General features: G+C 67.7%; 42 protein-coding genes, 3 pseudogenes and 1 riboswitch (2 of these 46 cut by a window edge). Of the genes and pseudogenes, 18 read left to right on the forward strand and 27 right to left on the reverse strand.

What is annotated here, in order from left to right:
• The 8 genes from ybaL to C0541_RS15300 all read left to right on the forward strand — a co-directional run.
• Positions 1-1,493, forward strand: the 3' portion of a protein-coding gene (ybaL, locus tag C0541_RS15265) for a YbaL family putative K(+) efflux transporter (protein ID WP_115049575.1). The gene continues 205 nt to the left of window position 1, outside the view; 1,493 of the gene's 1,698 nt are visible here — the last part of the coding sequence; its start codon lies off the left edge, out of view; it ends in the stop codon at positions 1,491-1,493.
• 214 nt (positions 1,494-1,707) lie between these two features.
• A complete protein-coding gene (locus C0541_RS15270) occupies positions 1,708-2,469 on the forward strand; it encodes an HpcH/HpaI aldolase family protein (protein WP_115049577.1) in 762 nt (253 codons plus the stop codon).
• Entirely contained in the window at positions 2,470-4,602 is a 2,133-nt protein-coding gene (locus tag C0541_RS15275) for a TonB-dependent receptor family protein (RefSeq protein ID WP_115049579.1), read from the forward strand.
• A gap of 232 nt (positions 4,603-4,834) precedes the next feature.
• Positions 4,835-6,061 carry a siderophore biosynthesis protein PvsA gene (locus C0541_RS15280; RefSeq protein WP_115049581.1) on the forward strand — a complete coding sequence of 409 codons (1,227 nt, stop codon included), beginning with the start codon at positions 4,835-4,837 and terminating at the stop codon, positions 6,059-6,061.
• Positions 6,058-7,860, forward strand: a complete 1,803-nt coding sequence (locus C0541_RS15285; protein ID WP_115049583.1) for an IucA/IucC family protein — start codon at positions 6,058-6,060, stop codon at positions 7,858-7,860. The genes C0541_RS15280 and C0541_RS15285 overlap by 4 nt, the downstream gene beginning before the upstream one ends.
• The gene (locus C0541_RS15290; protein WP_115049585.1) at positions 7,857-9,065 is read left to right on the forward strand and encodes an MFS transporter; all 1,209 of its coding nucleotides are present in this window, start codon (positions 7,857-7,859) and stop codon (positions 9,063-9,065) included. Before C0541_RS15285 ends, C0541_RS15290 begins: the two co-directional genes overlap by 4 nt.
• Positions 9,043-10,812 (forward strand): IucA/IucC family protein, encoded by a 1,770-nt coding sequence (locus C0541_RS15295; RefSeq protein ID WP_115049588.1) that lies wholly within the window; start codon positions 9,043-9,045, stop codon positions 10,810-10,812. The genes C0541_RS15290 and C0541_RS15295 overlap by 23 nt, the downstream gene beginning before the upstream one ends.
• Entirely contained in the window at positions 10,809-12,098 is a 1,290-nt protein-coding gene (locus C0541_RS15300; protein WP_115049590.1) for a type III PLP-dependent enzyme, read from the forward strand. The genes C0541_RS15295 and C0541_RS15300 overlap by 4 nt, the downstream gene beginning before the upstream one ends.
• 29 nt (positions 12,099-12,127) lie before the next feature.
• Here the strand turns inward: C0541_RS15300 and C0541_RS15305 are convergent, their stop codons facing one another.
• The 14 genes and pseudogenes from C0541_RS15305 to C0541_RS15375 all read right to left on the reverse strand — a co-directional run bounded on the left by C0541_RS15305 (position 12,128) and on the right by C0541_RS15375 (position 29,600).
• Positions 12,128-12,502 (reverse strand): GyrI-like domain-containing protein, encoded by a 375-nt coding sequence (locus tag C0541_RS15305; protein WP_238601334.1) that lies wholly within the window; start codon positions 12,500-12,502, stop codon positions 12,128-12,130.
• Positions 12,425-12,649: pseudogene (locus tag C0541_RS21405) on the reverse strand (histidine phosphatase family protein); the annotation flags it as partial. The pseudogene C0541_RS21405 and the gene C0541_RS15305, both read right to left, overlap by 78 nt.
• A gap of 8 nt (positions 12,650-12,657) precedes the next feature.
• Positions 12,658-13,704: a nicotinate-nucleotide--dimethylbenzimidazole phosphoribosyltransferase gene (cobT, locus tag C0541_RS15310; RefSeq protein WP_115049592.1), complete on the reverse strand. Its 1,047-nt coding sequence runs from the start codon at positions 13,702-13,704 to the stop codon at positions 12,658-12,660.
• Positions 13,701-13,922 (reverse strand): annotated as a pseudogene (locus tag C0541_RS15315) (bifunctional adenosylcobinamide kinase/adenosylcobinamide-phosphate guanylyltransferase); the annotation flags it as partial. The gene cobT and the pseudogene C0541_RS15315, both read right to left, overlap by 4 nt.
• Positions 13,923-14,010: 88 nt before the next feature.
• On the reverse strand, positions 14,011-15,888 hold the full coding sequence (gene btuB / locus C0541_RS15320) for a TonB-dependent vitamin B12 receptor (RefSeq protein ID WP_115049596.1): 1,878 nt from the start codon (positions 15,886-15,888) through the stop codon (positions 14,011-14,013).
• Between the two features lie 116 nt (positions 15,889-16,004).
• Positions 16,005-16,227, reverse strand: a riboswitch (cobalamin riboswitch).
• Positions 16,228-16,785: 558 nt separating this feature from the next.
• A complete protein-coding gene (locus C0541_RS15335; RefSeq protein WP_115049598.1) occupies positions 16,786-18,072 on the reverse strand; it encodes an O-acetylhomoserine aminocarboxypropyltransferase/cysteine synthase family protein in 1,287 nt (428 codons plus the stop codon).
• A gap of 156 nt (positions 18,073-18,228) precedes the next feature.
• Complete coding sequence (locus C0541_RS15340; RefSeq protein WP_153064994.1) at positions 18,229-19,140, reverse strand: DUF6624 domain-containing protein; 912 nt, start codon at positions 19,138-19,140, stop codon at positions 18,229-18,231.
• 187 nt (positions 19,141-19,327) lie between these two features.
• The gene (gene clpB / locus C0541_RS15345) at positions 19,328-21,913 is read right to left on the reverse strand and encodes an ATP-dependent chaperone ClpB (protein WP_115049602.1); all 2,586 of its coding nucleotides are present in this window, start codon (positions 21,911-21,913) and stop codon (positions 19,328-19,330) included.
• A 216-nt stretch (positions 21,914-22,129) separates the two neighbouring features.
• The gene (locus tag C0541_RS15350) at positions 22,130-22,981 is read right to left on the reverse strand and encodes an ATP-binding cassette domain-containing protein (protein WP_238601335.1); all 852 of its coding nucleotides are present in this window, start codon (positions 22,979-22,981) and stop codon (positions 22,130-22,132) included.
• Positions 22,978-23,772: an aliphatic sulfonate ABC transporter permease SsuC gene (gene ssuC / locus C0541_RS15355; protein ID WP_115049604.1), complete on the reverse strand. Its 795-nt coding sequence runs from the start codon at positions 23,770-23,772 to the stop codon at positions 22,978-22,980. The genes C0541_RS15350 and ssuC overlap by 4 nt, the downstream gene beginning before the upstream one ends.
• A gap of 127 nt (positions 23,773-23,899) precedes the next feature.
• Positions 23,900-24,883, reverse strand: coding sequence for an aliphatic sulfonate ABC transporter substrate-binding protein (locus C0541_RS15360; protein WP_115049606.1), 984 nt, complete (start codon positions 24,881-24,883; stop codon positions 23,900-23,902).
• An 11-nt stretch (positions 24,884-24,894) separates the two neighbouring features.
• Complete coding sequence (gene mgrA / locus C0541_RS15365) at positions 24,895-25,935, reverse strand: L-glyceraldehyde 3-phosphate reductase (protein ID WP_115049608.1); 1,041 nt, start codon at positions 25,933-25,935, stop codon at positions 24,895-24,897.
• A gap of 16 nt (positions 25,936-25,951) precedes the next feature.
• On the reverse strand, positions 25,952-27,280 hold the full coding sequence (locus C0541_RS15370) for an LLM class flavin-dependent oxidoreductase (RefSeq protein WP_115049610.1): 1,329 nt from the start codon (positions 27,278-27,280) through the stop codon (positions 25,952-25,954).
• Positions 27,281-27,344: 64 nt separating this feature from the next.
• Positions 27,345-29,600, reverse strand: a complete 2,256-nt coding sequence (locus C0541_RS15375) for a TonB-dependent receptor (protein WP_238601336.1) — start codon at positions 29,598-29,600, stop codon at positions 27,345-27,347.
• Positions 29,601-29,867: 267 nt separating this feature from the next.
• On the opposite strand from C0541_RS15375, the gene C0541_RS15380 reads away from it, so the two are divergent.
• Entirely contained in the window at positions 29,868-30,176 is a 309-nt protein-coding gene (locus tag C0541_RS15380; protein WP_115049613.1) for a GIY-YIG nuclease family protein, read from the forward strand.
• Between the two features lie 45 nt (positions 30,177-30,221).
• A complete protein-coding gene (locus C0541_RS15385) occupies positions 30,222-30,929 on the forward strand; it encodes a glutathione S-transferase family protein (protein ID WP_115049615.1) in 708 nt (235 codons plus the stop codon).
• A 138-nt stretch (positions 30,930-31,067) separates the two neighbouring features.
• Here the strand turns inward: C0541_RS15385 and C0541_RS15390 are convergent, their stop codons facing one another.
• From C0541_RS15390 to C0541_RS15415, 4 genes are all read right to left on the reverse strand, one after another.
• Entirely contained in the window at positions 31,068-31,883 is an 816-nt protein-coding gene (locus C0541_RS15390) for a DUF3014 domain-containing protein (RefSeq protein WP_115050396.1), read from the reverse strand.
• A gap of 1,059 nt (positions 31,884-32,942) precedes the next feature.
• Positions 32,943-34,112 carry a lysozyme inhibitor LprI family protein gene (locus C0541_RS15405; RefSeq protein ID WP_115049619.1) on the reverse strand — a complete coding sequence of 390 codons (1,170 nt, stop codon included), beginning with the start codon at positions 34,110-34,112 and terminating at the stop codon, positions 32,943-32,945.
• The gene (locus C0541_RS15410; RefSeq protein ID WP_115049621.1) at positions 34,109-35,710 is read right to left on the reverse strand and encodes a hypothetical protein; all 1,602 of its coding nucleotides are present in this window, start codon (positions 35,708-35,710) and stop codon (positions 34,109-34,111) included. Before C0541_RS15410 ends, C0541_RS15405 begins: the two co-directional genes overlap by 4 nt.
• Before the next feature lie 159 nt (positions 35,711-35,869).
• Positions 35,870-36,343, reverse strand: coding sequence for a DUF3574 domain-containing protein (locus C0541_RS15415; RefSeq protein ID WP_161960129.1), 474 nt, complete (start codon positions 36,341-36,343; stop codon positions 35,870-35,872).
• A gap of 227 nt (positions 36,344-36,570) precedes the next feature.
• Between C0541_RS15415 and C0541_RS15420 the strand changes: the two genes are divergently transcribed.
• From C0541_RS15420 to C0541_RS15445, 6 genes are all read left to right on the forward strand, one after another.
• Positions 36,571-39,006, forward strand: coding sequence for a TonB-dependent receptor plug domain-containing protein (locus C0541_RS15420; protein WP_115050398.1), 2,436 nt, complete (start codon positions 36,571-36,573; stop codon positions 39,004-39,006).
• Positions 39,007-39,274: 268 nt separating this feature from the next.
• Positions 39,275-40,033 carry a trehalose-phosphatase gene (otsB, locus tag C0541_RS15425; protein WP_115049623.1) on the forward strand — a complete coding sequence of 253 codons (759 nt, stop codon included), beginning with the start codon at positions 39,275-39,277 and terminating at the stop codon, positions 40,031-40,033.
• A 50-nt stretch (positions 40,034-40,083) separates the two neighbouring features.
• Entirely contained in the window at positions 40,084-41,862 is a 1,779-nt protein-coding gene (locus C0541_RS15430; protein ID WP_115049661.1) for a glycoside hydrolase family 15 protein, read from the forward strand.
• Entirely contained in the window at positions 41,859-43,226 is a 1,368-nt protein-coding gene (otsA, locus tag C0541_RS15435; RefSeq protein ID WP_115049663.1) for an alpha,alpha-trehalose-phosphate synthase (UDP-forming), read from the forward strand. The genes C0541_RS15430 and otsA overlap by 4 nt, the downstream gene beginning before the upstream one ends.
• Positions 43,227-43,865: 639 nt before the next feature.
• Positions 43,866-46,304: a glucose/quinate/shikimate family membrane-bound PQQ-dependent dehydrogenase gene (locus C0541_RS15440; RefSeq protein ID WP_193725948.1), complete on the forward strand. Its 2,439-nt coding sequence runs from the start codon at positions 43,866-43,868 to the stop codon at positions 46,302-46,304.
• Positions 46,305-46,928: 624 nt separating this feature from the next.
• A complete protein-coding gene (locus C0541_RS15445; protein WP_115049667.1) occupies positions 46,929-48,797 on the forward strand; it encodes a methyl-accepting chemotaxis protein in 1,869 nt (622 codons plus the stop codon).
• A gap of 118 nt (positions 48,798-48,915) precedes the next feature.
• Here the strand turns inward: C0541_RS15445 and C0541_RS15450 are convergent, their stop codons facing one another.
• The 4 genes from C0541_RS15450 to rluD all read right to left on the reverse strand — a co-directional run bounded on the left by C0541_RS15450 (position 48,916) and on the right by rluD (position 51,767).
• Positions 48,916-49,341 carry a thiol-disulfide oxidoreductase DCC family protein gene (locus C0541_RS15450; protein WP_238601337.1) on the reverse strand — a complete coding sequence of 142 codons (426 nt, stop codon included), beginning with the start codon at positions 49,339-49,341 and terminating at the stop codon, positions 48,916-48,918.
• Between the two features lie 70 nt (positions 49,342-49,411).
• Entirely contained in the window at positions 49,412-49,936 is a 525-nt protein-coding gene (locus C0541_RS15455; RefSeq protein ID WP_161960094.1) for a DUF4166 domain-containing protein, read from the reverse strand.
• Positions 49,937-49,938: 2 nt separating this feature from the next.
• On the reverse strand, positions 49,939-50,754 hold the full coding sequence (gene pgeF, locus C0541_RS15460; protein WP_115049671.1) for a peptidoglycan editing factor PgeF: 816 nt from the start codon (positions 50,752-50,754) through the stop codon (positions 49,939-49,941).
• 17 nt (positions 50,755-50,771) lie between these two features.
• A complete protein-coding gene (gene rluD, locus C0541_RS15465) occupies positions 50,772-51,767 on the reverse strand; it encodes a 23S rRNA pseudouridine(1911/1915/1917) synthase RluD (RefSeq protein WP_039519395.1) in 996 nt (331 codons plus the stop codon).
• A gap of 120 nt (positions 51,768-51,887) precedes the next feature.
• Between rluD and C0541_RS15470 the strand changes: the two genes are divergently transcribed.
• Positions 51,888-52,769, forward strand: a complete 882-nt coding sequence (locus C0541_RS15470; RefSeq protein ID WP_115049673.1) for an outer membrane protein assembly factor BamD — start codon at positions 51,888-51,890, stop codon at positions 52,767-52,769.
• Positions 52,770-53,109: 340 nt separating this feature from the next.
• A complete protein-coding gene (locus C0541_RS15475) occupies positions 53,110-54,093 on the forward strand; it encodes a hypothetical protein (protein WP_161960130.1) in 984 nt (327 codons plus the stop codon).
• Positions 54,094-54,102: 9 nt separating this feature from the next.
• Here the strand turns inward: C0541_RS15475 and C0541_RS15480 are convergent, their stop codons facing one another.
• From C0541_RS15480 to sucC, 5 genes and pseudogenes are all read right to left on the reverse strand, one after another.
• Positions 54,103-55,743, reverse strand: coding sequence for an NAD+ synthase (locus C0541_RS15480; protein WP_115049677.1), 1,641 nt, complete (start codon positions 55,741-55,743; stop codon positions 54,103-54,105).
• Between the two features lies 1 nt (position 55,744).
• Positions 55,745-56,137 (reverse strand): endonuclease domain-containing protein, encoded by a 393-nt coding sequence (locus C0541_RS15485; protein WP_115049679.1) that lies wholly within the window; start codon positions 56,135-56,137, stop codon positions 55,745-55,747.
• 259 nt (positions 56,138-56,396) lie between these two features.
• Complete coding sequence (locus C0541_RS15490) at positions 56,397-56,591, reverse strand: hypothetical protein (RefSeq protein ID WP_153064995.1); 195 nt, start codon at positions 56,589-56,591, stop codon at positions 56,397-56,399.
• Positions 56,592-56,667: 76 nt separating this feature from the next.
• Positions 56,668-57,557, reverse strand: a pseudogene (gene sucD, locus C0541_RS15495) (succinate--CoA ligase subunit alpha).
• 24 nt (positions 57,558-57,581) lie between these two features.
• Positions 57,582-57,671: the 3' end of an ADP-forming succinate--CoA ligase subunit beta gene (sucC, locus tag C0541_RS15500; protein ID WP_064511059.1), read on the reverse strand. It continues 1,080 nt past the right edge of the window; the window shows 90 of its 1,170 coding nt (coding positions 1,081-1,170); its start codon lies off the right edge, out of view; it ends in the stop codon at positions 57,582-57,584.

The raw sequence follows: 57,671 nt of genomic DNA on the forward strand, positions 1-57,671 counted from the left end.
TGTTCGGTGTGGGCCTGCACTTCTCGCTCGACGACCTGATGGAAGTGAAATGGATCGCGATTCCGGGCGCGTTGGCGCAGATCGTGGTCGCCACGCTGCTCGGCTGGGCACTGGCCTGGAGCATGGGCTGGCCGTTGATGCATGGCCTGGTGTTCGGCCTGGCACTGTCGGTGGCCAGTACCGTGGTGCTGCTGCGCGCACTGGAAGAGCGTCGCCTGCTGGAAACCCAGCGCGGCCGCATCGCGGTGGGCTGGCTGATCGTCGAAGACCTGGTCATGGTGATCGCGCTGGTGATGTTGCCGGCCCTGGCCGAGGTGCTGGGCGCCGGCGCGCCGGCAGCGGCGCATGACGGCGAATCCACCTCGCTGCTGGCTGCGCTCGGCCTGACGCTGTTCAAGATGGTGGCGTTCGTTGCGGTGATGCTGGTGGTCGGGCGGCGGGTGATTCCGTGGTCGCTGGAAAAGGTCGCCGCCACCGGCTCGCGCGAGCTGTTCACCCTGGCCGTGCTCGGTATCGCGCTGGGCGTGGCGTTCCTGTCGGCGACGCTGTTCGGGGTGTCGTTCGCACTGGGCGCGTTCTTCGCCGGCATGTTGCTGAAGGAATCCGAGCTCAGCCACAAGGCCGCCAGCGATTCGCTGCCGTTGCGCGATGCATTCGCGGTGTTGTTCTTCGTCTCGGTGGGCATGCTGTTCGACCCGATGATCCTGGTCGAGCATCCGTGGCAGGTGCTGGCCACGTTCCTGACCGTGACCCTGGGCAAGTCGCTGGCCGCGTTCGTGATCGTGCGTGCGTTCGGCCACCCCACCGGCACCGCGCTGACCATTTCCACCAGCCTGGCGCAGATCGGCGAGTTCTCCTTCATCCTGGCCGGGCTGGGCGTGCAGCTGGCCATCCTGCCGGAAACCGGGCGCGACCTGATCCTGGCCGGTGCGCTGCTGTCGATCATCGCCAACCCGTTCCTGTTCTCGTGGCTGGACCGCTGGCAGGCCAGGCAGGCGCAGGACGCCCCGGCCAAGGTGGAGCCGGAGCTGCCGCCCGGCCCGCCGCTGCCGCTGGACGGCCATGCCATCGTGATCGGCTATGGGCGCGTGGGCAGTGCGCTGGCGCAGTTGCTGCGCAGCCGCGGCGTGCCGGTGCTGGTGATCGACGACAACGGCGATCACGTGGCCAAGGCGCATGCGGCCGGCATCCCCGGTATCCGCGGCAGTGCGGCGGCCGACCGCGTGCTGGCCGAAGCGCGACCGGAGCATGCCAAGATCGCGATCCTGGCGATCCCGCAGCCGCTGGAAGCCGGCGAGGCGCTGGCCAAGCTGCGTGCGATCAATCCGTCGCTGACGCTGCTGGCACGCGCGCACAGCGACACCGAGGTCAAGCACCTGCTCGAACATGGCGCCGACGGCGCCGTGCTGGCCGAGCGCGAGCTGGCCTATTCGCTGGCCGAGATGGTGATGTCCACGCCGCCGTATCGGGCGCTGCGCGTACCGGCCTCGTAACCGCACGGCGGACGATGCAGTGCTGCACCAAACCAGAACCCGCCGGCAGCGCCGGCGGGTTTTTTGTTGCGCGCAGCGTGTTCAGTGCGCAACGGCGCATGCCCGTGCATTGATCAAACTGCGACCAGGGCACCGAAAACTGCCCTCCAAATCCACTTGATAATCATTCCCATCCGGCGCAGGATGAGCGCCCGTTTCCTTGGCGACCTCATCCATGACGTTTGCGGTTGGCGTCCTCAACGCAATGCCAAGCGTGCAGGTGTGCGAGCTGCTGGGCCGCATCGGCTACGGCTTCGTGGTGCTCGATCTGGAACACGTGCTGCGCGCGCCGGACGACCTGGAACACGCCATCCGCGCCTGCGAGCTGTCCGCTTGCGAGGCCTGGGTGCGCGTGCCGGAGGTGGACGAAAAACTGATCGGCCGGGTGCTGGACGCCGGCGCGCGCGGGATCGTGATTCCGCGTGCCGAATCGGCCGCGCAGCTGGCCGCTGCCATCGCCGCGGCGCGGTTTCCGCCGCTGGGCCGGCGTGGCATCACCGGCGGGCGCGTCACCGGCTTCGGCAATGTCGACCTGCCCAGCTATATCGCGCAGGCCAACCGCGATATCCGCATCGTGCCGATGATCGAAAGTGCCGCAGGCGTTGCCGCGCTGCCGCAGATGCTGGCCGTGCCCGGCGTGGCACTGGTGATGGAGGGCGCGCTGGATCTTGCGCTGGACCTGGGCCTGGGCCCGCAACCGACCCATCCACAGGTGTGGGAGCTGCTGCTGCAACTGCATGCGCACTGCGCTGCGGCCAACGTGCCGTTCTGCCCGAATCCGCGCACCGATGCGCAACGCGCGCACTGGCTGCAGCAGCCCGGCCTGCGCTGGCTGCTTGCCGGCGAAGACCGCGCGCTGGTTCAACGCGCCCTGCGCGCCCACCTGGCCACCTTCGCAGAATCCACTCCACCACCCGCCCGCAGGAGCACGCCGTAGATGTCGACGTTCCGTTTCCACGCCCTGACCATCGCCATCGCTGCGGCCACCTCGAGCCTGCCGCAGCTGGCGTTCGCCATCGACTCGCCGGATGCGGCGGCCACCGATGCGCAAACGCCGATCCGCGCGCTGGATACGATCCAGGTGCAAGGCAGCCTGCTCGGGCGCTCCAAACCCGACGACGTGCAGCGCTATGCCGGCAGCCGCCAGGTGATCGACCGTGAGCAGCTGCGCAATGGCGGCAACCGTTCGCTGGACGATGCGCTGCAGCGCGTGCCGGGCATCAAGATCTTCGACGAGACCGGCACCGGCGCGTTGCCGCAGCTGATGCTGCGCGGCCTGTACGAGAGCCGCAGTGGCCGCGTGCAGGTACTGGAAGACGGCATTCCGCTGGCGCTGGCACCGTACGGGCAGACCAGCCTGTCGCTGTTTCCGGTGGGGCTGAACCAGATCGACCGCATCGATATCGTGCGCGGCGGTGCGGCCGTGCAGTACGGGCCGAACAATGTGGGCGGGGTGATCAACCTGGTCAGCAAGGAGATCCCCAGCCAATGGAGCACCACGCTGGCGCACAAGGTCACCGCCGGCGGCCAGGGCCAGTTCCTGCAGGACAGCGCGCTCAGCAGCGGCGGCTACCTCAGCGACAATTTCGGCCTGCAGGTCGATGCCAATCGCACCTACGGCGAGTACTGGCGCGCGCGCAGCGATACCGACATCAGCAACCTGCGCGTGCGCGCGGAGTGGTGGCTGGACGACACCAAGTTGCTCAAGGCCAGCGTGCAGCGCTATCTGGTGGACATGGACCTGGCCGGCGCGCTCAGCCCGGACGACTACCGGCGCGACCCACGCCAGTCCACGCGCCCATTGGACAGCTTCAACGGCCGTACCACGCGCGCATCGTTGAGCTATGAGCAGCTGTTTGGAGACTGGGGGCCGCTGCAGGATGTGCGGTTGTCCTGGACCAACTTCAGCGCGCGCAGCAGCCGCAACTTCATCGTCGGCATGCGCCAGGCCGCCACCGAAACCTGGCGTTCGGACCTGCCGCCGCAACTGCGCCAGACCGCACCGCGCGACTTCCGCGTGGCTGGCAGCGAGCCGCGGCTGAGCTGGAGCATGGGCGATGCCGGTGGCGTGCGCCAGCAGTGGACCGCCGGCGTGCGTGCGGTGCACGAGGACATCGATTTCTTGGTCGGCAATCTGCGCCTGCGCGATGGCCTGTTCACCAGCGTGCGCGACTGGCAGTTCGAAGACCGCGCCCTGGCGGCCTATGTCAGCAACGCGATCACCCTGCCCGACGAACGCCTGACCATCACCCCGGGCCTGCGCTATGAGCGGCTGGATTCGCGCTATTTCAATCGCGCCACCGGCCTGCGCACGCGCAACCAGACCCGCGATGTCCTGCCTGGTCTGACGCTGGGTTTCCAGGCCAACGCACAGTGGTTCTTCTATGCGGACGGGCAACGTTCGCTGCGGGCGCCGCAGGTCACCCAGATCATCTTCGGCAACAACCTGGATGCCGAACTGGCCTGGAACTACGAAGCCGGCACGCGCTACCAGCCCAACGACCGCACCCGCATCCAGCTCGGCGCGTATCTGATCGACTTCGACCAGCAGATCCAGCTGGACAACACCACGCGCGTGTTCCGCAACCTCGGCAAGACCCGCCATCAGGGCGGCGAGCTGGAACTGCAATGGAGCCCGGAGAACCTGCGCGCGCTCACCCTCAATGCCGGGTATGCGTACCTGGATGCCAGCCAGGAATCGGGCGCGTTCCGCGGGCTGCGCGTGCCTTACACCTCGCGCAACCAGATCACCCTGGGCGGCAACTACACGCTCGGTCACACCACTGTCGCACTGTCGAGCTACTACTTCAGCAAGGCCTACAGCGATGCGGCAAACACCGTGCAGGAGAACGCCATCGCCTCGGTCGGCGAGTTGCCGTCGTACTGGGTCTGGAACACGCAGGTGAGCCATACGCTGTTCGAACGCGATGGACAAAAATTCAGCGCGTCGCTGGCGATCAACAACCTGTTCGATCGGCAGTACTGGTTCCGCGGCGTGGATACCAGCCCGTGGGGCCGCCAGGCCGCACCGTCGCGCACCGTCACCGCCGGGCTGGAGTACACCTTCTAAGCCTTCCACCCGGCACCTGCCGTCGCGACCGAGGTACAGGGGCGTCGGTCGCCTGACGCAACGGCGCTCGCACCGGCGGGCGCCGCAGACTTTACTGCGTGCATGAGGCACGCATCCCTGCCGCAGCATGCGGCATGCGATCACCGTATCGCAGGCCACCCACCGCCCTCGCGGCGCCAGGCAGCCCGTTTCAGTACCGGTTTTTCCACCGTCCTGTTGAACGAGAGCTGCCATGACTGCGACATCCGCTGCACCGTTGGTGATCCTCACCCATGTCTGCCATCCGGCCATCACCGAAGGCTTCCTGCCGGCCGCGCATGCGCTCGGCCTGCCGGTGTGGCTGCTGACCGACCACCGGCTTGATCACCTGAGCCATTTCCGCGAGCACCCTGAGCATGCGCCGCAACGGGTGATCGAATGCGATGTGTTCAATCCGCTCGGCGTGCTGGATGTGCTGCACGACGCCGATGTATCGCCGCGCGCGGTGTTCAGCAACAGCGATCATCTGCAGACCAGCACCGCGCTGGTTGCAGCGGGTCTTGGCCTGCCCGGCAAGGACTGGCAGGTCTGCTATGCGGCCAAGAACAAGGCGGCGATGCGTCAACGCCTGCGTGCGCACGGTTTGCCATCGCCGTGGTTCTGCACGCTGGCGCCGGGTGCGGCGTTGCCGGCCGGCATTCCGTGGCCGGTGGTGGCCAAGCCGCGCGAGGGCGTGGCCAGCCTGGACGTGCGCCATTGCGCAGATGCCGCGCAGTTGCAGGCCTATCTGGACGATGTGTGGCAGCGCCATCCGCAGCGCACCGTGTTGCTGGAAGGCATGCTGGAAGGGGCGCTGTTCACGCTGGAAACGCTGGGCGACGGCCACACCCTGCAGGCGCTGGGCGGCTTCCGGGTGCGGCTGTCGCCGCCGCCGCATTTCGTGGAGTGCGAGGCGCAATGGGATGCCCGCGTGGACACGCCGGTGATTGCACAGGCACTGCAACAGCTGCGCGGCTTCGGGGTCGGCTTCGGGCTGTGCCATAGCGAATTCATCCTCACCAATGACGGCCCGGTGCTGGTGGAAATCAATTACCGCAGCATCGGCGACCGCCGCGAATTCCTGCTCGACGACATGTTCGGCAGGCAATGGTTCACTGCCGCGCTGGCGCCGCATCTGGGCCTGCCGCTGCCGCAGCTGCGCTGCGATCGCGCCCATGCCCTGCTGCGTTACTACGTCGCCGAGCAGGATGGCGAGCTGGTGACCGCCAGCGAAGACCGCCGCCACCACGATGCGCGCAGCGACGTGCACTACCGACGCATGCGCGCACCCGGCGAACGCATCCGCTTGAGCCATTCCAACAAGGATTACCTGGGTGTGCTGAGCGCGGTGGCCAGCGATGCGCAGGCACTGCAACAGGCGGTGGTGCACGCCGAAGCGGGACTGCAATGGCGCATCGACGGCGCGGAGCTGCGCGCATGAGCAGCGCCGCCGACCAACGCTATATCGCCACCCGCATCATCGATGCCTGCCTGCGCGAGGACCTGCGCGGGATCGCCACGCGCGGCAGCACCGCCATACCCGACACAAGCGTACTGGCGGCATGGACCGACCCCAGCCCGGTGGAGGGCTGGTGGCGCATCGCGCATCTGCCCGATGGCACGCTGTGGTTGCCGATCCATCGGCAGGGCTATCTGCAGGACATCAGTGCCTGCGGCGACAGCTGGATCGTGCAGAGCGCCGATGGTGCACATGTCGAACGCGGTGCGCAGGCCTGGCTGCAGCGCATCAGCGCGCAACTGGACGTGGAGACGCAACAGCTGCATCGCGTCTATGCCGAAGAAGCCGAGTGCGCCGCCGCCCACCTGGGCCTGGCGCGCCAGGCCTTTGATGCACAGGCGCCTGCGCTGCTCAATGCATTGCAGCATGCCGATGCAGCCGAGCGTGCATACCGCTGCGATCAACTGGCCAGCTACCGCGACCATCCGTTCTATCCGACCGCACGCGCCAAGGCCGGGCTGGATGCCTCGGAACTGCGCGACTACGCGCCCGAGTTCGCGCCCACCTTTGCGCTGCGCTGGCTGGCGATCCCGCGTGCGCAGGTCAGCTGCACCGGCGCCGCGTCGGCAGAGGTGTGGCCGGACTTCGCCGCGTTGGGCCTGCCGCCCGAGCTGGCCGACACGCATGTCGCCTGGCCGGTGCATCCGCTGGTGTGGGCGCGGCTGGAACAGGACGGGTTTGCGCTGCCGGCAGGCAGCCTGCGCGCGCCGCAGGCCTGGCTGGACGTACGCCCCACCCTGTCGGTGCGCACGCTGGTACCGCTGCAGCATCCACAGCTGCATCTCAAGTTGCCGATTCCGATGCGCACGCTGGGCGCGCTCAACCTGCGTCTGATCAAGCCGTCCACGCTGTACGACGGCCACTGGCTGGAGCGTGCACTGCGCCGCATCGATGCGCTGGATCCGGCCCTGCGCGGCCGCTGCGTGTTCGTGGACGAATCGCAGGGCGGGCACGTGGGTGACACCCGTCACCTGGCCTTTCTGCTGCGACGCTATCCCCCGCTGGACGACGCCACGCTGGTGCCGGTGGCCGCGCTGTGCGCGTTGTTGCCGGACGGACGGCCGATGGCGATCCATCTGGCCGAGCGCTTTGCGCACGGCAATGTACTCGGCTGGTGGAGTGAGTACACCGCGCTGATGCTGGCGGTGCATCTGCGCCTGTGGCTGCGCTATGGCATCGCGCTGGAAGCCAATCAGCAGAACAGCGTGCTGGTGTATGCCGATGGCCAGGCGACGCGGCTGCTGATGAAGGACAACGACGCCGCACGCATTGCACTGCCGCAATTGCGCGCACAGCTGCCGGATCTGGACGCGTTGGGCCCGCTGCACGATGCGCGCATCGCGGTGGACCAGCCGCAGGCACTGGCTCAGATGTTCTGCACCATCGTGCTGCAACTGGACCTGCAGGCGGTGCTGGAAGGCCTGGCCGAATGGCAGCCCGCGCTACGCGCGCCGCTGTATGCGCAGCTGCAGACGCAGCTTGCAGCGACGCTGACGCAGCTGGACCGCGACGGCATCGACACCGGTCCCGCACGCCGCCTGCTGGCCGCACCGCGGCTGCCGGTGAAGTACCTGCTCAGTGCCGGCAGCCTGCTCAGCAAACAGCTCACCGGCGCAAGCGACATCAACAAGTTCTATGGCGATAGCGCGCCCAATCCCTTCGGCGACGCCTTCGCTGGCGCACAGCAGATGCCGCGCCAACAGGCGGGTGCCCCGCGATGAAGCGCATCCTGGGCCCGGTGCTGGCGGCGCACTACCTGGCCGCCTTCACCGCACTGGGCATGCCGTTGTTTCTGCCGCAGGTGCTGGCCGAACTGGCGCCTTCGGCGGCGGTTGGCTGGAGCGGTGTGCTGTACGTATTGCCGACGCTGTGCACCGCGTTGACGGCCGGCACCTGGGGACGCCTGGCCGACCGCTATGGACGCAAGCGTTCGTTGTTGCGCGCGCAGCTGGGCCTGGCGCTGGGCTTTGCGATCGCCGGCTTTGCGCCGTCGCTGAGCTGGCTGGTGATCGGGCTGATCGTGCAGGGCACCTGCGGCGGCTCGCTGGCGGCGGCCAATGCGTACCTGGCCAGCCAGCCGCAGGCCGGCCCGCTGGCGCGCGCGCTCGACTGGACGCAGTACTCGGCGCGCCTGGCGATGGTCAGCGCGCCGGCGTTGCTGGGCCTGGCGGTGGCGCTCGGCCCGGCGCAGTCGCTGTATCGCGCGCTTGCGCTGCTGCCGCTGCTGGCGTTCGCGCTGACCTGGCGTCTGCCGGCCGACCGGCCTGCGCCGCGGCCGACCGCGTCCACTGCGCCGTCCACGCGCTCCGCAGACGCTGCCGCGTCGCCACCGTCGGGGTCAGCACGGACCAGCACGCCGGCCAGCGCCCTGTGGCCGGCGTTGCTGGGTGCGCAGTTCCTGTTCTGCTTCGCGATGGTGGTGACCTTCCCCTATTTCATCCCGTATGCGCTGGCGCGCGGTGCCGGCCACGACGCGCTGGCCGGCCTGCTCTACAGCCTGCCGCACCTGGTCTACCTGGTGGTGCTGCCGTGGTGGCGGCGCGGCGATGGCGCAGCCTGGCTGGTGCCCGGCCTGATGCTGTTTGCGCTGGCCTGCCTGTGGCAGGCGCTGTTGCACGACGCCATCGCATTGGCCGCGGCGCGGCTGCTGTTCGGGTTCGGCATGCTGTTCGGCCTGCGTGGACTCAACCGCAGCCTGGCACTGGTCGCCAGCGGGCATGGCGCCGGGCGCCTGTTCGGCCGCTTCGACGCCTGCGGCAAATGGGCCGGCGTGTTCGCCGGTGCCGCTGCCGGCGCGCTGGCCCAGGCGGCCGGCCCTGCCACCCCCTTCCTGGCTGCCGCGCTGGCTGCGGCGGCCGCTGCGCTCACCGTCCTGGTGCGCTTCCCTTCGAGGAGATCGACCGATGTCGCCGCACACGATGCATGACCCCTGGTACGACAGCATGGCCGACGCGCAGGCCTGCAGTTGCTGGTTGAACTGCTACCTGCGCGAGTTTGCGATTCCGCAACGCGCGGTGGACTTCGATTATCGCGGCCTGGATCGCCCCGGCCCGCGCGTGGCCGAGCAGCGCTGGCTGCGGATCGATCTGGGCGATGCCGGTGTGCTGTGCGTGCGCATTGCCTACGCCGATCGCCTGGGCCGCTGCCGCTTTGCCTCCACGCCGTTCCTCAAGGGCGCGGGCCAACCGTGGCAGAGCCTGGACGCGCATGCCCTGGCGCGCTGCCTGCTGCAGGCGCTGGGCAGCACGCAGGCGGTCAATCCGGAACTGCTCGCGCAAAGCGCCAACAGCGTGGCGGTCACTGCCGCCCTGCTGCGCCAGGCACAGGGCACCGCCGCGACCGGCGAGGCGATGATCGACGCCGAACAGTCGATGCTGTGGGGGCATGCCCTGCATCCCACGCCCAAGAGCCGCGAAGGCGTCGACCTGGCGCAGGTGCTGGCCTGCGCGCCAGAAGCGCGTGCCGCGTTCCAGCTGTTCTGGTTCCGCATCGACCCACGGCTGCTGCGCATGCAGGGCCGCGATGTGCGTGCGAGCCTGCGCCGGCTCTCCGGCGACGACGACCTGTATCCCTGCCACCCGTGGGAAGCGCAGCGCCTGCTCGACGATCCGTTGCTGCGCACCCTGCAGGCGCGTGGCCTGATCGCGCCGGTCGGTGCGCTGGGCGCTGCGCTGCGGCCCACCTCCTCGGTGCGCACGCTGTATCACCCGGCGCTGGACTATTTCCTCAAATGCTCGGTGCATGTGCGCTTGACCAACTGCGTGCGCAAGAACGCCTGGTACGAGCTGGAAAGTGCGGTCGCGCTGACCGAACTGCTGGCGCCGAGCTGGCGTGCCCTGGCCGCGCAGGTACCGGGCTTCGATGTGATGCTGGAGCCGGCGGCGACCTCGCTGGAGATCGCCCAGGTCGATCCGGCCCTGCATGACGCCGATCCGCTTGCCGCGCGCGCGCTGTCGGAGAGCTTCGGCATCCTGTACCGGCAGACCCTGCCAGCGGCGCAACGGGCGCGGTGGCAGCCGCAGGTGGCCGCCGCCCTGTTCACCTGCGATGCGCAGGGCAACAGCGTGTGTGCTGCTGCGTTGCACGCCTTGACGACCACGCAGCTGGATCGCCACACCGCCACGCTGCTGTGGTTCCGCGCCTATGCCGGCCTGCTGCTGGATGGCGCATGGAGCGCCCTGTTCCAGCACGGCATTGCGTTGGAGCCACACCTGCAGAACACCGTGATCGGGTTTGCCGATGGCTGGCCGACGCGAGTGTGGATCCGCGACCTGGAAGGCACCAAGCTGCTCGCGCACCACTGGCCCGCCACGCGCTTGCAGGGCGTGGGCGAACGCGCGCGGCAATCGCTGTACTACACGCCGGAACAGGGCTGGAATCGCGTGGCGTACTGCGCGCTGGTCAACAATCTGGCCGAGGCGATCTTCCACCTGAGCGAAGGCGATGCCGTGCTGGACGCGCGGCTGTGGCAATGCGTGGGCGAGCTTGCCGCACGCTGGCAGCAGCGCCATGGCGCGCAGGCCGCGCTGCAGGGCCTGCTCGACGGTGCGCCGCTGCCCGGCAAGAACAACCTGGGCACGCGGCTGTGGCAACGCGCCGACCGCCAATCCGACTACACCGCACTGCCCAACCCGATTCCACGCAGCGCGGCGGCACGGCGGGTGGCGGCATGAGCCTGCGCATCGACACCGCCGCACTACTGCAGGCCCTGCCAAGCGTGCGCGAACACAGCGATGGCCCGCTGTGCGCCTACGTCTACGACCTGGCCGCACTGGATGCACACGCGGCCTGGATGCGCGCGCAATTGCCGGCCGACTGCGAGCTGTTCTACGCGGCCAAGGCCAATGCGGAGCCGCCGATCCTGCACACGCTCGCCCCGCACGTGGATGGTTTCGAGGCGGCCTCCGGCGGCGAACTGGCCTGGCTGCATCGGCAGCAACCCCAGGCCGCGTTGCTGTTCGGCGGCCCGGGCAAGCTCGATGCCGAACTGGCGCAGGCCGCCGCACTGCCCGACTGCACAGTGCATGTGGAAAGCCTGGGCGAACTGGAACGCCTGGCCGCCATCGCGGCGCAGGCCGGCCGCTGCGTGCCGGTGTTCCTGCGCATGAACATCGCCGTGCCCGGTGCGCAGAGCACGCGCCTGATGATGGGCGGGCAGCCCTCGCCGTTCGGCCTGGACCCGGACGCTCTGGAGGCGGCGATGCAACGCCTGCGGGCCAGCCCCTCGCTGCGGCTGGAAGGCTTCCATTTCCACCTGATGTCGCACCAGCGCGATGCCGGCGCGCAGCTGCACCTGATCGCCGCCTACCTGCGCACCGTGCAGCAGTGGCGGCAACACTACGGGCTCGGCCCGTTGCGGGTGAATGCCGGTGGTGGCTTCGGGGTGGATTATCTGGCGCCGGAATGCTCGTTCGACTGGGCCGGCTTCTGCGCCGGCCTGCCTGGCTTGCTGCGCGAACATGGCCAGGCGCTGCGCCTGCGGCTGGAACCGGGGCGCTATGTCAGTGCCAGCTGCGGCTGGTACCTGATGGACGTGCTGGACCTCAAGCGCAGCCACGGCGCGTGGTTTGCGATCGCCCGCGGCGGCACCCACCACTTCCGCACCCCGGCCGCGCAAGGCCACGATCACCCGTTCCGTGTGCTGCGTGGCGCGCATGCCCCGGTGCTGCGCGACACCCCGGTCACCCTGGTCGGGCAGCTGTGCACGCCCAAGGACGTGCTGGCACGCAACCAGCACGTTGCCGCGCTGGCACCGGGCGACTGCCTGGCCTTCCCGCTGGCCGGCGCATATGCCTGGAATATCTCGCACCAGCAGTTCCTGATGCATCCGCCGCCGCAGATGGTGTTCCTGCCGGTGGCGGCTCAGGCGGCGGCAGCGGCGTCGGTCGAAGGCTGGACCGGCACGCGGATGTCTGCACGCAACTGTGCCTCTGCCACTGCTTCCGGGTCGTCAAGGTAAAGATAATGCAGCGGCGCGGCGCGCAAGACTTAGCCGCTGTGTGGTAACCATTGCGCGAGCAGAAGGTCCAGTGCGTCTTCGACACCGGCATACGCACCGATGTGTCGCGACACCGCATGCGCGCCGCCGTCGAGCTGGCGCAGTTGCAACGGCACCGGCGGCGACAGTGCGGCGGCGAAGACCATGCCGCATTCGAACAGATGCCGCTGCGCCGGCACATCGCGGTGGTCGCTGAGTGGCAGGCCGATCAAGGCCTGCAGTTGTGCGATCGCACCGATCCGCTCGGCCCAGGCCGCGATGCGGCCAAAGCCGCGATCCAGATCCTCGGGGGTATCCGCGCAACCGCGGATTCGGCTGCAGCGGCAGCGCAGGCGCGCTGGCCGGTTCGATGACGAACAAGGCACAGCGCTGCAGCGTCGCGGCGACCACCGCGCCCCGTGCGCGGTCGGCAGTGGCCGCGCGCAGTTGCTGCCAGCGCGGTGCAGTCAGTGGGTCGTCGAGCTGCCACGGTCGCTGCGCTGACCGGTGTTGCCCTCGCGCAGCACGCTGATCTACGCACTCATGCGTCGGACACGCCGGCTTCGGCAAAGGTGGCCATGCCGTTGTGCAAGGCACAGGCATGGCGCAGCAGCGGAATCGCTACCGCTGCGCCGCTGGCCTCGCCCAGGCGCAGATCCAGCTGCAGCAGCGGTTCGGCCTCGAGTGCGCGCAACAAGGCGGCATGGCCGCGCTCCTGCGAGCGATGCCCGAACAGCAGCCACTCGTGCACGCCGCCATTGAGATGGGTGGCGACCAGCGCTGCGGCGGTGCTGATGAAGCCATCCACCAGCACCGGAATCCCGGCCTGCGCCGCGGCGATGTAGGCGCCGACCAACGCGGCGATCTCGAAACCACCCAGCCGGCGCAGCCGCTCCAGCGCGGTGGAGGCATCGGCATGCAGGGCCAGCGCACGGGTGATCACGGTGGCCTTGTGGGCGATGCCCTCCGCATCCAGCCCGGTGCCGGCACCGGCCATCGCCTGCGGAAAGTGCGACAGCAGCGCGCAGCCCAGTGCCGCGGCCGAGGTGGTATTGCCGATGCCCATTTCGCCACCGACAAACAGCTGGGTGTCGCAGCTCTTTGCCTGCGCAATGCTTTCGGCGCCTGCGGCCAGTGCATCGCGCAACTGGGTGGTGGTCATCGCCGGCTGTTCGCAGATATTGGCGCTGGCCGGCGCGATCCAGGCACGCCGCACCCGCGGCAACTCGCCCGGGTCGTTGACCACGCCCAGGTTCACCACTTCCAGGCGTGCGCCGAGCTCGCGCGCCAGCACCGCGATGGCGGCGCCACCCCGGGCGAAATTACGCACCATCTCGCCGGTGACCGCCTGCGGGAACGCAGACACGCCCTCGGCGGCAACCCCGTGGTCGGCGGCATACACCGCGATCCAGACCCGCTGCACGGTGGGATGCTCGTTGCGCTGCCAGGCCGCCAGTTGCACCGCCAGCTGTTCCAGCCGGCCCAGCGCACCGGCCGGCTTGGTCAGTTGTTCCTGCCGCGCCAACGCAGCCGCGCGCACGCGCGCGTCCGGAACCGCGCAGGCACCATGAATCCAATCGCTTGTCACACCGCCTCTCCCTTCAGAACCATCGGCACACTTGCCACCACCCGCAGCACGCGCTCGCACTGTAGCGTCAATGCCCGGTGCAGCCGCCCGGCCTGATCGACAAATCGACGCGTGAGTTCGCCCCACGGCACGCTGCCCTGCCCCACCTGGTTGCCGACCGGCACGAGCTGCCCCGGCCGTTGCGGCGGGGTGGCGAGCAGGGCCTCGCACCCACGCGCGGATCTGCCACTGCGTCTCTTCCAGGGCCCGTGTCGGTGCCCGGCGTGTGCGGCCGCTCAGCGGCCATGGCCGGTGCAGCCGCCGCGCTTACTGCGCGGCTTGATAGCGCAGGGTCAGCAGATAATTGCGCCCCGGTTGCGCATACCAGCGTGCGGTTTCGTACTGGCGGTCGAACACGTTGTTGGCGGTGAGCGAGACCTTCCAGTCTGCAGTCACCGCATAGCTCACGCGCAGATCCAGCAAGCCGTAACCGGCCAGGCGCTCGGTGTTGGCCAGATCGTCGAACCGCTTGCCGGAGCCGAAAAGGCTCGCACCGACGCCGAATGCCCCGAAGCTGCGGTCCGCATCGATGCGCCCGCTCTGCCGCGCACGCCGCGGCAGCCAGTTGCCTTGGTTGATGCCGCCATCGGCTTCCGGCTGCAGCCAGGTCAAGGCACTGCGCACGGTCCAGCCGGCCAGCTCGGTGTCGTAGCCGGCTTCCACCCCGCGGATGCGCGCCCGGTCGATATTGTTCGGCTGCCCGAACGGATGCGCCGCATCCACCAGCGCCGCGTCGTAGGCGATCAGGTCGTCGATGCGGGTCTGGAATGCGCGCAGCGTCCAGGTGCCCCAGTCGTAGCTGCCGCGCAGGCCGAGCTCGGCGCTGCGGGAGGTTTCCGGCCCCAGCAACGGGTTGCCGAAATCGGGGTAATACAACTCGTTGAAGGTCGGCGCCTTGAATGCGGTGCCGTAACTGGCGGTCAGGCGCAGATGCTCGGCAACATCCCAGCCCCACAGCAGGCTGCCGGTGGTCTTGCCGCCGAACTGGCTGTTGTCGTTGCGACGCAGGCTGGCCTGCACCGACTGCGTATCGAAACTCTGCTGCCACTGCGCGAATGCGGCGCGGTCGATGCGGCTGTCGGCATTGTAAGTGTCGCTGCTGGCGATGGCGTCGCGCTGCCAGTCGAAGCCGACCGTGAGCAGGCCCGCGCCGGCAGCGATGTCGGCCTGCAACGCGCCCTGCTTGCGGCGGGTGTCATAGGTGGACACATACGCACCGTCGTAATACGCATCGCTGAAGTCGGAACTGCTGCCGACGCTGGCGGTGAGCTTGAGCGCATCGGTGGGCGTGTAATGCACGCGGCCACCGACCGCCTGCTGCACGCCCTTGGACAGGTTGCCGCCGAAGGCCGAGCCGTCGTATTCGTTGCGGCTCTGCGCGCGCAGGCCGTGCACGTCGGCGTCCCACTGGCGATTGAAGCGCCAGCCGCCCTGCACGCTCAGCGAATCGTTGCGGTAGCCATCGCGATCCGGATCGTAGTCGCTGGAGCTGGTGTCCAGATACGCGTTGATGCCATCGGTTTCGTCATGCACCGCGTTGGCCGAGTACCAGCCACCGCTTTCACTCAGATCGCCGTCACTGCGCCCGGCCACACCTGCAGTGTAGCGACGCGCATTATCGCTGCCGGCCGCCGCGCTGAAGGTGGGCACGTAGCGGCCTTGTGGGCGCCGGGTAAATATCTGGATCACCCCGCCCAGCGCCTCGGAACCGTAGAGGCTGGAGAACGGGCCACGCACGATTTCGATGCGCTCGATCTGCTCGATCGGCAGGTCCTGCAACGCCGCGCCGCCCGAGGTGGCCGAGCCGATGCGCACGCCATCGATCAGCACCACCACCTGGTCCGATTCGGTGCCGCGCAGGAACAGCGAGGTCGGCTTGCCCGGGCCGCCGTTGTTGGCCAGCGCCACCCCGGCTTCGCCACGCAGCAGGTCCTGCAGCGAATTCACCTGGCGACGCTCGATCTGCGCGCGGTCGATCACGGTGACCGGCGCCAGCGTCTGGTCCTGGGCCTGCGCAGTACGCGAGGCAGTGACCACGACCTGGTCGAGATCGATGGCGGCCTCGGCATGGGCCAGGTGGGCCACGCACAGCGACAGGCCTGCGGCCAGCACCGCACGACGCGGCAAAACGGAAGAAACGGACATCGACTGCTGCTCCTCGAACCGCGCCTACCCGCGCGGGGGCAATGGGGGCGGCAGACAGCAACGGGCCAGGCGTCCAACGCGGCAGCGCCAGACGAGCAAGGCCACGCCCACCGCGTGCCGGTTCACTCCCTCAGGCCGGTCTCCGGGCTCGCGAGTGGAGGCCTGCGCCTCCGATGCCGCGCCTTCCCATGCGACTGCACAGTGGCGTGTTGCGGCACCTGACCTCGCCCACCGTTGCGGGGGCAGCTCCGGCATTGCAGTTCGCCAAGGCGATCCGCGCACCGGATTCCCGTTTAAACCACCGCAACCGCGGCAGTCACCTCAGGGGCGCGCATGGTAGCAGGATTGGCTAGGGGCGCCGGCGCGCGCTGGCAACCGGCCAGGCGCTGCGCGTCGGCACGCCCCAAATCCAGCCACGCGTCGGTGGGAGGCTCGAATTTCCCAGGGCATGGAAGCAACGCGCCGAGGCGGCAGCGCGGGCGCACCAAGGCGCAGGTGAAGCTGGCGCGCAACCCGTGCATTGGTGCCCAACAGTAACGGGAGCTTCAAATCACGCGTTGCTGGCTTGTTCAAGGTTTCCAGGGCATGGAAGCGACGTGCCGAGGCGGCAGCGCGGCCGGGGATTGGCGGAGAGCGGCACACGGATGTGCCGCGACGGCGAGTCAGACAGGATGTCTGACCGAGCCGAGGAGCCGGTCCCCGGCCGCGCTGCCGCCCCTACCGAAGCCAGTACCCACAGGCACCGTGCATCGCCGTACCACTCCCACTCCGCGCCCCGGCCCGCGCCAGCAGCGCGGGCGCACCAAGGCGCAGGTGAAGCTGGCGCGCAGCCCGTGCCTTGGTGCCCCGAAGAGAGCGAGGCTCTGCGTTCCTGCGCTTAAAGGCGGGCGTACAACCTCATGCTCCCTGCAGCGCCTGCTCCAGATCGGCCAGCAGATCGTCGATGTGCTCGATCCCGATCGACAGCCGCACGGTGTCTTCACTGACGCCGGCATGTTCCAGCTCGGCCGGGCCCAGCTGACGGTGCGTGGTCGATGCCGGATGCGTGGCCAGCGACTTCGCATCGCCGATGTTCACCAGCCGCGTGAACAATTGCAGCGCGTCCAGAAAACGCGCGCCTGCCGCACGACCGCCGGGCAGGCCGAAGGTCAGCACGCCCGAGCCATGCCCGCCCAGATACTTCTGCGCCAACGCATGCTCCGGATGATCCGGCAGCGCGGCGTAATTGACCCAGGCAACCCGCGCGTGCTGCTGCAGATACGTCGCTATTGCCAGCGTGTTGGCATTGATGCGCTCCATCCGTAGCGGCAGCGTTTCGATGCCTTGCAGGATCAGGAACGCATTGAACGGCGACAACGCCGCGCCGGTATTGCGCAGCGGCACCACGCGCGCACGGCCGATGTACGCCGCCTCGCCCAGCGCTTCGGTGTACACCACGCCGTGATAGCTCACGTCCGGCGCGTTGAGGCGTGGAAACCGCTGCTTGTGCGCTGCCCACGGGAAGCGCCCGCTGTCCACGATCGCCCCGCCGATGCTGTTGCCATGGCCGCCCAGATACTTGGTCAACGAATGCACCACGATGTCGGCACCGAACTCGATCGGGCGCAGCAGCGACGGCGTGGCCACGGTGTTGTCCACGATCAGCGGCACGCCGTGCGCGTGCGCCACTGCCGCCACCGCCTCGATATCGGTGATGTTGCCGCGTGGATTGCCGATCGACTCGACGAACACCGCCTTGGTGCGTTCGTCGATCAAGCCGGCAAACGCCTGCGGATCGCGATAGTCGGCAAAGCGCGTGCCGATGCCGAACTGCGGCAAGGTATGCGCGAACAGATTGTAGGTGCCGCCATACAACGCACTGGAGGAGACGATGTTGTCGCCGGCCTCGGCAATGGTCTGGATCGCATAGGTCACCGCGGCCTGCCCCGACGCCAGCGCCAGCGCGCCAATGCCGCCTTCCAGCGCCGCCACGCGCTGCTCCAATACGTCGTTGGTCGGATTCATGATGCGGCTGTAGATATTGCCCTGCACCTTGAGGTCGAACAGGTCCGCGCCATGCTGGGTGTCGTCGAAGGCGTAGGCGACGGTCTGGTAGATCGGCACCGCCACCGCCCGCGTGGTGGGATCTGGCTTGTAGCCGCCGTGCACGGCGATGGTTTCGGGCTTCCACTGCGGATCGGTCATGGCGCGGCTCGCTGTTGGACAAGGAGCCTGACGATACGCGGCCACCGACCCGCACCTCATGACAGCCGGCTATGACGACATCGCCAGAGGTCAGGTCATTCAGCAAACCCGCCTGCATGCCGCGCACGCAGGCGACGCCGCTCTCACCACCAACAATCAGTGCACCGGCCGATGGTAGACGTCTTCCAACATCCGCTTGTACTGGTCCATTGGAGGTAAGCCCATGCGGCGACGCCGCGCATCCAGACCTGTCAGGTCCTCGGTAGGCGCCAACGACTTACCGCCATCGGGACCGGTCACGAATTGGGTGCCGTAGCGCTGAGGCTTCCCTTGCGCACGCAGGACACGATCTGTGAGCAGCGCAACATCGTCGGGCGCCACATCGTGCCTGGCAAGCGCCGCTTCCATCAGGGCCAGAGCCTGCGCCTGAAACGCCGGATCGGCGTCGGCATGCTGCACCAAGGTCCACGCTGCGTTGGCGCCATCTTCGCCCACCAGGCGCCGTCCTGGCCATCCCTGCGTCGCGACGACCTGCTTGAGCCATTCGGTGTTTTCGCGCATCACCGGCACGATCGATGCCCAGTCGGCTGGCTTGCCTCCAGCGGTGATTGCTGCATTTTGCGCATGCTGGTCCTTCTCTACGCGCGCAAGCAGTTCCTGCCGCAATTGCGGATTCAACGCCATCTGCTGCTGCGCACTGATGCGTTCGGCCTTAGCCAACAGCGCAGGCCACCCATCCGTCTTTCGCAGCCGATTCAGGCCGGGCCGGTCCTTGCTGCGCAGATCCTCGATGGAGATTCGCCCCCGTGGAATTTCCTGCTCGAGATAGCGTATCGCCTCGTCGGTCTGTTTCGCTGCCGCCAGACACTCTGCGCGCAGGAGTTCGCCATTTTGCGGCAGTTCGCCGGAGGAGCGCTGCAGTGCGGCCATCACCTGGGCACAACCCGCGTAGTCCTCCGCCTCGTAGGCCTTGAGCGCGGCGAAAATATCCGGCACTTCCGCTGCGTGCAGGGCACCTGTTAATCCCAAGGCGACGCCGACATAGATCGAAACATACGCAAGACGCATCTGAAGTTCCTTGCCAGATGAGGTGTTCGACGGGAGCAGAGCGCGGCAATTCACTAGGCGCCAAAGTGACCCGCATGCCGCAGGCGAGCCGCCCCCGCATCCTGCGGGACGACTCGCCCTCCAATCAAGCCTTACCGAACTCCAGATGCCTGCCCTGCGCATGCGCGCGCATAACCGGTGCTGCGCCTCAGCCCTTGGTGAATGCCAGCCGCCCACCTTCAGCGCGCACCTGCACGGTGTCGCCGCTGAGATAGTGGCCCGACAGGATCTGCTGGGCCAGCGGGTTCTCCACCTGCGACTGGATCGCGCGCTTGAGCGGGCGCGCGCCATACACCGGGTCGAAACCGACATTGCCGAGCAATTCCAGCGCCGCATCGTCCAGGTCCAGCTTGAGGCCACGCTCGGACAGGCGTTTTTCCAGCCCATGCAACTGGATGCGCGCGATCGACTTGATCTGCGCCTTGTCCAGCGGATGGAACACCACGATGTCGTCCAGCCGGTTGATGAACTCCGGGCGGAAATGCGCCTGCACCACCCCCATCACCGCCGCCTTCATCTGCGTGTACGCCTCGGCGCTGCCGTCGCCGGACAGCTCCTGGATCTGGTGCGAGCCCAGGTTGGAAGTCATCACGATGACGGTATTGCGGAAGTCCACCGTGCGGCCCTGGCCATCGGTGAGGCGGCCGTCGTCGAGCACCTGCAGCAGGATGTTGAAGACATCGGCATGCGCCTTTTCCACCTCGTCCAGCAGGATCAGCGAATACGGGCGCCGACGCACCGCCTCGGTGAGGTAGCCGCCTTCCTCGTAGCCCACGTAGCCCGGAGGCGCACCGATCAGCCGCGACACCGAATGCTTCTCCATGAACTCGCTCATGTCGATGCGGATCATCGCCTCGGTGCTGTCGAACAGGAAGTCCGCCAGCGCCTTGCACAACTCGGTCTTGCCCACGCCGGTCGGGCCGAGGAACAGGAACGAGCCGCTCGGGCGGTTGGGATCGGACAGGCCGGCGCGCGAACGCCGCACCGCATCGGAGACGACCTGGATCGCCTCGTTCTGCCCGACCACGCGCTGATGCAGTTCCTCTTCCATGCGCAGCAGCTTGTCGCGCTCGCCTTCGAGCATCTTGTTGACCGGAATCCCGGTCCAGCGCGACACCACCTCGGCGATTTCCTCGGCGGTGACGCGGTCCTGCACCAGCTTGAAGTCGTGGTGTTCGACCTCGTTGGCCAGCGCCATCTGCTTTTCCAGCTGCGGCAGCACGCCGTACTGGATCTCGCTCATCTTGGCGTAGTCCTGGCGCCGTTGCGCCGCTTCCAGTTCCAGCTTGGCGTGTTCGATCTGCTCCTTGACCTTGGTGGTGCCCTGCAGTGCGGCCTTTTCCGACTTCCACAACTCGTTGAGGTCGTAGAACTCGCGCTCGAGCTTGTCGATGTCGGTTTCCAGGTCGGCCAGGCGCTGACGCGAGGCGTCGTCCTTTTCCTTCTTCAGCATTTCGCGCTGGATCTTGAGCTGGATCAGCCGGCGCTCCAGGCGGTCGAGCTCTTCCGGCTTGGAGTCGATCTCCATGCGGATGCGCGAGGCCGCCTCGTCCATCAAATCGATGGCCTTGTCCGGCAGCTGGCGGTCGGTGATGTAGCGGTTGGACAGGGTGGCGGCGGCGACGATGGCCGGGTCGGTGATCTCCACGCCGTGATGCACCGCGTAGCGTTCCTTCAGGCCGCGCAGGATCGCGATGGTGTCCTCCACCGTCGGCTCGCCGACGAATACCTTCTGGAAGCGCCGCTCCAGCGCGGCGTCCTTCTCGATGTACTTGCGGTATTCGTCCAGCGTGGTGGCGCCGATGCAGTGCAGCTCGCCACGCGCCAGTGCCGGCTTGAGCATGTTGCCGGCGTCCATCGCACCATCGGCCTTGCCGGCGCCGACCATGGTGTGCAGCTCGTCGATGAACAGGATGATCTGGCCCTCGTTCTTGGACAGGTCGCTGAGCACGGCTTTGAGGCGTTCTTCGAACTCGCCGCGGAACTTGGCGCCGGCAATCAGCGCGCCCATGTCCAGCGACAGCACGCGCTTGCCGCGCAGGCCTTCGGGCACTTCGCCGTTGATGATGCGCTGGGCCAGGCCTTCGACAATGGCGGTCTTGCCCACGCCGGGTTCGCCGATCAGCACCGGGTTGTTCTTGGTGCGCCGCTGCAGCACCTGGATGGTGCGACGGATTTCTTCGTCGCGGCCGATCACCGGATCGAGCTTGCCGCTCTCCGCACGCGCGGTCAGGTCGATGGTGTATTTTTCCAGCGCCTGGCGTTGTTCCTCGGCGTTTTCCGACTGCACGGTCTCGCCGCCACGCAGCTTGTCGATGGCCGCTTCGATCTTCTTCTTGTCACCACCGGCCGCGCGCAGGGCCACGCCCAGCGGGCTGGCATCGTCGGCGGCTGCCAGCACGAACCACTCGCTGGCGATGAACGCATCGCCATGTTGCTGGGACAGCTTGTCGGTCTGGTTGAGCAGGCGGTTGAGATCGTTGCCGATCGACAGGTTGCCTTCCTGCCCGGAGACCTTGGGCAGCGTATCCAGCGCCTCGCCCAGCCGCTCGCGCAGCAGCGGCACGTTGACCCCGGCCTGCGACAGCAGCGGGCGCGTGCTGCCGCCGCTCTGGTCGAGCAGCGCGGCCAGCACGTGCACCGGCTCGATGATGTTGTGGTCGCGGCCCACGGCCAGCGACTGCGCGTCGGCCAGCGCCTGCTGGAACCGCGAGGTGAGCTTGTCCATCCGCATGGGGAATCCTCTGAACGGGTGGCCGGCGACGCCGGCGATACCGTGCAGATGCGGCTGCCGTGCGGGGTTTCAAGGTGTGGCGGGCGCCGCAGGTGCAGATGCGGGGCACCAAGGCCGGTGCACGCTGCCTGCTGTGTGGCTGCGCGATGTTGGCTTTGCGCGTTGGCGTTGCGCCTTGGTGTTGGCCTGGGCAGCCCCAGGCCGACGCCCCGCCCGTTAGACGATCCGCCGCAGCGGCACAGTGGCGTGCGTGGCACCACCCTGCCCCGCATCGACATCCTTGGCGTCCTCTGGGTCCTCGGCATCTTCGGCGGCCGCCGGCGCCGGCAGCTGCGCGGTCCCCAGCAGACGCGACAGCACCTGCGCCTGGATGTCCGCCAGGGCCGGCGCACCGGGTGCACGCGGATGCGGCACCGGCACCGGCAGATCCAGGCCGACCTGGCCGTGCTCGACCAGCACGATGCGATCGGCCAGCGCACTGGCCTCGGCCACGTCGTGGGTGACCAGCACCAGGGTGAAGCCATGCTGCCGCCACAACTGCACGATCAGCTGCTGCATCTCGATGCGCGTCAACGCATCCAGCGCGCCCAGCGGTTCGTCCAGCAACAACAGCCGCGGCCGGTGTACCAGTGCGCGCGCCAGGGCCACGCGCTGGCGCTGGCCGCCGGACAGCGCCGCAGGCCAATCGCCAGCGCGCGTGCCCAGCCCCACCGCGTCCAGCGCCGTCTGTGCCTGCGCGCGCCCGGCGCGCCCCAGGCCCAGCGCCACGTTGTCGATCACCCGCTTCCACGGCAGCAGGCGCGCATCCTGGAACATCAGCCGCACCGCATCGCGCTGCGCCGCCAATGGCGCATGGCCGCTATCGACGGTGCCGGTCTCGGCCGCTTCCAGCCCGGCGATCACCCGCAGCAAGGTGCTCTTGCCGCAGCCGCTGCGCCCGACCACCGCCACACATGCGCCGGGTGCGACGTCCAGGTCGATGCCGCGCAAGACCTCGCTGTCGCCGTAGCGCTTGCCGATGCCGCGCAAGCGCAGCGGCAGGCCGGTCGCGGTCGCGGTCGCGCTCATCGACGCAGCTCCGCACGCTGTTGCTGCGCCGGATGCCAGCCCAGCCACCAGGCTTCCAGCCCGCGTGCGGCCAGATCGGCCAGCTTGCCGAGCAGCGCATACAGCACGATGGCCACCACCACGATGTCGGTCTGCAGAAACTCGCGCGCGTTGGTGGCCAGATAGCCGATGCCGGAACTGGCGGAAATGGTTTCGGCCACGATCAGGGTCAGCCACATCAGCCCCAGCGCAAAGCGCAAGCCGACCAGGATCGACGGCAATGCGCCGGGCAACAACACATCGACGAACAGCTGCGGCCCGCGCAAGCCGTAATTGCGCGCCATCTCGATCAAGGCCGGGTCCACGCTGCGGATGCCGTGGTAGGTATTGAGGTAAATCGGGAAGAACGTGCCCAGCGCCACCAGGAACAGCTTGGCGCCCTCATCGATGCCGAACCACAGGATCACCAGCGGAATCAGTGCCAGATGCGGCACGTTGCGCAGCATCTGCAGGGCGCTGTCGAGCAGGCGTTCGGCCACGCGCGACACGCCGGTGAGCAGGCCCAGCGCAGAGCCGATGCTGCCGCCGATGGCCAGGCCCACCGCCGCACGCCAGCTGCTGATGGCCAGGTGTTGCCACAACTCGCCGGTTTGCACGAGCGTGATGGCCGCGCGCAGCACCGCGTCCGGTGCAGGCAGGATGCGCTGCGGCAACCAGCCGCCGGAGGCCGCGATCTGCCAGGCCACCAGCAAGGCCAGCGGCACTAGCCAGGGCACCAGCACGTTGCTTAGACGCCGTGAGCGGCGACTCATCGCGCGACCTTGCTGGTTGGGCGATGCAGCGAAACGACGGCACGCATCTGCCCGCTCCGGGTTACTCGGCACGCGTCACCACTTGCGCGCGCGCTCACGCCTGCGCGTGTATTCCTGCTTCCACGCATCACTTGCCCGCCGCCGGCTTGCCTGCCGCTTGCACCGCGGCAACCGCGGGCGCCCGCCATACCGCCGGCGCCACCAGCACGCGCCTGGGCAACAGGCGCTGCGCGTAGAACAGATCGGCCGTGGCCTGCTGCGCCTTGATGACCTCGGCGCTGAGCGGCTGCACGCTGGCCGGCGGGCGATGCGCCAGCGTGCGCTCGACCACCGCAGGCGACAGCCCGCTGACCTGCGCCAGCACCTTGATGCTGCCGGCACGGTCGCGCTCCAGCAAGCCATCGGCCTGGTCGAGCGTGCCCATCACCTGCTGCACGAACGGGCCCCACGCGGTGGCGTAACGGCGCGAGGACAGGAAGAACCCGCCGGTCAGTCCCAGCCCTTCGCCGTTGGCGAGCAGGCGTGCGCTGCCATCCAGCGTCAATGCCGAATACCACGGGTCCCAGATCGCCCAGGCATCCACCTGCCCGGCCGCGAACGCTGCGCGTGCGTTGGCCGGCGACAGATACAACGGCGTGATGTCGCGCATGCCCAGGCCCGACCTGGCCAACAGCCGCAGCAACAGGTTGTGCGCGCTGGAGCCTTTCTGGAAGGCCACCCGCTTGCCCTTGAGGTCGGCAACGCGCTGCAGCGCGCTCTTGGCCGGCACCAGGATGGTCTCGGCCTTGGGCGTGGGCGGCACCCAGCCCACGTACAGCAGGTCGGCACCGGCGGCCTGCGCGAACAGCGGCGGAATGTCACCCGCACCGCCCAGGTCGATGCTGCCCACGTTCAGGGCTTCCAGCAGCTGCGGGCCGGCAGGAAATTCCACCCAGGTGATCCTGGTACGCGGGAAGCGCTGCTCCAGCAACCGGTGCTGCTTGGCCAGCACCAGGCTGGACACCGCTTTCTGATAGCCGATACGCAGCTGCGCCGGCTCGGCCGCCCACGCGGGTTGCAGCCACGCGATGCCTGCCAACAGCAACCCAGCAAACAAGAAACGGTAGCGCATCGGAGTGTTCCTCATTGCCAATCGGTGGACGGTTTTTCCCAGAGGTTGACGCCGCCCTCGACCGCAAAGCGATCGATCTCGGCCAACTCGTCCGCACTGAACTCGGGCGTCTGCAAGGCCGCGACGTTTTCGATCAATTGCTCCGGGCGGCTGGCGCCCAACAGTGCCGAGCTCACCCGCCGGTCGCGCAGCACCCAGGCCAGGGCCAGCTGCGCCAGACTCTGTCCGCGCCGCTGCGCGATGGCATCCAGCCCGCGTGCGCGCTGCAGGTTGGCCTCGGACAGATGTTCCGGCCGCAGCGAGTCGCCACCGGGACGATTCACCCGCGCATCGCCGGGGACGCCATTGAGGTACTTGCCGGTCAACAGGCCCTGCGCCAGCGGGGTGAAGGCGATCACCCCGGCGCCGACCTCGTCGGTTGCGTCGAACAATTCGTGCTCGGCCCAGCGATTGAACAGGTTGTAGGCCGGCTGATGGATCAGCAACGGTACCTTCCACTCGCGCAGCAACGCGGCGATGTCGCGCGTGCGCGCCGCCGAATACGAGGACACGCCCACATACAGCGCCTTGCCCTGCTGCACCGCGCTGGCCAGTGCGCCGGCGGTCTCTTCCAGCGGCGTGTCCGCATCGAAGCGGTGCGAGTAGAAGATGTCCACGTAGTCCACGCCCAGCCGCTGCAGGCTCTGGTCCAGGCTGGACAGCAGGTACTTGCGCGAACTGCCGCCCTGTCCGTACGGGCCCGGCCACATGTCCCAGCCGGCCTTGGTGGAGAGGATCAATTCATCGCGATACGGCCTGAAGTCTTCACGCAGCAGGCGGCCGAAGTTGATTTCCGCGCTGCCATACGGCGGGCCGTAGTTGTTGGCCAGGTCGAAATGGGTGATGCCCAGGTCGAAGGCGGTCCGCAGCAATGCGCGCTGCGTGTCGATCGGCGTGCTGTCGCCGAAGTTGTGCCACAGGCCCAGCGACAGCGCCGGCAGCACAAGGCCGCTGCGGCCGACACGGCGGTAGGCGATACGGTCGTAACGATCGGGATGTGCGAGATAGGTCATCAAGGTATCCGGTGGGTCAGCGTGCGCTGAAGCGATTGACGGGACGTGCCAGCCCCAGATGATCGCGCAAGGTGCGCCCGGCATAGTCACGCCGGAACAGTCCACGCCGCTGCAGCTCGGGCACCACGTGCGTGGCCACATCGGCCAGGCCGCCGGGCAGATGCGGCACCAGCACGTTGAAGCCGTCGGCCGCGCCCTGCTCGAACCAGGCCTGCAGCTCGTCGGCAATCTGCGTGGGCGTGCCGATCAGGCTGTAATGCCCGCGCCCGCCTGCGATGCGCCGGCCGAGCTGGGCAATGCTCAGTTGCTCCTGCCCGGCCAGCTCGGTGAACAACTGCTGGCGACTGCGTTGCCCGGTTTCGGTGAGCGGCAACTCCGGCAACGGGCCATCGGGCGGATAGCCGGACAGGTCGAAATTGCCCAGCATGCGCGACAGCAGCGCGATGCCGACCTCCGGCTCCACCAGCTGCTGGAACTGCTCGAACTTTTCCTGCGCCTCGGCCTGGCTCTGCCCGACCACGATGAACACGCCCGGCATCACCTTCAACGCATCGCGCGAACGCCCGAACTGTTCCAGCCGCCCCTTGATGTCGGCATAGAACGCCTGCGCCTTGGCCAGCGACGATTGCGCGGTGAACACCACCTCGGCGGTTTCGGCCGCCAGCGCACGCCCCGGCTCGGACGAGCCGGCCTGCACCAGCACCGGATGCCCCTGCGGCGCACGCGCGATGTTGAGCGGACCGCGGACCTGGAAGTGCGCGCCGCGATGATCCAGCACATGCAGCCGCGCCGGATCGTAATGCACGCCGGCGGCGGTATCGGCAATGAAGGCATCGTCGTCCCAGCTGTCCCACAGCCCGGCGACCACCTGCTGGAATTCGCGCGCCCGCGCATAGCGCTCGGCATGCACGTAGTGCGCGTCGCGGTTGAAGTTCAATGCTTCGTCGGCGGCATCGGACGTGACCAGGTTCCAGCCGGCACGCCCACCGGACAGATGATCCAGCGAGGCGAACTTGCGCGCCACGTGATACGGCTCGTTGTAGCTGGTGGTCATGGTGGCGATCAGGCCGATGCGCTCGCTCACCACCGCCAGCGCGCTCAGCAGCGTGAGCGGTTCGAACAGGCTGGAGCGCGCCATCCGCGACGCCACCGGCCCACCGGCCGCAGCCAGGCTGTCGGCCACGAACACCGCATCGAACTTGGCGGCTTCGGCGATGCGCACCATCTCGCGGTAATGCTCGAACACCAGCGGGTCGGCACTGGCCTGCGGGTGCCGCCACGCGGCCACGTGATGGCCTGTGGCCATCAGGAACGCCCCGAGCGAGAGCTGTGGTGCGGCGCTCATCGCAGTCCACCGTGGGTCGCGCCGGCATTGCTCACATCACCATCGAAACACATCACGGACATCGTCAAAAATCCTTGTGCACTTGCAGCCCGACATAGCGCTGGTCGTCGCGCGGCACCAGCCGGTACACGTTGCCGGTGGCATTGGCCAACAGGGGTGCGTACGCGCGGTCGCCGAGATTGCGACCGAGCACCGCCACCCGCCAGCCATGCGCATCGTCGGCCAGCGCAATGCTGGCGTTCCAGATCGCATACGGGCCCTGCACGGTTTGCGGGGTCTGGCTGAGGTCGTACTGCACGCTGTCCTGCCAGCTCACGTCGCCGTTGAATTCCAGCGCCAGGCTGCCGCGCAGCGGCACCCGATACCCGGCGCGCAGATTGCCCTTCCAGTCCGGCGAAAACGGCAGCGGCCTGCCGTCGACATTGCAGTTGGCCGCCGCGGCGGCCGGGCAGGCAAACCGCTGGATGCGCGCCTGCGTGTAGGCCAGCGAGGCGGCCAGGCTGAGCCGCTCGGTGGGCCGGTAGTCCAGGTCCAGTTCCAGGCCCTGCGTGCGCACCTGCCCGGCATTGATCAGGCGGGTCACCACCTGCCCGGCCACGGTGTCGAAGAAGTTGGCCTGGTAGTTGGCGTACTCGGTATGGAACAGCGCGACGTTCGCACTGAGGCGATCGTCCAGTGCACGCGCCTTCAGGCCGAGCTCCCAGGCGTTGGAGGTCTCCGGCTTCAGCGCCGGCGTATCGCGCGGCTGCATGTTGAAGAACACGTTGTAGGCCGGGCCCTTGTAGCCGCGCGAATAGGTGAGGTAAGCGGTGGTCTGCGCATCGACGTCGTATTGCAGGCCGGCACGCCCGGACACGCCGTTTTCCGCGGTGCTGCCACTGCTCGCCGTGGACGGCTGGATGCCGGTCACCGCGGCTGCGGAGCTGGACACGCGCTGGTGCCGGTAGTCGAGCGTATCGCGGGTGAAGCGTGCGCCCAGCAACGCGCGCAGATCCGGGCGCCAATGCCAGGTGGCCTCGCCGAATGCGGCATAGGTCTGCGCCCGGGTGGCGTAATCGGCCACGCCCACGTTGCTGGCGGTGGGCGTCGTCACCGTGCGGCGATAGGTTTCGTCGTTGCGCGCATGCAGGTAATACAGACCGGCGACCGCTTCCAGCGCACGGTCGCGCGGGGTCTGGATGCGCAGTTCCTGCGAATACTGCGTGTAGCCCAGGTCGCCACGGTCGTGCGAGGACGGAAACGCCGCGCTGCGTTGTGCGGTGCGATCGCCGTCCTGGAACTGGGTGTTGTCCCACTGCCGCCAGGCGCTGATCGAGGTCAGCAGCGCATCGCCGAGCTGCTGGTCCAGCTGCAGCGAGGCGCCCTTGTTGATGTCGTCCAGCTGCGTGCGGTAATCGCTGTTGATCTGCCGGTTGTCGGCGCTGGCGACGACCGGCGCCAGTGCCGCGGCGAAGTCCGCACGCGTGCTGTCCACCACCACACCGCTGGGCGCATCGCTGTGCGATTGCAGGTAGTCGGCGAGCAACGTCGCGTTCAAATCCGGGTTCGGGCTCAGGTCCAGCCGCAGCCGCGCGCCGGCGCGTCGGTAGCCGTTGACGGTCTGGCCGTCGGCCACATTGCGCACATTGCCGCCGTACTCGGCCCACAACGCCGACACGCTGGCCTTGAGCACCTCCGGCACCAAGCTGCCGCCAACGCTTGCACGCACGCGGTCTTCGTCGCCGCCCCCGAAGTGCGAGTAATCCACATAGCCGCCGAATAGCTCCGGCGCAGGCTTGCTGACGATGTTGAGCACGCCGGCCGAGGCATTCTTGCCGAACAAGGTGCCCTGCGGCCCGCGCAGCACTTCGATGCGCTCGACATCGAGCAGATCCAGTGTGGCCTGGCCCGGACGCCCCAGCACCACGCCGTCGATCACGGTGGCCACGCTGGGCTCGACGCCCGGCGAGGTGGAAATGGTGCCCACGCCACGCAGGAACAACGAGGTGTCCTTGTTGGAAGCGCCGGTGCGGAAGGTCAGGCTGGGCACCAGCGCCGGCAGGTCGGCCACGCTGTTGCGGTTTTCGCGCTCCAGCGTCTCGCCCTGCACCACCGATACCGCCACCGGCACCTGCTGCAAGGTGGTCTCGCGGCGCGTGGCGGTCACGGTGACCGCGCCCAGGGTCTGCGCGGCGCGCTCCGGCGTCGCGGCAGTCCCGCCCACCTCGTCGGCCAGCACCGGCGTAACTACCCACGCCAGACTCCACGCCAACACCTGCGGCCTGGCCAACCATCTCGAAGCAGCGAGGATCCTTGCAGGGGTCCGGTGTCGCGCAGGCATGTACGTCCTTTCGTGGCGTCGGCTGTCTTGCAGCGTGGGGGGGGGCGGGTCGGCGCGTGCGCCGTGCATGCACGACGACCCGGGCGCAATGCAGGCCGAAACAGCGCCGCAATGCAGTAGCGCATGCTGTTTGCAGCTGTCGCGAGCGTCAAATAACCAATATTCAGGTGGTTATTCACTCACGCACTGCAGCGCGCCGGCCATCCGTGCTCAGTGCTCGCAACGACCAGCGCTGCACAACGCCGGGTCAGTGGCGATAATGGGCACATGGATGCACCCAAGCCCTGGCACCTCTACCTGCTGCGATGTCGCAACGGCAGCTATTACGCCGGTATCACCAACGATCTGGAGCGACGCTTCCAGGCGCATCTGCGTGGCACCGGCGCGCGCTACACCCGCGCACATCCGCCGCTGGAAGTGCTTGCCAGCCATCCGTACGCGGACCGCGCCGCCGCCTCGCGCGCAGAGTGGCAGCTCAAGCAGCAGCCGCGCGCACGCAAGCTGGCCTGGCTGCTGGCGCAACCGCGCCACGGCACCGGGTCACCACCAGATGACGCATCGATCACGCCCGCCTAGCCACATGGTTCCTACGCTGTGACGCCGTCAATCGCGGAGCAGCACATGCACTATCAGCTCTATTACTGGACCGGCCTGCAAGGCCGCGGCGAATTCGTCCGCCTCGCACTGGAAGACGCTGGTGCCGACTACACCGACGTGGCGCGCGTGGAAGGCGATGAGGCGATGCATGCCTTTCTGGAAGGCAACCAGGCCGGCGCGCAGCCGTTCGCACCGCCCTTCCTCAAGGCCGGCGACACGGTGGTCGCACAGGTGGCGGCCATCCTGCATGCCATCGGGCCACAACTGCAGCTGGTACCCGACTCGGACGCGCAGCGCATCCAGGCATTGCAGTTGCAGCTGACCATCGCCGACCTGGTGGCCGAGGTGCACGACAGCCATCACCCGATCGCCACCGGCCTGTATTACGAAGATCAGAAAGCCGAGGCGGCCAAGCGCGCCAAGGACCTGCGCGACAACCGCCTGCCCAAGTTCCTGGGCTATTTCGAGCAGGTGCTGCACCAGGCCGGCGGCGCCCATCTACTGGGTGCACACTCGTATGTGGACCTGTCGCTGTTCCAGCTGGTCAGCGGACTGGACTACATGTTCCCCAAGCGCATGAAGACACTCTCGTCGGATCTTCCCGGCCTGAAGGCCTTGCAGCAACGCGTGGCCGAGCGCCCGCGCATCGCGGCCTATCTCGCATCCGCCCGACGCGTCGCGTTCAATACCAACGGCATCTTCCGCCACTATCCGGAGCTGGATGCGGCATAGCAGGCGAGCTGGCAGCGCGTGGCGCAGCCGATACGGCCACACCGCCGCTGCCTGCATGCTGGAATGGCGCAAGACGCTGCAGCCATGCCTGCAAGGCCGCGGCGTTGCGGCCTTATCCCCGCGCCACCACACGCCGCCTCAACGTCCCTGCAGCAATGCCGCGCGGATCTGCTGCAACTGTGCCTTCACTGCGGCCGCTTGTGTCGGCCCCAGCCGCAGCACTGCTTTCTGGCCGACCGACAGCGACTCCAGGGCGGGATCGACATAGCGATAGCGGCCACGCTCGTCGCGCTGCACCCTGATCGGCTGCGCCGGGTCCGGCGTGCGCAATAGATGATCGATCACGTCGATCACGCGGTCGTTGAAGTAACGATCCGGCGCACCCAGGTCGGCATACGCCTGCTGCAACAGCGGATAGAAACGCACGTAACTACGCACCAGCGCCTGCGCATCCACCTGGGTAAACGCTGCCACATAGGGCGCATAACGTGCCGCATTGGCCTGGTCGATCACTACACCGCCAGCGGCATCGGACACCTCGAACTCACCGGCCACCGGCTGCAGCACCGAGGCGCGACGGCTGATGCTGGGCTGGGTGAGATTGTCGATCATCACCACCACGCGTTCGATCAGGTGCTTGCGCAGCACGATCGACAACGCATCATCATTCGGTACCAACGCCAGCAAGGCCTCCCAGGCAGCTGCATCGCTCTGGGCCAGCGCAGGGATCGCCGCGTCGGCGGCATCGGCCGAGGGCTGCTGCACCGGATGGCGCGGCCCTGCCGGCGCCGGCGGCGACGGGGTCACCGCCGCTGCCACGGCGCTGGCGGTCTGGCTGATCGGCGCAGGCAACGCGCCAGGGGCAGTGGGTGAGCCGCTGAACAGCCACCAGGCGGCACCGGCCACCACCGGCACTGCCAGCAGCCACGGCCAGCGCGAAGACTTGGATTGCATCATGGAACTCCTGACATCGACACCATCCAGGGTATGACCATGCCAGATCGCGGTGGTTCCATCGATGTGCTGGCGATGCTGCAAACAAGCACTGAATCGAGGGCGCGGTGCCCTCACCGCTTGCGGGACACACCGTGAACCCATCCCTGGGGCTCGGTGGCGGCATCCATGCCGCCACACGGTCCCGCAACCGGCGAGGACACCGCACCAGACAGGTGGTCGGTGCTCATCTGAAAAGCTGTCTGTCGTGCGATCTGCATCAGACGTGGAGCCGATGCTTCACGATCGAACAAGGCGCACCCAGCACTGCTCTTCCATGCGCACNCGCGGGACCCTGAGCGGCATGGATGCCGCGCCGGAGCTTACAAGGACGTACTTGCAGCGTGTCCCGCGATGGTGGGCGGGCAAGGGCCCGGCAGCCAAGCCGCAGATCGATTGCTTTACCGCTAACCCATCCGCACGTCCCAAGCCCTCAATACGCAGCGCACAAAACAGCCAAGACTTGGAACGGTGAAGTTGTTCAGTTGCGGTCGGCTGCTCGAATCAACAGCCCGGTACGTCGAGGGCGCGGCGTCCTCACCGCTTGCCGGACACACCGTGAACCCGTCCCTGGGGCTCGGTGGCGGCATCCATGCCGCCACACGGTCCCGCAACCGGCGAGGACACCGCACCAGACAGTTGGCCGGCCCTCATCTGAAAAGCTGTCTGCCGTGCGGTGTGCATCAGACCTGGAGCCGATGCTTCATGATCGAACAAGGCGCACCCAGCACTGCTCTTCCATGCGCACCGACCCTCTCGACAGGTCCTTGCCCGCTCACCGTCGCGGGACCCTGAGCGGCATGGATGCCGCGCCGGAGCCTACAGGGACGTACTTGCAGCGTGTCCCGCGATGGTGGGCGGGCAAGGGCCCGGCAGCCAAGCCGCAGATCGCATGCTTTGGCTTTGGCGCTAGCTCTGGCTCATCCACATCGCCTGGTCTCGGACCAAGACGACCGGCGTTGCCGCATCAAGCGACGCCGCCGCCCGCCTGAAATCCGCGAGCAGGCGTGCCCACCGCTCTCAAGCTGCGAAATCCAGCCGCGCATTCACCCAGGCCGCCACGATCGCGGCGGCCGCCTGCTCGGCCTGTTTCGCAGGCAGGCGCTTCTCGCGCACAAGCCATGCGGCAGTGTCGGCGCGCACCTTCGGTAACAATGCGCGCACGGCCTTGCGCTGTGCCGTCGGCCAATCGCGGTCGTTTCCGCTCCAGGCGGCAATCGCCTTGTCCGGATCGTCGCCGTAGCGTTTGCGCAGTGCCGGGGTCAGATACAGCAACGGCGACACCGACGCGCGTAGCGCGATGATTTTCCACTCGGCGTAGCTGGCGTAGCGGATGGTGCCGGCGTCCTTGCTCATGGCCTCGATCAACCCGGCAAAGCCGGCATCCAGTTGCTTCCAGCTCGCCAATGCAAACAGGCCGCCCGGCGGCTCGCAGATGGGTGCGAACCCGTCGCGGGTGGAGCCATACAGCGAGCCGAACGCCTCGTACGCCGGCTCCCCCACTGCGGAGAAGATGAAGCAATGCACATAAGGGCGCTGATCGCGGTCGTCGCGCTCGATCCACATCCGCAACAACGTCAGGACACGGTCCTGCGGCTGCATGGCAGGCACGCCCTCCACATCGTCGAGCAGGGATGCGGCGAAGTCGTCGGCCTTGCGCAGCGCCTTGCGTGCGCTGTCAAACCGCGCATCCGCCAGCGCCGCATCCACGCCCGCAGCGGGAACGAACTGATGCAGATAGGCCAGCCACGCCGAGGCCAGCGGCGTGTCGTAGCCCTGCAACTGGCGCGCGGCTTCGGCCGGCGCGGCAGGAATCGCGGCGATGATGCGGTCCAGTGCCTGTTGCTGCGCAGTGAGCGCCCTGGCCAACGCATCGGCCCTGGCCTTCAATGTGCGTTGCAGGCAGTCGTCCAGCCTGGCGTCCTGCGCACAGGCATTGCGCTGCCGCAGCCAGGCGCGCTGCTGGTCGCGCACGCCGGCAACTGCATGCCGCGGCGTGGCGTCCAGCAGCGCCTGATAGGACGCGTCCAGCTGTTCGTCCAGCGTGCCCAGCGCCGGTACCGCGCACAGCCGTTTTTCCACCGCGGTGCCTGCCTGCTTGCAATCGAACGAAGCCGCCCAGCCAGCGCCGGCGCCCAGCAACAGTGCGCCCCCGATGACCACGCGCAACACACCCGAGCAGGATCTCATTGCACTGCATCCTTGCGTGCAGGCAACCATGAAAGCAGCAGCAAGGTCACTGCAAGCGCGACATAGGCACCGACGAACTGCCAGCTGATCGCGCGCGCCAGGCCTTGCAGCGACCACGGCAGATAGATGCCGCCGCGCGGATCCACCGAATGGATCAGGCCGAACAGCGTCAGCCCGGCAGCCACCAGCAGGAACACCGCGCCGCGTCGCAGCCGGCCATCGATCATCGCCACTACCGTGGCGATCCACAGCATCGCGGTGATGATGAAGCCGTTACCCAGTGCGAAGATCACCGCCAGCTCCGGCAGGCCGTGCCCGTCGAGTTTGGTGGTCAGTACAACCAGCTGATCCGGCGCGATCCAGCCCGGTGCCTTGATGGTCAGCAGGTACGCCACCGACGGCAGGAAGCCCAGCACCATCGCGCCGGCATGCTGTTTGGGCGTGGCCTGGAACGCCTGCGTGGTGATGTCGATCGAGACGTAGACGATGATCGGTGCCAGCACCGCCAGCGGCAGCCACTGCACCAACCCGGAGATCACACCCAGCATGCCGCCGATGCCGACGAACACGCCGGTCAGCAACGTGTAGCCGGAGCGCGCGCCCATGTGCTTGTAGGCCGGCTGGCCGATGTACGGCGTGGTCTGCGCCACCCCGCCGCAGACGCCGGCGACCAGCGTCGCCAAGGCTTCCACCAGCAGGATGTCGCGGGTGCGGTAGTCATCGCCCGCCGCGCGTGCGCTCTCGCTGACATTGATGCCGCCCACCACCATCAACAGGCCGAATGGCAGCAACAACGGCAGGTATGCCACCGTGGCCGGCAGGCCGTCGATGAAGCCCAGGTTCGGCAGCGGCAACACTATCTGCGGCGGCGTGAACGCAGGCACCGCAAAGCCCGGCGCTCCCAGGCCGGCAAGGCCCAGCCCGTAATACAACGCAGTGCCGATCACGAACGCCACCAGCACGCCGGGCAACGTGGTCGGCAGCCGCCCCTTGGCCAGCAGTACGTACAGCAGCAACCCCAGGGTGACGAAGCCGGCTACCGGCGAACGCAGGGTTTCCAGCAGCGGCAACAGGCCCATCAGCACCAGTGCGATGCCGGCGATCGAACCGAGCAAGGCCGCGCGCGGCAACGCGCGCGTGACTGCCTCGCCGACGAACGACAGCACCAGCTTGAGCAGGCCCATCACCACCAGCGAGGCCATGCCGAGTTTCCAGGTGGCGATCGCGGCCGCCTGCGGGTCCAGCCCCTGCGCCTTGAAGCCGACGAAGGCCGGGCCCAGCACCAGCAGCGCCATGCCGATGCTGGTCGGCGCATCCAGGCCCAGCGGCATCGCGGTGACGTCGTCGCGCCCGCTGCGTGCGGCCAGTCGCCGCGCCATCAAGGTGTAGAGCAGGTTGCCCACCAGCACGCCGAACGCGGTGCCGGGAAACATGCGCCCGAACACCACCTCGGCCGGGAACTGGAACATCCCGACCAGCGCCATCGCGATGAAGCCGAGGATGGAGAGATTGTCGACGACCAGGCCGAAGAAGCCATTGAGGTCGCCGGCGACGAACCAGCGCGGCGATGCCGCAGTACGCGAGGAAGGGGCCGACATGGGAGCCAGGAAACGTGGGGATCGGCCGATGGTAGCCGCTGCTCCGCATGCGCGACAGCGGCGCGGTGGATCAGAGCGTGTCGCCGCGATTGCACCTGCCGCTCCCGCCCAGCGCGGCTCTGCGCTGGCGATTCATGCCACTGCTCAAAGTGGCACCACTCAGAACGACACCTCCACTGCCTGCCGCGACCACAGCACCGACTGGTGCCCGGTGGCCTGCTTCCAGGCCAGGCGGATCGCCTCGATGTCGTTGCGCCGCTGCGGGGTGTCCTCGTGCAGGATCACCAGCACCTTGGTGCCCAGCCGGTTCGGCTCCTTGGCGCCGCGGAACAGCCACTGTCCGTAGGCGTCGAACACGGTCAGCCCGTCCGGGAAGCGCGGGGTCACTTCCTTGTCCAGGAACGCGCGCCATTGCCTGTCGTCGATGGTGCGGGTCTGCGGGCGATCGGCCGGGCCGGTCTCCTCGCCCACGCCGAAGTACAGCTCGCTGCGCACCCAACCGTGCGCCGTGGAAGGCCGCGCCGCGTCGCCCTGCAGGCTGGCAGTGGTCGACCCCGGCGCGCCGCCGGGGGTGGTGGCGCAGGCGGACAGCGCCAGCATGGCGGCAAGCAGGCAGGACGGCAGCAACTTCATCGACTTCTCCACAACGGGTACGTTCACGACGGATCGGGGGCGGGCTCATGCAGGGCCGGCATCAGCTGATGCCGGCGTGCGCGCACTGTGCCATCTCGCACGCGCCTGAACAACGCGATAATATCTCTCTATCCGGATGAATGTGGACGATCCGAACCCCCTTGCGCCCTGCCCGGCCGGATGCCGACCGCGCGGCGCGTTCGCAGTTGCTGTTGCAGGAGAGAGACATGACCCGCCCCACCCTTTCGGCCATCGGCCTGGCCGTCGCCGCCGCGTTGAGCGCCAATGCACAGGCCCAGCAGGCCGCCCCCGGCGCCACCACGCTGGACACGGTGATCGTTACCGGCACCCGCGCCAGCGACCGCACCGTGCTGGAATCGACCGTGCCGGTGGACGTGCTCACCGCCGAGGACATCCGCAAGGCCGGCGTGGTCAATGGCGAGCTCGGTAGCGCGCTGCAGGCATTGCTGCCCTCGTTCAACTTCCCGCGCCAGTCCAACTCCGGCGGCGCCGACCATATCCGCGCCGCGCAGCTGCGCGGGCTCTCGCCCGACCAGGTGCTGGTGTTGGTCAACGGCAAGCGCCGCCACACCTCGGCGCTGGTCAATACCGACAGCAAGATCGGCAAGGGCACCACGCCGGTGGATTTCAATTCCATCCCGATCAACGCGATCAAGCGCATCGAAGTGCTGCGCGACGGCGCCGGCGCGCAATACGGCTCGGACGCGATCGCCGGCGTCATCAACGTGATCCTGGACGACAACCCCGAGCGCGGCGAGCTGGAGGCCAGCTTCGGCGCCTACAACACCGACGTGGAGCCGATCAATCGCCGCCTCACCGACGGCCAGACCAGCTACGCCAGCGCCAAGGTCGGCAGCCTGCTCGGCGACGACGGCGGCTTCTTCAAGGTCGGCCTGGAGCTGAAGAATCGCGAGGCGACCAACCGCGCCGGCTTCGACCAGATCCCGTCGTTCGAAGAACAGACCCCGGCCAACCTGGCCCTGGCCGGCCGGCGCAACTACGTGCTCGGCGATGGCGCCACCAAGGGCCTGAACGCCTGGCTCAACACCAAGGTGCCCTTCAGCGCCAACGGCGAGTTCTACGCCTTCGCCACCTACAACCAGCGCGACACCGAAGGTGCCAACTACTTCCGCTACCCGGACGGTAGCGCCAACTGGCGTGAGATCTACCCCAACGGCTACCGCCCGATTTCCGAAGGCGAGAATCGCGATCTGCAACTCGTCGCCGGCGCGCGCGGGCAATGGGGTGACTGGGACTACGACGCCAGCGTCAACTACGGCCGCAACGACTTCACCTACCGGCTGCGCAATTCGCTCAACGCCTCGCTTGGCCCGGGCAGCACCACGCGCTTCAAGACCGGCGACTTCGCGTTTGCGCAGACCGTGGGCAATTTCGACCTGACCCGCGTGTTCGATGCGGCCGGCGCCACCCATACCTTCGGCACCGGTGCCGAGTTCCGCCGCGAGCAATACCGCACCCATGCCGGCGACCCGGCCAGCTATGCGGCCGGCCCGTTCACCGATCGCCCCACCGGCTCGCAGGCCGGCGGCGGCCTGACCCCGCAGGATGAGGCCGACCTGTCGCGCAACGTGGCCAGCGCCTACGCCAACGTCTCCAGCCAGTTCGGCGACAAGCTCTCCACCGACCTGGCCGGCCGCTACGAGCATTACCAGGATTTCGGCAGCCAGTGGACCGGCAAGCTCGCCGCGCGCTACGCCTTTGCACCGGCGTTCGCCCTGCGCGGGGCGGTCTCCAACAACGTGCGTGCGCCCTCGCTCAGCCAGATCGGCTACGAAGCCACGTCCACCGGTTACGACGCCGCCGGTCGCCTGACCCAGGGCCGCCTGCTGTCGGTCAACAACCCGATCGCCCGCGCGCTCGGCGCCACCGACCTGAAGCCGGAAAAATCGCTCAACTACAGCCTGGGCTTCACCAGCCAGCTGGGCGACCACTTCGACCTGTCGCTGGACTTCTTCCAGATCGACATCGACGACCGCATCGCGCTGTCCGAAGACATCACCGGCACCACGCTGACGGAGTTCGTACAGCAGAACTTCGGCGTCAGCGGGGTGCAGAGCGCCAGCTACTTCCTCAACGCCGCCGACACCCGCACCCGCGGCGCCGAGCTGGTCGGCAACTGGCGCCAGTACGCCTTCGGCGGCGACCTGCTGCTGACCGGCACCTACAGCTACGCCAAGACCGAGTTGAAGAACGTCATCGGCACCCCGGCGCAGTTGCTCGCCTTGAATCCGGACTACGTGCTGTTCGGCATCGAGGAGAGCAACACGCTTACCGATGCGGCGCCACGCACACGCGCCGCGCTGGCCGCCAACTGGAACAACGAGCGCTGGAACCTGCAGACCCGCGTCAACCGCTACGGCAGCGCAACGCGCGTGTTCGACTTCGGCGGCGGCTTCGTGCCACGCCAGACCTACGGCGCGGAATGGCAGCTGGACCTGGAAGCCGAGTACCACCTGGGCACGCAATGGACGCTGGCGATCGGCGGCCAGAACATCCTGGATAACTACTCGGACCGTTCCATCGACGACATCGCCTACTTCGGCAACCTGCCCTACGACGTGCTCTCGCCGATCGGCAGCAACGGCGCGTACTGGTACGGGCGGGTGCGCTACACCTTCTGATCGAAAGCGAGCTTAAAAGCCCCTCTCCTACGGGAGAGGGGTTGGGGTGAGGGTACGGGGCGAAGCCCTCGCAGCGTTGGAACTGCTTGAGGGTACGGGGCGGCGCCCCCGCAGCGTTCGAACTGCGCAAGGCTTCGCTCGTACCCTCATCCGCCCCTGCGGGGCACCTTCTCCCGACGGGAGAAGGACAGGCAGTCGTACGTGCCTGACCAGCACTCCTCGGCACTGCATAACCTGAATATCACGCCGCCTTGCGCACACTAGCGCGATGGCAGACGTGCACTCCCCCCTTCCGTCGCCGCCATTGCTGGACGATGCCTGCGCATTGTTTCTGGACGTGGACGGTACCCTCATCGACTTTGCCGACAGCCCCGAGGCCGTGCGGCTGCTGCCCGAGGTCCGCGTGGCCATCGGCCAGTTAAGTGACCGCCTGCATGGCGCGGTGGCACTGGTCAGCGGACGCCCGCTGTCGCAACTGGACGCCTTGTTCGCGCCGCTGCTGCTCCCGGCCGCCGGCCTGCACGGACATGAATTGCGCAGCGATATCGCTGCACGCGCGGCGATGCCGCCGGACACCTCCGCGTGGCTGCATGGCCTGCACCAGCGTGCCGCCGCACTTACGCACCGGCACCCCGGCGTACTGGTCGAGGACAAGGGCGTCAGCGTCGCGCTGCATTGGCGCGCGCAACCGCTCGCCGGCCCCGACGTGCTTGCCTTCGCGCAGCAGGAACTCGCCCAGCTGTCAGGCTATCGCCTGCAACCGGGCGACCACGTGGTCGAATTCGTGCCCGAAGGCAGCAACAAGGGCCTGGCGGTCGACCAGTTGATGCAGCACGGCGCATTCGCCGGCCGCACGCCGGTGTTCGTCGGCGACGACCTCACCGACGAATTCGGCTTCGAAGCGGCCAATCGCCTCGGCGGCTGGAGCGTGCTGGTCGGCGATCGCGCCACCACCAGCGCGCGCTTCCGCGTCGACGGCACTGCCGACGTACATGCGTGGCTGCAACGCAACGCGCGCCAGGCCTGAGCGCAGCGCGCCCCTCCCTCTTCTCTTCAAAAAAGGATTGTTCGCACTCCATGACCGAGCCAAACCTGGATCTGGGCGTCATCGGCAACTGCAGCTTCGGGGCATTGGTCGATCGGCAGGCACGCGTGGTGTGGAGTTGCCTGCCGGCCTTCGACGGCGACCCGGCGTTCTGTACGCTGCTGTCGCCCAAGCGCGAAGGCGGCGACTTCGCCGTGGAGCTGGAAGACTTCGCCAGCAGCGAGCAGCACTACCTGCCCAATACCGCCGTGCTGCGCACCGTGTTGCGCGACAAGCACGGCGGCGAGGTGGAAGTCGTCGACTTCGCACCGCGCTGGCGCAACAACGGGCGTTTCTATCGGCCCGTCAGCATCATCCGGCAGATCCGCCCGCTGGCCGGCAACCCGCGCATCATCGTGCGCGCGCGCCCGCTGGCCGACTGGGGTGGCCGCAGCCCGGAGACCACCTGGGGCAGCAACCACATCCGCTGGGTGCTGCCCGAGTTCACCCTGCGCCTGACCACCGATGTGCCGGTCCGCTTCGTGCGCGACGGCCTGCCGTTCGTGCTCAGCCACCCGGTCAACCTGGTGCTGGGCGTGGACGAGTCGCTGACCCGTTCGCTCACCGGCTACGTGCAGGAAGCGCAGGAACGCACCGAGGAATACTGGCGCGAATGGGTGCGCTACCTGTCGATTCCGCTGGACTGGCAGGAAGCGGTGATCCGCAGCGCGATCACGCTCAAGCTGTGCCAGTACGAGGACAGCGGCGCGATCATCGCGGCGATGACCACCTCGATCCCGGAAGCGCCCAATACTCCGCGCAACTGGGATTACCGCTATTGCTGGCTGCGCGATGCTGCGTTCGTGGTGCGCGCGCTCAACCGGCTGGGCGCCACGCGCACGATGGAGCAGTTCATCGGCTACATCTTCAACATCGCCACCGCCGACGGCACCATGCAGCCGCTGTACGGCATCGGTTTCGAATCGCAGCTGGAAGAGCACGAAGTCGAGACGATGGACGGCTATCGCGGCATGGGCCCGGTACGGCGCGGCAACCTGGCCTGGATCCAGCAGCAGCACGACGTGTATGGCAGCGTGGTGCTGGCGTCCACCCAGCTGTTCTTCGACCTGCGCCTGAAGGACCAGGGCGATGCGGACACCTTCCGCCGCCTGGAGCCGCTGGGCGAGCGCGCCTTCGCGCTGCACAACGTGCCCGACGCCGGCCTGTGGGAATTCCGCGGCCGCGCCGAAGTGCACACCTACACCGCCGCAATGTGCTGGGCCGCCTGCGACCGCCTGTCCAAGATCGCCGACCGGCTGGTGCTGCCCGAGCGCAGCGTGTACTGGCGCGAGCGTGCCGAGACGATTCGCGCGCGCGTGCTGGACGAGGCATGGAGCGAGGAACGCGGTCATTTCACTGACACGCTGGGCGGGCATCGCCTGGACGCATCGCTGTTGCTGCTGGCCGATATCGGCATCGTCGCCAACGACGACAGCCGCTTCGTGCGCACGGTCGAGGCGGTCGGCCGCGTGCTCAAGCATGGCGATGCGCTGTACCGCTACATCGCACCGGATGACTTCGGTGAGCCGGAAACCAGCTTCACCATCTGCACGTTCTGGTACATCGACGCGCTGGCTGCGATCGGTCGCAAGGAAGAGGCACGTGAATTGTTCGAGCGCATCCTCTCGCGCCGCAATCACCTCGGCTTGCTGTCCGAGGATCTATCGTTCGAAGACGGCGAAGCCTGGGGGAATTTCCCCCAGACCTATTCGCATGTTGGCTTGATCATTGCAGCGATGCGCTTGTCGCGGAGCTGGCAGGAGGCGTCATGAGTCGTTTGGTGGTGGTATCCAACCGCGTTGCAGTGCCCGGCGAGACCCGTGCCGGCGGCCTGGCGGTTGGCCTGTTGGCGGCGCTCAAGGAGCGCGGCGGCGTGTGGTTCGGCTGGAGCGGCAAGACCGTGCGCGGCGACAGCGGCGGCATGCACGAGCAGACCGAAGGCGACATCAAGTTCGTCACCATGGACCTCAACAAGCGCGACATCGATTCGTACTACAACGGCTTTGCCAATCGCACGCTGTGGCCGCTGCTGCACTTCCGCCTGGACCTGGTCGATTACGACCGCGCCACCCGCGAAGGCTATATGCGCGTCAACCGGCTGTTCGCCGAAAAGCTGGCGCCGCTGTTGAAGGACAGCGACACCTTGTGGATCCACGATTACCACATGATTCCGCTGGGCGCGATGCTGCGTGAGCTGGGGGTGGGCTGCAAGATGGGCTTCTTCCTGCACGTGCCGATGCCCTCGGCCGACCTGATGCAGGCGATGCCCGATCATGCGCGCCTGTTCAGCACCTTCTACGCCTACGATCTGGTCGGCTTCCAGACCCAGCGCGATGCCGAGCGCTTCAAGGCCTATGTGCGCCTGTTCGGCGGCGGCCGCATCCTGGATGGCGACATCGTCGAAGGCCCGGGCGGACGTCGCTTCAGTGCCGCGGCGTTTCCGATCGGGATCGATACCGAGTTGATCGCCAACCAGGCCAAGGCGGCGGTCGGCAAGCAGGCCGTGCGCGACCTGCGCGAAAGCCTGCGCGGCCGGCAGCTGGCGATCGGCGTGGACCGGCTGGATTATTCCAAGGGCTTGCCGGAACGCTTCCAGGGGTTCGAGCGTTACCTGGAGCGGTATCCGGATCAATCCGGCAGCCTGACCTATCTGCAGATCGCGCCGGTGTCGCGCGGCGACGTCAACGAGTATCGCCGGCTGCGCGGGCAGCTCGAACAGATCGCCGGCCACATCAATGGCGGGCACGCAGGGCCGGACTGGACGCCGCTGCGCTACGTCAATCAGAACTTCAGCCATGCCACCCTGACCGGGTTCTATCGTGCCGCGTCGGTGGGATTGGTCACGCCGCTGCGCGATGGCATGAACCTGGTCGCCAAGGAATTTGTGGCAGCGCAGGATCCGGAAAACCCCGGCGTGCTGGTGCTGTCGCTGCTGGCCGGCGCGGCCGACGAAATGAAGGAGGCGCTGCTGGTCAATCCGCACGATCTGGATGGCGTGGCCGACGCGATCGCCACCGCGGCGAGCATGCCGTTGGCAACCCGCATCGAGCGCTGGCGGGCCATGATGGATCATCTGCGCAAGAACAACATCAACCACTGGCGCCAGCGTTATCTGCAGGCGCTGGCAGATATCTGAATCCGGCTTGCCGAGCGGCCGGCACCATGCCATCGACAGAGATGCGCTGCGCACCGACAACGCATCCTTTCTTTTGCCATCCAAAGAACGTGTCGGCACGGCTAAAGAACGTGTCGGCACGGCGGATGCGGCCGGGTTTGCACCTATAACCGCACGCATCGTCTGAAAATGCGCCAGGCGGAAAACCCGGCTGCAACGCACCTCGGTTACGGATACCCACTCCCGGCATCACTGACCGAGTCAATAACCCGATAGGACTACCGCGATATTCTGCAGTCGTGGCCATCTGCGACTGCCATCAGCGCCGTCTGATCCCGACCGCAATCTGCGGCCACGCTGGATCCGGGTCATTCCTGCGCTGCGCATGAAGGCCCGATGCGCGGGTCTTCATTCCGTCACGGACACGAGCGTGGTTGCGGTCTAAAATATTCAGATGAGTAGCGCTGAGGACCCTGGGAGGGGCTGCGCGTTCATATCCGGACGTTCTTGTTTAGGACGTTTTAGTTAGATCGTGGGCCGCCCTTCGCCAGCCTGTGATCTTTCTCCCTCCACGACTCGCCACCGTCCAGCGGTGCCTGGGTCCTTCCTGACATTTCAAAAATGACTGATCAATCCTCAAAACGTGGACTAGGCACCTGGTTGCTGGTGGTCTATGCCGTGGTGCTCGCCGTGCTCGGTGCGGTGCTTGCCTACGAAGGCGGCCGCCTGGTTGCCGTCGGTGGTTCCTGGTATTACCTGCTCGCCGGCATCGGCCTGTTCCTGGCCGGCGTGCTGCTGGCGCTGGGCAAGCGTGCCGGCCTGTGGCTGTTCGGCGCCACGCTGGCGGCCACCATCGCCTGGGCGCTGTGGGAAGTGGGCCTGGATGGCTGGGGCCTGGTCCCGCGCCTGGCCTGGATCTCTGTATTGGGCCTGGTGCTGCTGCCGTTCTGGGGCGTGGCGCGTCGCCGCATGCAGCCGTTGTCGGGCGCCGGCTATGCCGTGGTGACCGGCGTGTTGCCGATCCTGGGCGCGACGCTGATCCTGTGGCCGTTGCTGGCACCGCGCAATGTCGAGCTCGCCGATGCCTCCAAGCTGCCGGCCGAGAGCGCGACGCCCTTCAGCCGCGGCAACGTGCCCAGCCCGGACGGCAACGTCGCGGCCAATCACGATGCCAGCAACTGGACCGCGTACGCCGGCTCCAACCTGTCCAACCACTACACCCCCGGCGCGCAGATCACCCCGGAAAACGCCAAGAACCTGAAGGTGGCCTGGGAGTTCCATACCGGCGACCTGAAGCCGGCCGGCTCCAAGCTGGGCTACGCCTTCCAGAACACCCCGCTCAAGGTCGGCGAACTGCTCTACATCTGCACCCCGACCCAGAAGGTGATCGCGGTGGAAGCGGCCAACGGCAAGGAGCGCTGGCGCTTCGACCCGCAGACCAATCCGAAGGCGATGGCCGGCGTTGCCGCCACCACCTGCCGTGGCGTGTCGTACTACCAGGCCCCGCAAGGCACCGCCGAGTGCCCGACGCGGATCTTCTGGCCGATGGTCGATGGCCGCCTCGGCGCGCTGGACGCGCAGACCGGCAAGCTGTGCAGCAGCTTCGGCACCAACGGCTTCGTCGATCTCAACGCCGGCACCGGCAACACCAAGCCGGGCTTCGTCGGCCCGACCTCGCCGCCGGTGGTGATGCGCGGCGTGGTGATCCAGCCCACCGGCCAGGTCCGCGACGGCCAGGAAGGCGATGCGCCGTCCGGCGTGGTGCGCGGCTTCGACGCGCTCACCGGCCAGCTGCGCTGGGCCTGGGACCTGGGCAACCCGGCGATCACGGCCGAGCCGCCGGCCGGGCAGACCTATACCCGTTCCACCCCGAACGTGTGGTCGCTGATGGCCGCCGACGACGAGCTGGGCCTGGTCTACCTGCCCACCGGCAACGCCTCGGGCGATTTCTTCGGCAAGGGCCGCACCCCGCAGGATGAGGAATACACCGCCGCGCTGGTTGCCGTGGATGCGGCCACCGGCAAGGAGCGCTGGCACTTCCGCACCGTCAACCACGACCTGTGGGACTACGACATCGGCCCGCAGCCGAACCTGGTCGACTGGCCGGTGGCTGGCGGCGGTACCCGCCCGGCGGTGATCCAGGCCACCAAGTCCGGCCAGGTGTTCGTGCTGGACCGCGCCACCGGTGCGCCGCTGATGCCGGTCAAGCAGATCGCCGTGCCGCAGGGCACCGATCACGGCGACTGGACCGCGGCCACCCAGCCGATCTCGCCGGGCATGCCCAACACCGTGGGCGCACCGAGCCGCGAGTACGAGACCATCGTCGAATCCGATGCCTGGGGCATGACCCCGTTCGACCAGCTGGCCTGCCGCATCCAGTTCAAGCAGCTGCGCTACGAAGGCATGTTCACCCCGCCGACCCTGCAAGGCTCGCTGGCCTTCACCGGCAACCACGGCGGCATCAACTGGGGCGGCGTCTCGGTCGATCTGCAGCGCGGCATCATGGTGATGAACAGCAATCGCCTGCCCTACACCCTGCAGGTCTACACCCGCGAAAAGATGAATGAGCTGGGCGTGGTGTCGGTGTTCGACGGCAAGAGCAAGACGCCCGGCTACATGGCGCAGAAGGGTCTGGCGTACGGCGCCCGCAAGGAGCCATGGATGTCGCCGCTCAACACGCCGTGCGTGGCACCGCCGTGGGGCTACATCTCCGGCGTGGACCTGCGCACCCAGCAGGTACTCTGGCGCCGTCCGCTGGGCACCGGTTACGACCAGGGCCCGATGGGCATCCCGTCCAAGACCAAGTTCGAGATCGGCACGCCCAACAACAGCGGCTCGCTGGCCACCGCCGGCGGCGTGACCTTCATCGGCGCGACCCTGGATGATTTCATGCGCGGCTTCGACACCCGCACCGGCAAGCAGGTCTGGGAGACCCGCGTGCCGGCCGGCCCGCAGGCCGCGCCGCTGAGCTACACCATCGACGGCAAGCAGTACATCGTGGCCGCAGTGGGTGGGCACGACCGCATGGAAACCAAGTCGGGCGACAGCGTGATCGCCTGGGCGCTGCCGGACGAGGCAGGCGCCAAGCCGGCAAAGTAAGCCGGCGCAGCGTCAGCAAGTGCGGCACCGAGAGACCGGCCATTGAGAGATGGCCGGTTTTTTTTTGGGGATTCGGGAGTCGGGAGTCGGGATTGGGGAATCGGGATTGGGGAATCGGGAAAAGCGCCTTCTCTGTTGCCTCTCTGGGGTTGGGCGGGATCGATGCCGTACTCGATTCCCGCTTTCCGCTTCTCGACTCCTGCTTTCCGCTCCTCGCCTCTCGACTCCCGACTCCCGATTCCCGGCGGACGGAGCGTGCTGCTGGGCCGCGCGGCATGGCGCCGGGATCCGGCGCTGCGGGGCGGCGGCGCGGCGGCGCAGCTGTGCGGCGGGTGGCGGGTGGCGGGCCTAGAGGCGGCCATTGAGGCACCCTCATATTTCACCTGAAATTTACAATTCGGAGACACTTCCAAAGCCGCGGATTAGGCTTGAGCGGTGTATCGGTTTGGACTGAAACCGCTTCCAAATCAGAGACATCGGCGTTTTTGGCGATCTGATCGATAGATTCCGACGAACGGTGATTTCACGCCGTCATGATTCGGGCTCGGCCGCCGATACCTCATGGCAGCCCATGCAGTGCAGGTCACCGCTCCCCACCCCGAATCACTCAGTTGGACTCAGCCTATGTCGCCCTCATTCGATGCCACTGCCGTCTCCCGCCCGCCTTCCGGCCGGAGCCTTGCGCGTCTCACCAGGGCCACATGGCTGCCTGCCGCTGCACAGATCGGGCTGCTGGCCCTGCTCACGCTCTACGCCGCCACGCTGCTGCCCGGCGGCGTCTGGGCCGGGGTGGGCCGCTTGCTGCCGGCCTTGCTGGGGCTGGGCGCGGCAAGTGCCGGGCTGTGCTGGTGGTCGCGCCGTCGCAACCTGGCGCAACTCGAACAGGCCATCGGCACGGTGACCGCCATCGGTGACGGCCGCTTCCAGCGCCTGGATCTGCGTACCGCCTCCGGCGAACTCGCGCCGTTGCTGCATGCCCTGCAGGCCACCCAGGACAAGCTGGCCATCCGCATCGATGTGATGGAACAAGGCCTGCGCCATGGCCAGTTCGTGATCAAGGCGCTGGACGACCTGGACACCATGATCCGCATCGCCGACGACGACGGCCAGGTGCTGTTCGCCAACCGCAAGCTGCTGGCGATGCTCAAGCTGATCGAGCCGGATGTACAGAGCTTCCGCCCGAGCTTCCATGCCGAAGGCTTCGTCGGCGGCAGCATCGGCGACATCTATCCGGACAGCCAGGCCGCGATCGATCGCATGCGCGCATTGACCGCCTCCAAGGCGGTGCGCGCACCGTTCTTCGGCCGCCAGATCGACTTCGTCTACAGCCCCATCATCGCCGCCGACGGCACCAAGCTGGGCACCATCGCGCAGTGGGTGGACGTCACCGCGCAGGTCAACGCCGAGCAGACGCTGATCCAGATCATCGATGCCGCCGCGGCCGGCGATTTCAGCCGGCGCATGCAGATCGACGGCATGGACGGGGTGCTGCTGTCGTTGGCGCAGGGCATCAACCGCATCTACGACTCGGTGGAAATCCACCTGGCCGCACTGGCGCGCGTGATCGGCGCGCTGGCCGAAGGGGACCTCACCCAGCGCGTGGATGGCGACGCGCACGGCATCTTTGCGCGGCTGCGCGACGACACCAACCAGACCGTGACCCGGCTGACCGAGATCATCGGCGGCATCCAGAGCGCATCGGACACCATCCGCCAGGCCGCGGTGGAAATCGCCGCCGGCAACACCGACCTGTCCGAGCGTACCGAGCAACAGGCCGCCAATCTGGAAGAAACCGCCAGCTCCATGGAGGAACTGACCTCCACCGTGAAGCAGAACGCCGACAGCGCACTGCAGGCCAACCGGCTGGTGGTGGGCACCGGCGAAGTCGCCCAGAACGGCGGCCAGGTGATGGACGAGGTGGTCGCCACCATGGGCCAGATCAGCACCGCCTCGCGCAAGATCGGCGAGATCATCGGCGTCATCGACGGCATCGCCTTCCAGACCAACATCCTGGCGCTCAATGCCGCGGTGGAAGCCGCACGCGCCGGCGAACAGGGCCGCGGCTTTGCGGTGGTCGCCTCGGAAGTGCGCGCGCTGGCGCGGCGCTCGGCCGATGCGGCCAAGGAGATCAAGACGCTGATCGCCGATTCCACCGACAAGGTCGAGCTGGGTTCGGGCCTGGTGCACCGCGCCGGCGCGACCATGCGCGAGATCGTCGGCTCGGTCAAACACGTCACCGACATCATGAGCGAGATCACCGCCGCCAGCGCCGAGCAGTCCAGCGGCATCGAACAGGTCAACCGCACCGTCGCGCAACTGGACGAAGTCACCCAGCGCAACGCGGCATTGGTGGAAGAAGCCACCGCCGCCGCGCGCAGCCTGGAAGAACAGGCCGTGGAGCTGGCCGATGCGGTGTCGATCTTCCGCCTGCAAGCCGCGCCCAGCGGCAAGCCGAAGGTAGTACACGCAAGTTTCGGAAACGCCGCGGCGTAAAACCGCCGTCACACAACCACCGTAGGAGCGCACCNCGTAGGAGCGCACCTGGGCGCGACGAAGCATTCCCGATAACGCCCCATCGCGCCCGGGGGCGCACCCACGTCGGCCTGCGGCGCTAGTCCAGGAACCGCGTGTGCTGCGCCGGCGTCGGCAGCATGCACTGGTCGGTACGACCGAACCAGCGGTAGCGATTGCGGGCGATCAGGCGATAGCCGATGTCTCGCACACTGCGCGGCACCACGCGCAACAGCGTGGTCAGCCGCCAGACGCCGCCCAACCCGGCCAACACCCGCACGATCGCGTCGCTGTCGATCCACGCACCGCGGTCATCCACCAGCAGAAACGACAACGGGTCGTCCGGATCCAGGCCGTGTTGCCGCAACAGCGCGCGCCCGGCCTGGCCCTGCATTGCGGCGAAGCGATACCGCCCGCGTCGATCGTGACGCAGCAGGAAGCTGACCCAGCCATTGCACAGCAGGCACACGCCATCGAACACGATGGTCGCGGGCACGGCACCTGGCCCACTCTCGGGCGGCTCCACATGAGACGGCTTCGAGTGAGCAGGCTCCAGGTGCGACGGCTCCAGACCAGACGATGCAACAAGCGGTGGATCAACGCGGTTCAAGCCAGCCCTCGTAGCGAATGAACGGGCCGACCAGCGGCAAGTGCACATCGACCAGAAATCCATAACGCCCGGCATCGGCATGCTCGCGGCAACGCACCTGCTCGAACCAGCGCGCCGGCAACCGGATCCAGCCCAATGCCCACACCCGGGTGGCCTGCCAGTACAGCGATCGCGCATCGGCGCGCAGCGCAAATTCAAAGCGCACTGCGCCCAGATGTTCGCGCAAGCGGTTGCCCTCGCGCCACAGGCGCGAATGCATCGGCACGCCGCCAAACCGCCGATGCCAGCGTTCGCCCGTCGCGTCGGCAAGAAACTCCACTGCCACCTCCACCTCGCCACTGCGCGGCAACCGGCTCAGCAATGCCAGCAACGGGACCAGCGCATGCGTGCCGCGCTGGATCCGCGCCCGACCGGCGAAGGTCTGCCGCTGCTGCACCGAATGCAGCGCGCGCACCGGCGCAGGCAGCTGCGCGAACGCGTCCGGCCCCAGCACCTGCGCGAACAACGGCATGCTCAGGGCGCGATCCAGGCCAGCGTGGCCATGCGTCCGCTACGCCGGTCGCGACGATGCGAGAAGAAGCGTTGCGGTTCGGAGATGGTGCACAACCCGCCGCCGTGGATGGCGCTGGCCGGCACACCGGCGCGCTGCAGGCGCTGACGCGCCAATGCATACAGATCCACCCGCCAATGCCCCGGGCGGGTCGCGACGAACGCCGCGCGTGCCTGCGCATCGTGCGCAACGAAGGCGTGGAACACGTCTTCGCCGATTTCATACACCTGCGGTCCCGCTGCCGGCCCCAGCCACGCCACCACCTGCTGTGGCGGCGTACGCATCGCCGCCACGCTGCGCTCCAGCATGCCGTCGGCCAGGCCGCGCCACCCGGCATGCGCGGCGGCCACGTCGCTGCCATCGCGGGCTGCGAGCACGACCGGCAGGCAGTCGGCGGTGAGGATCGCCAGCACCACGCCGGGCACCGCGGTCACCGCTGCGTCGGCAACCGGTTCCTGCGCAGCTGGGGCGGCAGTGCCGGCCGCGCCCACCTGCCTGCCGTGCGCAGGCGCGGGCGCATCGATGCGCAGCACCTCCACGCCATGCACCTGACGCAGCCATTGCGGGGTACCGGGCAATGCCAACGCCTCGACCAGCTGCGCCCGGTTGCGTTCCACCTGCGCCGGCACGTCGCCCTCGGCACTGCTGCGGTTGCCGAGGTTGAGCGTGTCGAACGGCGCCAGCGAGCCGCCCAGGCCGTAGCGCAGCGTGGTCAGCGCATGGATGCGCGGCGGCGCCGGCCAGTCGGCCGGCAGCACGAACGGTGCGACGACTGCCATGTCAGCGGCCGGCCATGTCAGCGACGGGCCAGCTCGGCGGCGCGCGCACTGTCCTCACGCAGCGCCGCCATCAGCCGCTGCAGGTCGGCCGGCACCGGCGCGCTGGCGCGCACCGGCTCGCCGCTGACCGGGTGCAGGAACTCCAGGGTTTCGGCATGCAATGCCTGGCGCTTGAAGGTACGCAGCTCGTGCACCAGTTCGTCGGTCGCGCCCTTGGGCAGCTTGAGCGCACCGCCGTACAGCGGGTCGCCGACGATCGGCGACTTCAGGTGCGCCATGTGCACGCGGATCTGGTGGGTGCGGCCGGTTTCCAGCCGGCATTCCAGCGCGGTATGCGCGCGGAAGCGCTCGCGCAGGCGGTAATGGGTGACCGCATCGCGGCCATCGTCGCGTACCGCCATCTTCAGCCGATCGCGCGGATGGCGGTCGATCGGCGCATTGGCGGTGCCGCCGGAGACCAGCGCGCCCACCACCACCGCCAGGTACTGGCGGTGCACATCGCGTGCGGACAGCTGTTCCACCAGCGCGGTCTGCGCCTGCACGGTGCGCGCCACCACCATCACCCCGCTGGTGTCCTTGTCCAGCCGGTGCACCACGCCGGCGCGCGGCACCGCCGCCAGCGCCGGATCGCGGAACAGCAAGGCGTTGACCAGGGTGCCGTCCGGGTTGCCGGCACCCGGGTGGACCACCAGCCCGGCCGGCTTGTCGATCACCAGCACCTGGTCGTCTTCGTACAGCACGCTCAGCGGGATGTCCTGCGGCGCGGCATGGGTCTGGGTTTCCAGCACCACCTGCACCTGCACGCTCTCGCCGCCGCGCAAGGTGTCGCGCGGGCGCGCCATCTCCCCGTTCAGCAGCGCATCGCCGGACTTGATCCACTCCGACAGGCGCGAACGCGAGAATTCGGGGAACAGCTCGGCCAGCACCGCGTCGAAACGGCGTCCTGCGGCATTGTCGGGCACGATGGCCTGGCGGATGGACGGGTCGAGGGGGTCGGCAGATGGGTCGGACATGGACACAGGCACTCAGGCAAAAGCGGGAATTTGGGGGTCCGGGCGGCGGGAGTCAGTCGCCGGACAGGCCACTAGGCTATCATCGCGCTCTCGTTTTCCTGATGCGTCCTGCCCAGACCCATGATCCGACGGTCCACGTTTTCCGCGCCTGCGCGCCTGATTGCCCTCATGCTGGTCATGGCGTTCGTCGTCACCGGCTGCCACCGCGGCGCCAAGGACAAGAATCCCGACGAGGGCATGCCGGTCGAGCAGCTCTATGGCAAGGGCCACGACCTGATGGAGAAGGGCAACTGGGCCGGCGCCGAAGCCAGCTACAAGCGCCTGATCGCCCAGTACCCGTATGGCCCGTACACCGAGCAGGCGATGATCGAAACCGCCTACGCCCAGTACAAGGCCGGCAAGCACGACGACACCGTCTCCAGCGTCGACCGCTTCATCCGCACCTACCCGACCCATCGCAACATCGCGTACCTGTATTACCTGCGCGGGCTGGCCAACAGCAACCGCGACACGGTGTTCCTGCGCCGCGTGTGGTCGCTGGACCCGAGCCGGCGCGACCTGTCCTCGCCGCAGCAGGCCTACAACGACTTCAACACCGTCACCGACCGCTACCCGAACAGCCGCTACGCGCCGGATGCGCGCAAGCGCATGATCGAGCTGCGCGACGTGTTCGCCCAGCACGAACTGGACAACGCGCTGTACTACCTGCGGCGCAATGCCTGGGTGTCGGCCGCCGGTCGCGCCAACTACCTGCTGGAAACCTATCCGCAAAGCGCCTACCAGTACGACGCAGTGGCGGTGCTGGCCGAGGCCTACACCCACCTGGGCAACAAGACCCTGGCCGCCGACGCACGCCGCGTGCTGGAGCTCAACAGCCCGCAGCATCCGTGGCTGAGCGGCAATTGGCCGAAGTATCCCTGGGCCATCCGCAAGCTCAACCCGTTCGCCGGCGAGAAGTCCGCCGCCACCGGTCAGCGCAATGCACAGATGAGCCGCGACTGAGACATCAGCCGCCGGCGTGAAGAAAAGGGGCCGCAAGGCCCCTTTTCTTGTTGCGGCAGTGCCGCTGCCACAACGCCGGTAGCAGCGTCGCGGCTGAGTGCCGCAGGCGCCTGCCGTGCCTGACGACGGCCAGGCCCGACCGAGCGCCAGGTCGATCGTCCCGCACGACGGACGTGCACGCTTGCACGCCACGCGTCCTCGCACCGCCGAGCGCGCGTGTCTGCGACACCTGCGCGCCTCGCCAGACCCGGCACCAGGTCACCAAACCACCCCCGCGCGCTGCCTATACTCGGTCTCGATGAAGATCCGACTCCCCGCTGGCGCCCGTCCAGGAGGCCGTCTGTCCCGCTGCATCGTCCCGCTCGTGCTCGCCCTACTGGCAGCAATGAGCTCGACCGCCAGCGCGGCGCCCATCGTCTACGGCGTCAACGCCCACGACAGCCGCTCCGCCTACCCGATCGCCCAGGCCGAGGCCCGCTTCCAGCTGCTGGCCGCGCGCAATCTGCGCAGCTACCGCTTCGACGTGGACCCGCGCGATTACGCCACGCTGGATGCGCTGGTCCCGCTGGCGCGCAAGTACGGCATCACGCTGCGCCCGATGGTGTACCCGATGTCGCGCGAGATCGGGTACCAGCTGGCGCGTCGCTATGCGGCCGACATCAAGGTCTGGGAGATCGGCAACGAACAGGATCTGGTGCGCGCCGAGGCCGATGCGCGCATCGCGGCGATGACCACGATGTACCAGGGCATGCGCCAGGCCTCCAACGAACTGGGTGCCGGCTTGCGCTTCACCATCAACATCACCGCCTGCAACAGCGACGACCGCAGCGCCAATGCACGCTGCCCGGATGACCGCAATGGCTCGCTGTGGTTCCTGGCCAAGGCCAAGGCGGCCGGCTTCAACTTCGACCACATCAGCTTCCATTACTACGCCTTCCACCAGGACGCCGGCTACTGGAGCACGTTGTATCTGGGCCAGCTGCGCACTGCCGCGCAGACCTACAAGACACCGGTGTTCTTCAACGAGCTGAACTGTGCGGAGATCTACACCGGCAATACCACCGGCGGTGCGGAAGGCGACCGCGGCTGCTACGACAGCCTGGCGCAGCTGCTGCGCAACGTGCGCGACAACTACGCCGACGTGGTGTCCGAGGTGAATGTCTACGAATTGCTGGACCAGACCAGCATCCAGGGCGCCGAAGGCCATTTCGGCCTGATGTATGACCTGACGCGGCCCAAGCCGACCCTGGACCTGCTCACCCGCTTTGCCAAGGCGCCGGCCGCCGCAGCGGTGGCGGGTGCACCGGGCTACCGGCCGGAATAGCCGTTCGAGCTACTGCCCGGAATACCCATTGGTGATCGGGTAACGCCGCTCGCGACCGAACGCGCGTCGCGACACCTTCGGCCCGGGCGCGGCCTGGTGGCGCTTCCATTCGTTGAGCCGCACCAGCCGCAGCACGTGTTCCACCGTATCGGCGGCGTAGCCGGCCGCGACGATGTCGTCGCGCGACTGCTCTTGGTCGACGTAGCGATACAGGATCCCGTCCAGCACATCGTAGGGCGGCAACGAATCCTGGTCGGTCTGGTTGTCGCGCAACTCGGCCGAGGGTGGGCGCGAAATCACTGCCGGCGGAATCACCGGCGCCCCGCCCACGGTATTGCGCCACTTGGCCAGGCCGAATACTTCGGTCTTGTAAAGGTCCTTGAGCGGGGCGTAGCCGCCGCACATGTCGCCGTAGATGGTGGCGTACCCCACCGCGTACTCGCTCTTGTTGCCGGTGGTCAGCAGCAGCCCGCCGAACTTGTTGGACAGCGCCATCAGGATCACCCCGCGGCTGCGCGACTGCAGGTTCTCCTCGGTGATGTCCGGCTGGGTGCCTTCGAACATCGGCCCCAGTGCGGCGAGCAACCCTTCGAACGCCGGCTCGATCGCGATGGTTTCCAGCTTGACGCCCAGCGCGCGGCATTGCTCGTCGGCCAGGTCGTTGGACAGATTGGCCGTGTAGCGCGACGGCAGCCGCACCGCGGTGACGTTGTCGCCGCCCAGCGCGTCGACCGCCATCGCCAGCACCAGCGCCGAATCGATGCCGCCGGACAGGCCCAGCCACACCTTGCTGAAACCGTTCTTTCGGCAATAGTCCTGCAGCCCGCGCACCACGGCGCGCCAGGCCAGCGCATCCATGCTTTCGTCGCCGTCGTCCACCCACACCACCGGGGTGAAGCTGCGCTCGCCGGCGGCGTAGTCCACCACCAGCCACTGATCGACGAACGCGGCGGCGGCCGGATGCACGGTGCCGTCGCCATCGGCCACCACCGAGGCGCCGTCGAACACCAGCGCATCCTGCCCACCGACCACGTTGAGGTAGGCAATCGCCGCCCCGCTCTCGCGGGTGCGTTCGGCCAGCAAGGCATCGCGCTGCGCATGCTTGCCGCGCTCGTAGGGCGAGGCGTTGGGCACCAGCACCAGCTCGGCGCCGGCCTGCACGGTCCTGGCCAACGGCTCGACAAACCACAGGTCCTCGCAGATCACCACGCCCACCTGCACGCCCTTGACCGTGATCACGCAGTTGTCGCCATCCGGGTCCACGTCGAAATAGCGGCGCTCGTCGAATACCGCGTAATTGGGCAGCTCGCGCTTGCGGTACGTCGCCTCGATGCGCCCGTCGCGCAACACGCTGGCGGCGTTGTAGACCACGCTGCCGGCACTCTGCGGCCAGCCGACCACCGCCACGACCCCGCGCGTGCTGGCGGCGATGCGCGCCAGCGCTTCCTCACAATGGGCCAGAAAACCGGGCCGCAGCAGCAGATCCTCCGGCGGGTAGCCGCTGATCGCCAGCTCGGGAAACAGCACGATGTCCGCATCGAACTCGTCGCGCGCTGCCGCGATGAAGTCGATGATGCGATCGGTATTGCGCGCCACGGCGCCGACCGGGAAGTCGAACTGCGCCATGGCGATGCGGAGCGTCTGGGACATGTCAACGGCCTTGTGCGTGTGTTTTCCGAAGCACGGAAGCGGAAAGGGAGGAATGAGCCGCAAGCAGACCTCGCACGATCATCTCGCAGACGTCGTCGCCGCTGGCCAGCACTGCATTATTCCAGAAGCGCAGCACCTGGAAGCCCTCGCAGCGCAGGAACGCATCGCGCGCGGCGTCCGCGTCCGGCAGCAGGTGCTGGCTACCGTCGATTTCGACGATCAACGCCCGTGCGAGGCAGACGAAATCGACGATGTAGGGCCCGATGGGGACCTGACGCCGGAACTTGAAGCCGAGCAGGCGTCGATCTCGCAACCGATACCAGAGTGCGCGCTCGGCGGCGGTCATCTCACGTCGCAGGTGCTTGGCGAATCCGGTCTTGGCGGCGTGGCGCATGGATATTCCCGGCAGGAGGATGGCCACGATGGCTGGTGCCGCCCGGGTGGCGCTATCGGTGTTGATGGCGCCTTGGCGTCGGAGATCGCCGCGTGGGAAGCACCCTCACCCCTCCCCCTCTCCCGCAGGCGGGAGGGGGGATGTCGCGTCCGGCGGGGTGCGGCCGGTGGGGCCTTGCCGGCGGAGGCGTGGGCAGCGGGAGTTGCACGACTGTGGCGTGCTCCCTCGATCCAGCAGGGAACGACCAACCTGACAGGCCTTAAAAGCAGGATCGCAGCAGCATCTCCTGCTGTTGCTCCTGCTGTTGCTCCTGCTGTTGCTCCTGCTGTTGCTCCTGCTGTTGCTCCTGCTGTTGCTCCTGCTGTTGCTGTTGCTGTTGCTGTTGCTGGTGCTGTTGCTGGTGCTCCCTTCTCCCGCCTGCGGGAGAAGGTGCCCGAAGGGCGGATGAGGGCATGCTCTCAAACACCCACAAAAAAAGGCCGCCCGAAGGCGGCCTCTCTGACGCTCACACGCTTGCGCGCGCGGCGTGCTTACTTCACCAGCGCAGCAATCGCCGCACCCAGATCGCCCGGCGAACGGACGGTCTTGACGCCAGCAGCTTCCATCGCCGCGAACTTGCCTTCGGCAGTACCCTTGCCGCCCGATGCGATCGCACCGGCGTGGCCCATGCGCTTGCCGGCCGGGGCCGAGGCGCCGGCGATGAAGCCGACCACCGGCTTCTTGACGTGGTTCTTGATGTACTCGGCACCGGCTTCCTCGGCGTCGCCACCGATTTCGCCAACCATGATGATGCCTTCGGTCTGCGGGTCTTCGTTGAACAGCTTGAGGCAGTCGACGAAGTTCAGGCCGTTGATCGGGTCGCCGCCGATACCGATGCAGGTGCTCTGGCCCCTGTCTCTTATACACATCTAGNTAGATGTGTAGGAGAGACAGCTTCATAGGTCAGGGTGCCCGAACGCGACACGATGCCGATCTTGCCCGGCTTGTGGATGTGGCCCGGCATGATGCCGATCTTGCACTCGCCCGGGGTGATCACGCCGGGGCAGTTCGGCCCGATCAGCACGGTGTCCGGATGCGAGCGGGTCAGCACGTTCTTGACGCGCAGCATGTCCAGCACCGGAATGCCTTCGGTGATGCAGACGATGACCTTGATGCCGGCCGCAGCCGCTTCCAGGATCGCATCGGCCGCATACGGCGGCGGCACGTAGATCACCGACGCGTCTGCGCCGGTGGCCTTGACGGCGTCGGCCACGGTGTTGAACACCGGCAGGTCGATATGCGTGGTACCGCCCTTGCCGGGGGTCACGCCGCCGACGACCTGGGTGCCGTACTCGACCATCTGGGTGGCGTGGAAGGTGCCCTGCTGGCCGGTGAAGCCCTGCACGATCACCTTGGTGTTCTTGTTAATCAAAACGGACATGGATAGTTCCTTCGGTGTCGTGAATCAGGCGGCGTTCTTGACAGCTTCGACGACCTTCTTGGCACCGTCGTTGATGTTGTCGGCCGGGATGATGGCCATGCCGCTGTCGCGCAG

This window comes from Xanthomonas arboricola (assembly GCF_003353015.1).
GTDB classification, from domain to species: Bacteria; Pseudomonadota; Gammaproteobacteria; order Xanthomonadales; family Xanthomonadaceae; genus Xanthomonas; species Xanthomonas arboricola_E.

What these genes read in the sequence shown, in the direction of transcription:
- C0541_RS15280 (WP_115049581.1), top strand. Translation starts at nt 4,835, where the DNA reads ATGACTGCGACATCCGCTGCACCGTTGGTGATCCTCACCCATGTCTGC.
- C0541_RS15455 (WP_161960094.1), bottom strand. Translation starts at nt 49,936, where the DNA reads ATGCCGTTGTTCGCGCAGGTGCTGGGGCCGGACGCGTTCGCGCAGCTG.
- C0541_RS15375 (WP_238601336.1), bottom strand. Translation starts at nt 29,600, where the DNA reads ATGCCTGCGCGACACCGGACCCCTGCAAGGATCCTCGCTGCTTCGAGA.
- C0541_RS15275 (WP_115049579.1), top strand. Translation starts at nt 2,470, where the DNA reads ATGTCGACGTTCCGTTTCCACGCCCTGACCATCGCCATCGCTGCGGCC.
- otsB (WP_115049623.1), top strand. Translation starts at nt 39,275, where the DNA reads ATGGCAGACGTGCACTCCCCCCTTCCGTCGCCGCCATTGCTGGACGAT.
- C0541_RS15420 (WP_115050398.1), top strand. Translation starts at nt 36,571, where the DNA reads ATGACCCGCCCCACCCTTTCGGCCATCGGCCTGGCCGTCGCCGCCGCG.
- C0541_RS15410 (WP_115049621.1), bottom strand. Translation starts at nt 35,710, where the DNA reads ATGTCGGCCCCTTCCTCGCGTACTGCGGCATCGCCGCGCTGGTTCGTC.
- mgrA (WP_115049608.1), bottom strand. Translation starts at nt 25,935, where the DNA reads ATGACCTATCTCGCACATCCCGATCGTTACGACCGTATCGCCTACCGC.
- C0541_RS15385 (WP_115049615.1), top strand. Translation starts at nt 30,222, where the DNA reads ATGCACTATCAGCTCTATTACTGGACCGGCCTGCAAGGCCGCGGCGAA.
- C0541_RS15390 (WP_115050396.1), bottom strand. Translation starts at nt 31,883, where the DNA reads ATGCAATCCAAGTCTTCGCGCTGGCCGTGGCTGCTGGCAGTGCCGGTG.
- C0541_RS15335 (WP_115049598.1), bottom strand. Translation starts at nt 18,072, where the DNA reads ATGACCGATCCGCAGTGGAAGCCCGAAACCATCGCCGTGCACGGCGGC.
- C0541_RS15415 (WP_161960129.1), bottom strand. Translation starts at nt 36,343, where the DNA reads ATGAAGTTGCTGCCGTCCTGCCTGCTTGCCGCCATGCTGGCGCTGTCC.
- C0541_RS15340 (WP_153064994.1), bottom strand. Translation starts at nt 19,140, where the DNA reads ATGCGTCTTGCGTATGTTTCGATCTATGTCGGCGTCGCCTTGGGATTA.
- C0541_RS15380 (WP_115049613.1), top strand. Translation starts at nt 29,868, where the DNA reads ATGGATGCACCCAAGCCCTGGCACCTCTACCTGCTGCGATGTCGCAAC.
- clpB (WP_115049602.1), bottom strand. Translation starts at nt 21,913, where the DNA reads ATGCGGATGGACAAGCTCACCTCGCGGTTCCAGCAGGCGCTGGCCGAC.
- C0541_RS15370 (WP_115049610.1), bottom strand. Translation starts at nt 27,280, where the DNA reads ATGAGCGCCGCACCACAGCTCTCGCTCGGGGCGTTCCTGATGGCCACA.
- C0541_RS15350 (WP_238601335.1), bottom strand. Translation starts at nt 22,981, where the DNA reads ATGAGCGCGACCGCGACCGCGACCGGCCTGCCGCTGCGCTTGCGCGGC.
- rluD (WP_039519395.1), bottom strand. Translation starts at nt 51,767, where the DNA reads ATGTCCGACCCATCTGCCGACCCCCTCGACCCGTCCATCCGCCAGGCC.
- C0541_RS15490 (WP_153064995.1), bottom strand. Translation starts at nt 56,591, where the DNA reads ATGCCCTCATCCGCCCTTCGGGCACCTTCTCCCGCAGGCGGGAGAAGG.
- pgeF (WP_115049671.1), bottom strand. Translation starts at nt 50,754, where the DNA reads ATGGCAGTCGTCGCACCGTTCGTGCTGCCGGCCGACTGGCCGGCGCCG.
- btuB (WP_115049596.1), bottom strand. Translation starts at nt 15,888, where the DNA reads ATGTCCGTTTCTTCCGTTTTGCCGCGTCGTGCGGTGCTGGCCGCAGGC.
- C0541_RS15430 (WP_115049661.1), top strand. Translation starts at nt 40,084, where the DNA reads ATGACCGAGCCAAACCTGGATCTGGGCGTCATCGGCAACTGCAGCTTC.
- C0541_RS15445 (WP_115049667.1), top strand. Translation starts at nt 46,929, where the DNA reads ATGTCGCCCTCATTCGATGCCACTGCCGTCTCCCGCCCGCCTTCCGGC.
- C0541_RS15405 (WP_115049619.1), bottom strand. Translation starts at nt 34,112, where the DNA reads ATGAGATCCTGCTCGGGTGTGTTGCGCGTGGTCATCGGGGGCGCACTG.
- ssuC (WP_115049604.1), bottom strand. Translation starts at nt 23,772, where the DNA reads ATGAGTCGCCGCTCACGGCGTCTAAGCAACGTGCTGGTGCCCTGGCTA.
- C0541_RS15485 (WP_115049679.1), bottom strand. Translation starts at nt 56,137, where the DNA reads ATGCGCCACGCCGCCAAGACCGGATTCGCCAAGCACCTGCGACGTGAG.
- C0541_RS15300 (WP_115049590.1), top strand. Translation starts at nt 10,809, where the DNA reads ATGAGCCTGCGCATCGACACCGCCGCACTACTGCAGGCCCTGCCAAGC.
- C0541_RS15295 (WP_115049588.1), top strand. Translation starts at nt 9,043, where the DNA reads ATGTCGCCGCACACGATGCATGACCCCTGGTACGACAGCATGGCCGAC.
- C0541_RS15270 (WP_115049577.1), top strand. Translation starts at nt 1,708, where the DNA reads ATGACGTTTGCGGTTGGCGTCCTCAACGCAATGCCAAGCGTGCAGGTG.
- C0541_RS15285 (WP_115049583.1), top strand. Translation starts at nt 6,058, where the DNA reads ATGAGCAGCGCCGCCGACCAACGCTATATCGCCACCCGCATCATCGAT.
- C0541_RS15470 (WP_115049673.1), top strand. Translation starts at nt 51,888, where the DNA reads ATGATCCGACGGTCCACGTTTTCCGCGCCTGCGCGCCTGATTGCCCTC.
- C0541_RS15480 (WP_115049677.1), bottom strand. Translation starts at nt 55,743, where the DNA reads ATGTCCCAGACGCTCCGCATCGCCATGGCGCAGTTCGACTTCCCGGTC.
- otsA (WP_115049663.1), top strand. Translation starts at nt 41,859, where the DNA reads ATGAGTCGTTTGGTGGTGGTATCCAACCGCGTTGCAGTGCCCGGCGAG.
- C0541_RS15290 (WP_115049585.1), top strand. Translation starts at nt 7,857, where the DNA reads ATGAAGCGCATCCTGGGCCCGGTGCTGGCGGCGCACTACCTGGCCGCC.
- C0541_RS15360 (WP_115049606.1), bottom strand. Translation starts at nt 24,883, where the DNA reads ATGCGCTACCGTTTCTTGTTTGCTGGGTTGCTGTTGGCAGGCATCGCG.